The organism is Salinarimonas sp. (genome assembly GCF_040111675.1).
Classification (GTDB): Bacteria; Pseudomonadota; Alphaproteobacteria; order Rhizobiales; family Beijerinckiaceae; genus Salinarimonas.
This window is the reverse complement of record NZ_CP157794.1, coordinates 5,103,798-5,157,542: the sequence shown is the minus strand read 5'-3', so window position 1 is coordinate 5,157,542 and position 53,745 is coordinate 5,103,798. Positions and strand designations below refer to the sequence as shown.

Annotated in this window: 58 protein-coding genes and 1 pseudogene (2 of these 59 running past the window's edge); 22 read left to right on the top strand and 37 right to left on the bottom strand. The window is 71.8% G+C overall.

Annotated elements, in window-relative coordinates:
* The 6 genes in view from flgK to fliQ are tightly spaced (at most 25 nt apart) and all read left to right on the top strand, a layout consistent with a single transcriptional unit that may run on beyond the window.
* Positions 1-695: the end of a flagellar hook-associated protein FlgK gene (gene flgK, locus ABL310_RS23970; RefSeq protein ID WP_349369505.1), read on the top strand. Its footprint begins 778 nt before the window's first position; only the last 695 of its 1,473 coding nucleotides appear in the window; its start codon lies off the left edge, out of view; its stop codon occupies positions 693-695.
* Between the two features lie 4 nt (positions 696-699).
* Positions 700-1,749, top strand: a complete 1,050-nt coding sequence (locus ABL310_RS23965; protein WP_349369504.1) for a flagellar hook-associated family protein — start codon at positions 700-702, stop codon at positions 1,747-1,749.
* A 25-nt stretch (positions 1,750-1,774) separates the two neighbouring features.
* A complete protein-coding gene (gene flaF / locus ABL310_RS23960) occupies positions 1,775-2,122 on the top strand; it encodes a flagellar biosynthesis regulator FlaF (protein WP_349369503.1) in 348 nt (115 codons plus the stop codon).
* Complete coding sequence (flbT, locus tag ABL310_RS23955; RefSeq protein ID WP_349369502.1) at positions 2,119-2,535, top strand: flagellar biosynthesis repressor FlbT; 417 nt, start codon at positions 2,119-2,121, stop codon at positions 2,533-2,535. The genes flaF and flbT overlap by 4 nt, the downstream gene beginning before the upstream one ends.
* 16 nt (positions 2,536-2,551) lie before the next feature.
* Positions 2,552-2,953, top strand: coding sequence for a flagellar hook assembly protein FlgD (gene flgD, locus ABL310_RS23950; RefSeq protein ID WP_349369501.1), 402 nt, complete (start codon positions 2,552-2,554; stop codon positions 2,951-2,953).
* Positions 2,953-3,219: a flagellar biosynthesis protein FliQ gene (gene fliQ / locus ABL310_RS23945; protein WP_349369500.1), complete on the top strand. Its 267-nt coding sequence runs from the start codon at positions 2,953-2,955 to the stop codon at positions 3,217-3,219. The genes flgD and fliQ overlap by 1 nt, the downstream gene beginning before the upstream one ends.
* A gap of 18 nt (positions 3,220-3,237) precedes the next feature.
* Here fliQ and ABL310_RS23940 read toward each other — a convergent pair whose 3' ends face one another.
* Positions 3,238-4,191 (bottom strand): site-specific tyrosine recombinase XerD, encoded by a 954-nt coding sequence (locus ABL310_RS23940; protein ID WP_349369499.1) that lies wholly within the window; start codon positions 4,189-4,191, stop codon positions 3,238-3,240.
* Entirely contained in the window at positions 4,188-4,334 is a 147-nt protein-coding gene (locus tag ABL310_RS23935; RefSeq protein ID WP_349369498.1) for a histidine kinase, read from the bottom strand. Before ABL310_RS23935 ends, ABL310_RS23940 begins: the two co-directional genes overlap by 4 nt.
* A 313-nt stretch (positions 4,335-4,647) precedes the next feature.
* Between ABL310_RS23935 and ABL310_RS23930 the strand changes: the two genes are divergently transcribed.
* The 4 genes from ABL310_RS23930 (at position 4,648) to ABL310_RS23915 (ending at position 8,872) form a co-directional block, all read left to right on the top strand.
* Positions 4,648-6,681, top strand: a complete 2,034-nt coding sequence (locus tag ABL310_RS23930) for a CHASE domain-containing protein (protein WP_349369497.1) — start codon at positions 4,648-4,650, stop codon at positions 6,679-6,681.
* The gene (locus ABL310_RS23925; RefSeq protein ID WP_349369496.1) at positions 6,678-7,103 is read left to right on the top strand and encodes a response regulator; all 426 of its coding nucleotides are present in this window, start codon (positions 6,678-6,680) and stop codon (positions 7,101-7,103) included. Before ABL310_RS23930 ends, ABL310_RS23925 begins: the two co-directional genes overlap by 4 nt.
* Positions 7,100-8,185, top strand: a complete 1,086-nt coding sequence (locus ABL310_RS23920) for a histidine kinase dimerization/phosphoacceptor domain -containing protein (protein WP_349369495.1) — start codon at positions 7,100-7,102, stop codon at positions 8,183-8,185. The genes ABL310_RS23925 and ABL310_RS23920 overlap by 4 nt, the downstream gene beginning before the upstream one ends.
* Positions 8,186-8,278: 93 nt before the next feature.
* The gene (locus ABL310_RS23915) at positions 8,279-8,872 is read left to right on the top strand and encodes a glutathione S-transferase family protein (protein ID WP_349369494.1); all 594 of its coding nucleotides are present in this window, start codon (positions 8,279-8,281) and stop codon (positions 8,870-8,872) included.
* 69 nt (positions 8,873-8,941) lie between these two features.
* Here the strand turns inward: ABL310_RS23915 and ABL310_RS23910 are convergent, their stop codons facing one another.
* The 5 genes and pseudogenes from ABL310_RS23910 to ABL310_RS23890 all read right to left on the bottom strand — a co-directional run bounded on the left by ABL310_RS23910 (position 8,942) and on the right by ABL310_RS23890 (position 15,364).
* Positions 8,942-9,823 carry a ParB/RepB/Spo0J family partition protein gene (locus ABL310_RS23910; RefSeq protein ID WP_349369493.1) on the bottom strand — a complete coding sequence of 294 codons (882 nt, stop codon included), beginning with the start codon at positions 9,821-9,823 and terminating at the stop codon, positions 8,942-8,944.
* Positions 9,824-9,858: 35 nt separating this feature from the next.
* A complete protein-coding gene (locus tag ABL310_RS23905) occupies positions 9,859-10,815 on the bottom strand; it encodes a ParA family protein (RefSeq protein WP_349369492.1) in 957 nt (318 codons plus the stop codon).
* Positions 10,816-10,892: 77 nt separating this feature from the next.
* Positions 10,893-11,528: pseudogene (gene rsmG / locus ABL310_RS23900) on the bottom strand (16S rRNA (guanine(527)-N(7))-methyltransferase RsmG); the annotation flags it as partial.
* Between the two features lie 64 nt (positions 11,529-11,592).
* Positions 11,593-13,455, bottom strand: a complete 1,863-nt coding sequence (gene mnmG / locus ABL310_RS23895) for a tRNA uridine-5-carboxymethylaminomethyl(34) synthesis enzyme MnmG (RefSeq protein WP_349369491.1) — start codon at positions 13,453-13,455, stop codon at positions 11,593-11,595.
* A gap of 265 nt (positions 13,456-13,720) precedes the next feature.
* Complete coding sequence (locus tag ABL310_RS23890; RefSeq protein ID WP_349369490.1) at positions 13,721-15,364, bottom strand: alpha-D-glucose phosphate-specific phosphoglucomutase; 1,644 nt, start codon at positions 15,362-15,364, stop codon at positions 13,721-13,723.
* Positions 15,365-15,513: 149 nt separating this feature from the next.
* Between ABL310_RS23890 and ABL310_RS23885 the strand changes: the two genes are divergently transcribed.
* On the top strand, positions 15,514-16,287 hold the full coding sequence (locus ABL310_RS23885) for a ComF family protein (protein ID WP_349369489.1): 774 nt from the start codon (positions 15,514-15,516) through the stop codon (positions 16,285-16,287).
* A gap of 123 nt (positions 16,288-16,410) precedes the next feature.
* Positions 16,411-16,572, top strand: a complete 162-nt coding sequence (locus ABL310_RS23880) for a hypothetical protein (RefSeq protein ID WP_349369488.1) — start codon at positions 16,411-16,413, stop codon at positions 16,570-16,572.
* A 13-nt stretch (positions 16,573-16,585) separates the two neighbouring features.
* Here the strand turns inward: ABL310_RS23880 and ABL310_RS23875 are convergent, their stop codons facing one another.
* Genes ABL310_RS23875 through ABL310_RS23865 form a run of 3 tightly spaced genes read right to left on the bottom strand, consistent with a single transcriptional unit; the run spans position 16,586 to position 17,531 of the window.
* Positions 16,586-16,762: a hypothetical protein gene (locus tag ABL310_RS23875; protein ID WP_349369487.1), complete on the bottom strand. Its 177-nt coding sequence runs from the start codon at positions 16,760-16,762 to the stop codon at positions 16,586-16,588.
* A complete protein-coding gene (locus tag ABL310_RS23870) occupies positions 16,759-16,989 on the bottom strand; it encodes a helix-turn-helix transcriptional regulator (protein WP_349369486.1) in 231 nt (76 codons plus the stop codon). Before ABL310_RS23870 ends, ABL310_RS23875 begins: the two co-directional genes overlap by 4 nt.
* Positions 16,989-17,531, bottom strand: coding sequence for a hypothetical protein (locus ABL310_RS23865; RefSeq protein WP_349369485.1), 543 nt, complete (start codon positions 17,529-17,531; stop codon positions 16,989-16,991). Before ABL310_RS23865 ends, ABL310_RS23870 begins: the two co-directional genes overlap by 1 nt.
* Before the next feature lie 121 nt (positions 17,532-17,652).
* Here ABL310_RS23865 and ABL310_RS23860 point away from each other — a divergent pair, with 121 nt between their 5' ends.
* Positions 17,653-18,750, top strand: a complete 1,098-nt coding sequence (locus ABL310_RS23860) for a serine hydrolase domain-containing protein (RefSeq protein WP_349369484.1) — start codon at positions 17,653-17,655, stop codon at positions 18,748-18,750.
* A 27-nt stretch (positions 18,751-18,777) separates the two neighbouring features.
* Here ABL310_RS23860 and ABL310_RS23855 read toward each other — a convergent pair whose 3' ends face one another.
* The 12 genes from ABL310_RS23855 to ABL310_RS23800 all read right to left on the bottom strand — a co-directional run bounded on the left by ABL310_RS23855 (position 18,778) and on the right by ABL310_RS23800 (position 31,482).
* Positions 18,778-19,155, bottom strand: a complete 378-nt coding sequence (locus ABL310_RS23855; protein WP_349369483.1) for a nuclear transport factor 2 family protein — start codon at positions 19,153-19,155, stop codon at positions 18,778-18,780.
* 118 nt (positions 19,156-19,273) lie between these two features.
* Complete coding sequence (locus tag ABL310_RS23850) at positions 19,274-19,837, bottom strand: histidine phosphatase family protein (RefSeq protein WP_349369482.1); 564 nt, start codon at positions 19,835-19,837, stop codon at positions 19,274-19,276.
* A gap of 89 nt (positions 19,838-19,926) precedes the next feature.
* Positions 19,927-20,718: an RNA methyltransferase gene (locus tag ABL310_RS23845; protein WP_349369481.1), complete on the bottom strand. Its 792-nt coding sequence runs from the start codon at positions 20,716-20,718 to the stop codon at positions 19,927-19,929.
* Entirely contained in the window at positions 20,715-22,325 is a 1,611-nt protein-coding gene (locus tag ABL310_RS23840; RefSeq protein WP_349369480.1) for an amidohydrolase, read from the bottom strand. The genes ABL310_RS23845 and ABL310_RS23840 overlap by 4 nt, the downstream gene beginning before the upstream one ends.
* Before the next feature lie 148 nt (positions 22,326-22,473).
* Positions 22,474-23,043: a carbon monoxide dehydrogenase subunit G gene (locus tag ABL310_RS23835; protein WP_349369479.1), complete on the bottom strand. Its 570-nt coding sequence runs from the start codon at positions 23,041-23,043 to the stop codon at positions 22,474-22,476.
* A gap of 34 nt (positions 23,044-23,077) precedes the next feature.
* The gene (locus ABL310_RS23830; RefSeq protein WP_349369478.1) at positions 23,078-23,905 is read right to left on the bottom strand and encodes an XdhC family protein; all 828 of its coding nucleotides are present in this window, start codon (positions 23,903-23,905) and stop codon (positions 23,078-23,080) included.
* Between the two features lie 10 nt (positions 23,906-23,915).
* Complete coding sequence (locus tag ABL310_RS23825; protein WP_374730350.1) at positions 23,916-25,118, bottom strand: VWA domain-containing protein; 1,203 nt, start codon at positions 25,116-25,118, stop codon at positions 23,916-23,918.
* Complete coding sequence (locus tag ABL310_RS23820) at positions 25,115-25,990, bottom strand: MoxR family ATPase (protein WP_349369477.1); 876 nt, start codon at positions 25,988-25,990, stop codon at positions 25,115-25,117. The genes ABL310_RS23825 and ABL310_RS23820 overlap by 4 nt, the downstream gene beginning before the upstream one ends.
* A 302-nt stretch (positions 25,991-26,292) precedes the next feature.
* Positions 26,293-28,710: an aerobic carbon-monoxide dehydrogenase large subunit gene (locus ABL310_RS23815; protein ID WP_349369476.1), complete on the bottom strand. Its 2,418-nt coding sequence runs from the start codon at positions 28,708-28,710 to the stop codon at positions 26,293-26,295.
* Positions 28,707-29,207 (bottom strand): (2Fe-2S)-binding protein, encoded by a 501-nt coding sequence (locus ABL310_RS23810; RefSeq protein WP_349369475.1) that lies wholly within the window; start codon positions 29,205-29,207, stop codon positions 28,707-28,709. The genes ABL310_RS23815 and ABL310_RS23810 overlap by 4 nt, the downstream gene beginning before the upstream one ends.
* An 11-nt stretch (positions 29,208-29,218) precedes the next feature.
* A complete protein-coding gene (locus ABL310_RS23805; protein ID WP_349369474.1) occupies positions 29,219-30,085 on the bottom strand; it encodes a xanthine dehydrogenase family protein subunit M in 867 nt (288 codons plus the stop codon).
* A gap of 167 nt (positions 30,086-30,252) precedes the next feature.
* Complete coding sequence (locus tag ABL310_RS23800) at positions 30,253-31,482, bottom strand: MHYT domain-containing protein (protein WP_349369473.1); 1,230 nt, start codon at positions 31,480-31,482, stop codon at positions 30,253-30,255.
* A 198-nt stretch (positions 31,483-31,680) separates the two neighbouring features.
* Between ABL310_RS23800 and ABL310_RS23795 the strand changes: the two genes are divergently transcribed.
* From ABL310_RS23795 to ABL310_RS23780, 4 genes are all read left to right on the top strand, one after another.
* Positions 31,681-32,241 (top strand): hypothetical protein, encoded by a 561-nt coding sequence (locus ABL310_RS23795; RefSeq protein WP_349369472.1) that lies wholly within the window; start codon positions 31,681-31,683, stop codon positions 32,239-32,241.
* Between the two features lie 230 nt (positions 32,242-32,471).
* Positions 32,472-34,889, top strand: coding sequence for a methyl-accepting chemotaxis protein (locus ABL310_RS23790; protein WP_349369471.1), 2,418 nt, complete (start codon positions 32,472-32,474; stop codon positions 34,887-34,889).
* Between the two features lie 161 nt (positions 34,890-35,050).
* Complete coding sequence (locus ABL310_RS23785) at positions 35,051-35,509, top strand: DsrE family protein (RefSeq protein WP_349369470.1); 459 nt, start codon at positions 35,051-35,053, stop codon at positions 35,507-35,509.
* Positions 35,510-35,608: 99 nt separating this feature from the next.
* Positions 35,609-36,490 carry a CoA ester lyase gene (locus ABL310_RS23780; protein WP_349369469.1) on the top strand — a complete coding sequence of 294 codons (882 nt, stop codon included), beginning with the start codon at positions 35,609-35,611 and terminating at the stop codon, positions 36,488-36,490.
* Between the two features lie 56 nt (positions 36,491-36,546).
* Here the strand turns inward: ABL310_RS23780 and metK are convergent, their stop codons facing one another.
* The 10 genes from metK to ABL310_RS23730 all read right to left on the bottom strand — a co-directional run bounded on the left by metK (position 36,547) and on the right by ABL310_RS23730 (position 46,283).
* A complete protein-coding gene (gene metK / locus ABL310_RS23775) occupies positions 36,547-37,701 on the bottom strand; it encodes a methionine adenosyltransferase (RefSeq protein ID WP_349369468.1) in 1,155 nt (384 codons plus the stop codon).
* 125 nt (positions 37,702-37,826) lie between these two features.
* A complete protein-coding gene (locus ABL310_RS23770) occupies positions 37,827-38,327 on the bottom strand; it encodes a helix-turn-helix transcriptional regulator (RefSeq protein ID WP_349369467.1) in 501 nt (166 codons plus the stop codon).
* Positions 38,300-39,910 (bottom strand): apolipoprotein N-acyltransferase, encoded by a 1,611-nt coding sequence (lnt, locus tag ABL310_RS23765; protein ID WP_349369466.1) that lies wholly within the window; start codon positions 39,908-39,910, stop codon positions 38,300-38,302. The genes ABL310_RS23770 and lnt overlap by 28 nt, the downstream gene beginning before the upstream one ends.
* Entirely contained in the window at positions 39,907-41,049 is a 1,143-nt protein-coding gene (locus ABL310_RS23760; RefSeq protein WP_349369465.1) for a hemolysin family protein, read from the bottom strand. The genes lnt and ABL310_RS23760 overlap by 4 nt, the downstream gene beginning before the upstream one ends.
* A 162-nt stretch (positions 41,050-41,211) precedes the next feature.
* Complete coding sequence (gene ybeY / locus ABL310_RS23755) at positions 41,212-41,694, bottom strand: rRNA maturation RNase YbeY (protein WP_349369464.1); 483 nt, start codon at positions 41,692-41,694, stop codon at positions 41,212-41,214.
* A complete protein-coding gene (locus tag ABL310_RS23750) occupies positions 41,691-42,746 on the bottom strand; it encodes a PhoH family protein (RefSeq protein ID WP_349372113.1) in 1,056 nt (351 codons plus the stop codon). The genes ybeY and ABL310_RS23750 overlap by 4 nt, the downstream gene beginning before the upstream one ends.
* Before the next feature lie 58 nt (positions 42,747-42,804).
* Positions 42,805-44,220 carry a tRNA (N6-isopentenyl adenosine(37)-C2)-methylthiotransferase MiaB gene (gene miaB, locus ABL310_RS23745; protein ID WP_349369463.1) on the bottom strand — a complete coding sequence of 472 codons (1,416 nt, stop codon included), beginning with the start codon at positions 44,218-44,220 and terminating at the stop codon, positions 42,805-42,807.
* 95 nt (positions 44,221-44,315) lie between these two features.
* The gene (locus ABL310_RS23740; protein ID WP_349369462.1) at positions 44,316-44,810 is read right to left on the bottom strand and encodes an RES family NAD+ phosphorylase; all 495 of its coding nucleotides are present in this window, start codon (positions 44,808-44,810) and stop codon (positions 44,316-44,318) included.
* A gap of 6 nt (positions 44,811-44,816) precedes the next feature.
* The gene (locus ABL310_RS23735) at positions 44,817-45,167 is read right to left on the bottom strand and encodes an MbcA/ParS/Xre antitoxin family protein (protein WP_349369461.1); all 351 of its coding nucleotides are present in this window, start codon (positions 45,165-45,167) and stop codon (positions 44,817-44,819) included.
* A gap of 87 nt (positions 45,168-45,254) precedes the next feature.
* The gene (locus ABL310_RS23730) at positions 45,255-46,283 is read right to left on the bottom strand and encodes an aspartate-semialdehyde dehydrogenase (RefSeq protein ID WP_349369460.1); all 1,029 of its coding nucleotides are present in this window, start codon (positions 46,281-46,283) and stop codon (positions 45,255-45,257) included.
* A gap of 431 nt (positions 46,284-46,714) precedes the next feature.
* Between ABL310_RS23730 and ABL310_RS23725 the strand changes: the two genes are divergently transcribed.
* The 4 genes from ABL310_RS23725 (at position 46,715) to ABL310_RS23710 (ending at position 48,625) form a co-directional block, all read left to right on the top strand.
* Positions 46,715-47,602, top strand: a complete 888-nt coding sequence (locus ABL310_RS23725; RefSeq protein WP_349369459.1) for a hypothetical protein — start codon at positions 46,715-46,717, stop codon at positions 47,600-47,602.
* Between the two features lie 49 nt (positions 47,603-47,651).
* Positions 47,652-47,930 (top strand): type II toxin-antitoxin system RelE/ParE family toxin, encoded by a 279-nt coding sequence (locus tag ABL310_RS23720; protein ID WP_349369458.1) that lies wholly within the window; start codon positions 47,652-47,654, stop codon positions 47,928-47,930.
* 13 nt (positions 47,931-47,943) lie between these two features.
* Positions 47,944-48,228 carry a HigA family addiction module antitoxin gene (locus ABL310_RS23715; RefSeq protein ID WP_349369457.1) on the top strand — a complete coding sequence of 95 codons (285 nt, stop codon included), beginning with the start codon at positions 47,944-47,946 and terminating at the stop codon, positions 48,226-48,228.
* A 97-nt stretch (positions 48,229-48,325) separates the two neighbouring features.
* Entirely contained in the window at positions 48,326-48,625 is a 300-nt protein-coding gene (locus ABL310_RS23710) for a hypothetical protein (RefSeq protein WP_349369456.1), read from the top strand.
* Between the two features lie 21 nt (positions 48,626-48,646).
* Here ABL310_RS23710 and fabI read toward each other — a convergent pair whose 3' ends face one another.
* The 3 genes from fabI to fabA all read right to left on the bottom strand — a co-directional run bounded on the left by fabI (position 48,647) and on the right by fabA (position 51,457).
* Entirely contained in the window at positions 48,647-49,480 is an 834-nt protein-coding gene (gene fabI, locus ABL310_RS23705; RefSeq protein ID WP_349369455.1) for an enoyl-ACP reductase FabI, read from the bottom strand.
* A 177-nt stretch (positions 49,481-49,657) separates the two neighbouring features.
* Positions 49,658-50,881 carry a beta-ketoacyl-ACP synthase I gene (fabB, locus tag ABL310_RS23700; RefSeq protein ID WP_349369454.1) on the bottom strand — a complete coding sequence of 408 codons (1,224 nt, stop codon included), beginning with the start codon at positions 50,879-50,881 and terminating at the stop codon, positions 49,658-49,660.
* Positions 50,882-50,926: 45 nt separating this feature from the next.
* Complete coding sequence (gene fabA / locus ABL310_RS23695; protein ID WP_349369453.1) at positions 50,927-51,457, bottom strand: 3-hydroxyacyl-[acyl-carrier-protein] dehydratase FabA; 531 nt, start codon at positions 51,455-51,457, stop codon at positions 50,927-50,929.
* 324 nt (positions 51,458-51,781) lie between these two features.
* Here fabA and irr point away from each other — a divergent pair, with 324 nt between their 5' ends.
* Positions 51,782-52,249, top strand: coding sequence for a Fur family transcriptional regulator Irr (irr, locus tag ABL310_RS23690; RefSeq protein ID WP_349369452.1), 468 nt, complete (start codon positions 51,782-51,784; stop codon positions 52,247-52,249).
* 94 nt (positions 52,250-52,343) lie between these two features.
* Here the strand turns inward: irr and tal are convergent, their stop codons facing one another.
* Together tal and ABL310_RS23680 are read right to left on the bottom strand one after the other, a co-directional pair.
* Entirely contained in the window at positions 52,344-53,300 is a 957-nt protein-coding gene (gene tal / locus ABL310_RS23685; RefSeq protein WP_349369451.1) for a transaldolase, read from the bottom strand.
* Between the two features lie 86 nt (positions 53,301-53,386).
* On the bottom strand, positions 53,387-53,745 hold the 3' portion of the coding sequence (locus tag ABL310_RS23680) for a LysM domain-containing protein (protein ID WP_349369450.1). Its footprint extends 328 nt past the window's final position; 359 of the gene's 687 nt are visible here — the last part of the coding sequence; its start codon lies off the right edge, out of view — the gene reads right to left on this strand; it ends in the stop codon at positions 53,387-53,389.

Sequence of the window (53,745 nt, the reverse complement as noted above, 5' to 3'; positions counted from 1 at the left end):
TCACCGGCCCCGGGGCGACCATGGCGATCAAGTCCGGCGCGCTCTTCGGACACGCGATGCTGCGCGACGAGACGGCGCCGGTCTACCAGAAGCAGCTCGACGAGATCGCCCGCGGGCTGATCCTCGCCACCGCCGAGACCGACCAGCTCAATACGCCGCCGCTTCTGGCCGACCAGGCCGGCCTGTTCACCTGGCCCGGCGGCCCGGCCCTGCCCGGCGGCGCGGTGGCGATCCCCAATCTCGCGGCGCAGATCCGGGTGAACCCGGCCGCCGATCCGACGCAGGGCGGCGACCTCACCACGATCCGCGACGGCGGCATGAACGGCGCGGCCTACGACTACAACCCGGCCGACGCCGCCTCCTATTCCGGCCGGCTCCAGGGCCTGCTCGACGTGCTCGGCGCGCAGCGGCCCTTCGACGCCACGTCCGGGCTCGACCCGAACACCACGATCGCCGGCTTCGCCGCGGGCTCGGTGGGCTGGCTCGAGGCCGCGCGCAAGCAGGCCGACAAGGAGGCGACCTACCAGACCACCTTCCTCGAACGCACCGCCGAGAGCCTGTCCAACGAGACCGGCGTCAATCTCGACGAGGAGCTCGCCCTGATGCTCGAGCTCGAGCGCAGCTACGGCGCCTCCGCGCGGATCATCACGGCGGTGGACACGATGCTCGCCTCCCTGCTCGAGGCCGTGAGGTGACGCCATGAAGACGACCCCCATCTCCACGCTCGGCATCGCCAATTCCACGCGCTTGTCGATGATCAAGGCCCAGAACGCGCTGGCCAAGGCGTCCGAGGAGCTCTCCTCCGGCCGCTTCGCGGATGTGGGGCTCGCGCTCGGCGCCCGCACCGGCCAGAGCGTCGAATTGCGCCAGGAGCTCGCCCGCATCGGGACGATCCTCGACACGAACGGCCTCGTCGCCGCGCGGCTCGACACCAGCCAGGCGGCGCTCTCGAACATCCAGGGTACGGCCGAGGACGTCCTCGGCGTGCTGATCGCCGTGCGCGAGAACCCCCAGGCGGCGGACATCGTCGCGCCGCAGGCCGAGCTGAACCTCAAGGGCCTGTTCGGCTCGCTGAACGCCAACCTGAACGGCCAATATCTCTTCGCCGGCATCAACACCGACGTCGAGCCGCTGGCGGACTATCTCGGCCCGCCGGTCTCCGCCGCGAAGACGGCTGTGGACACGGCCTTCGCCGGCTTCTTCGGCTTCGGCCAGGGCGATCCCGGCGTCGCCGGCATCACCCGGGCGGACATGGAGACCTTCCTCGACACCGCGTTCGCGCCGCTCTTCGCCGATCCGCAATGGGGCGCGACCTGGTCCACCGCGTCCGACCAGAACCTCCAGAGCCGCGTGTCGACCAACGAGGTGATCGCCACCTCCGCCAACGCCAACGAGCAGGCGTTCCGCGACCTGACCATGGCCTATACGATGCTCGTCGACCTCGGCGCGCAGGCGCTGCCGGCGCCCGCCTACGAGGCCATCGTCGAGCGCGCCATCGGCCTCGTCGGCGGGGCGATGCAGGACGTCACCACCATTCAGGCCCGGCTCGGCGTGGCGCAGAACCGCGTCGCCGACGCCTCCGAGCGCATGAGCATCCAGCGCGACATCCTCACCGGGCAGATCACGGGTCTCGAGAACGTCGACCCCTACGAGGCGGCGACCCGGGTCAACGCGCTGATGTCCCAGGTGGAGGTCTCCTACAACCTCACCGCCCGCATCCGCGAGATGAGCCTCCTGCGCTACCTCTGACGCCCCCTCACCGAAAGAGGCGACCATGTATCAGTTCTCCTATGCCGAGATCGTCGAGGACACCTTCTCGGACACGCGCGCCCGCGAGCGCGAGGCGGTCGAGCAGGCCGTCCAGCTGCTGCGCAAGGCCCAGGCCGCCGGCGCGGCCTCGCGCGAGACGGTCGAGGCCCTGCACTACGTCCGCCAGCTCTGGGCGATCCTGATCGAGGATCTCGCGAGCTCCGAGAACGACCTGCCGCAGAAGCTGCGCGCCGACCTGATCTCCATCGGTCTTTGGGTGATGCGCGAGGCGGATGCGATCCGGCTCGGCCAGACAGTCGACTTCGCCGCCATCATCGAGGTCAACCAGACGATCGCCGAGGGGCTGAAATGAGCGGCACGATGCGCCTGACGCTCCGCGCCGGAGAGCGCGTGTGGATCAACGGGGCCGTGGTGCGCGCCGAGCGCAAGACCACGCTCGAGATCCTCAACGACGCGACCTTCCTGCTCGAGAGCCACGTGCTCCAGCCCGAGGAGACGACGACGCCGCTGCGCCAGATCTACTTCGTCGTGCAGGCCATGTTCATCGACCCCGCCGGGGCGGAGAAGGCCGCGCTCCTCTACGAGCGCTACCTCGCCGCGGCTTTGCGGACCTTCGCGAGCCGGGAGATCCTCGACGGGCTCCTCGCCGTGCGCGGCCAGATGGAGGCCGGGCGCAGGCTCGACGCCATGAAGACGCTCCGCGGCCTCTTCCCCGCCGAGGAGGCCATCCTCGCCGCCCGCCCCGAGCGCCGCTCGGCCGCCTGACAGGAAAGACCGGATCATGGACGTCGCCTCCGCCACCTCCGCTCAGCCCGGTCCCGCCGCGCCCCAGACGGGGCGCGCGGATGCGGGGAGCATGGACTACGACAGCTTCCTGCGCCTCCTGATCGCGCAGATGAAGAACCAGGACCCGCTCAACCCGATGGACCCGTCCGAGCAGGTGGCCCAGCTCGCCACCTTCTCCATGGTCGAGCAGGCGATCATGACCAACAAGAAGCTCGACGGGCTCCTTTCCGCGACGTCGCTGGCCATGGCGGGCGACCTGATCGGGCGGACCGCCACCTCGGCCGATGGAAGCGTCTCCGGCGAGATCACCAGCGTGCGCCTGACCGACGAAGGTCCCCTCGCCACGCTGGCTGGCGGCGAGACGCTGCTGATCGGCCCCGGCGTGAGGCTCGCCTGATGAACGCCGTCGACGCCCTCGACATGGTCCAGGAAGCCATCTGGACCGTCATCGTCGCCTCCGGGCCGTCGGTGGGGGTCGCCATGGCGGTGGGCATCGCCATCGCCTTGATGCAGGCTCTCACCCAGGTCCAGGAGATGACGCTGACCTTCATCCCGAAGATCGTCGCCATCCTCCTGATGATCCTGGTGACGGCGCCCTTCATGGGGGCGCAGCTGTTCAGCTTCACCGAGCACATGTACGCGAAGATCGAGACGGGGTTCTGAGTGGCGTTCGTCCTGCGCTCAGTCCTCTCCCGATCGCCCGTCCGTGAGGGGGTGCAGGTCTCGCACCATGGCTGCGACACGCTCGTCCAGCACGTGCGTATAGATCTGCGTCGTGGCGATGTCGGCGTGGCCGAGGAGTTCCTGGATGACGCGAAGGTCGGCGCCGTTCTGCAGGAGATGGCTGGCGAAGGCGTGGCGCAGCACGTGCGGGCTCACCAGCCGCGCCGGCAGGCCGGCCGCCCCGGCGAGCGCCTTGAGCTCGCGGGCGAAGGCCTGACGCGTGAGGTGGCCGCTCTCCGAATCCGCCGGGAACAGCCACGGCCCGCCGGGCCCGTGCGCCTCGAGGACCACCAGATAGGCCTCGGCCGCCTCGCGGGCGGGTTCGGTCACGGGGACGAGCCGCTCCTTGCCGCCCTTGCCGCGGATCACGAGGGCGCGCTCGCGCGTCCGGGCGGCCGCGCGCGGGAGGGCGACGAGCTCCGATACGCGCAGGCCCGTGGCATAGAGCATCTCCAGGAGGCAGCGCATGCGCAAGGCGCGCAGCCACGCCCTGGGGGGCTGGTCGGCCTGCGCGGCGCTTTCCGCGGCGGCCGCCAGCAGCCGGTCGACCTCTGCGACCGAGAGCGTCTTCGGCAGAGGGCGTGCCTGCTTCGGACCGTCGACGGTCGCGGTCGGGTCCTGGGCGGCGTGACCTTCGAGGAAGAGGAAGCGATGGAACTGCCGCACGGCCGACAGCCGGCGCGCGGCGGAGGAGGCCTTCAACCCGCGCTCGGCGATTGAGGCGAGGAAGCCGCGTACCGTGTCCGCGTCGGCCTCGGAGGCGGCGGTCCCGGTCTCGGCGAGGTAGTCGGCGTAGTCGTCGAGGTCGCGACGATAGGCGGCGAGCGTGTTGTCGGCCGCGCCCCGCTCGGCCACCAGCATGTCGAGGAACGATCCGACGAGGCGGCGATCCGCAGCCGGGCGGGCGTTCATCGCGGAGCGAGCCGCGAGGGGGGAACGGTGGTGGTGATCTCGCGCGTCTCGGGCTCGACGAACAGGGCCAGCGCCCACATGCCGGCATAGACGAGGCCTGCGAGGATCGCGAGGATGAACACGAGACGGAACAGCGTCGGCACGGCGGAGACTCTCGTCGGCTTCGCGGAGGGCGCGGATCGCGCGGGAAGGAGGGGCGCGCCACACGATCGCCACAGGGCTCGTGCAGCAGCGCTGTCGTCGACCCTAGGACCCGCGGCGGCGCTTGCCTAGCCCTTCCGTTGGCGATGGGGCGCCCCTTCCCCCTGCCCCTCCGCCTGCCCCGCGTCCGTGTGTTTCACGTGGAACATGTCGCGGCGAGGGTCGGGAACTCCGCCCGGGGTCGCGCGTTGTCCCCGGGCGCAGGTGCGTCCAGCACCAGGCGACTCGGGACCAAGATCAAGAGATCACCTCTCCATGAGCGATCACGACGCGGCGCGCCGGCAAGACGACGGCCGCGGCTCCAACGGCATTTCCTCTCGTCTGGCGTTCTTGCGGCGGCGGAGCTTCATCACCCCGGCGGCGGTCTTCGCCATCGGGATCCTGAGCACCCTCGTCGTCGGCGTCCAGTACGACCGCATCGCGTCCGAGCGCGATGCGCAGCGCTTCCAGTCGCTCGTGGTCCAGCGCGTCATCTCCATCGACGAGCGCATGGCGCTCTATGTCGGGCTGTTGCGCGGCGTGGCTGCGCATTTCGCCGCCGAGGAGAGTGTCGACCGCGCCGATTTCGGGGCGTTCGTGCAGCGGCTCCGCCTCGACGAGGAATATCCCGGCGTCCAAGGCGTCGGCTACGCCACCGTGATCGAGCCCGGCGGCGAAGCGGACCTCGAGGCGTCGGCGCGCGCGGAAGGCCGCGAGGCCTTCCGGGTCTGGCCGCCGGAGGACGACGCCGCGGGCGACGCAAGCCTGCGCACGGCGATCGTCTATCTCGAGCCCGAGGACGAGCGGAACCGGGCCGCGCTCGGCTTCGACATGACCTCGGAGGCGGTGCGGCGCGAGGCCATGGTCCGGGCGCGCGATCGTGGCCTCTCCACCGCGTCGGGGCGGGTCACCCTCGTCCAGGAAACCGACGAGGACGTCCAGCCCGGGTTCCTGATCTACCTCCCCGTCTTCGAGGGTGGCGCGATACCCGGCACCGTGGAGGAACGCCGCCGTCGGCTCGAGGGCTACGTCTACGCCCCGTTCCGCGCCCGCAACCTGTTCGACCGGGCGCTGGCCCAGGGCCGCGGCGGCGAGCTCGACTACGCGGTCTACGACGGCGAGAGCGCCGACCCGGAGAACCTGCTCTATCGCACCGGCGAGACCTTCGATCGCGGGCGCCTCGGCTTTCGCACCGCCGAGCGCGTGACGATCGCCGACCAGCCCTGGACCGTGGTCCTGGAGACGACGGACGTGTTCGAGGCCGCCTCGCCCCGGGTGTTCACGCCCTTCATCTTCATCGCCGGCCTCGTGGCGACGGGCATGCTGACGGGAGCCAGTGTCCGCCAGGCCCGCGCCGTGGATGCGGCAGAGGCCGCCCGCGCGGATGTCGAGGAGCTCAATCATACGCTGGAGCACCGGGTCGAGCGGCGGACGGCCCAGCTGGAGCGGGCCCGCGCCCGGCTCGCGGATCTCAACGTCAACCTGGAGCGCGCGGTCCAGGCCCGCACCGCCGAGCTCTCGGCGGCGAACGAGGAGATCCAGCGCTTCGCCTATATCGTCAGCCACGACCTGCGGGCGCCGCTCGTCAACGTGATGGGCTTCACCAGCGAGCTCGAGAGCGTGCGCAGCGAGATCGAGTCGTTCCTGGCCGCGGTCGGGGAGAGGGCGCCCGATCTCGTCACCGAGGACGTCCGCCTCGCGGTCGAGACCGACCTGCCGGAGGCGCTCGGCTTCATTCGCGCCTCGACGCAGAAGATGGATCGGCTGATCAACGCCATTCTCAAGCTGTCGCGCGAGGGCCGGCGCGTGCTCGTCCCGGAGCCCGTCGACATGCAAGCGCTCGTCGAGACGCTGCGGGAGAGCCTCACCCATCAGCTCGTCGAGCGCGAGGCGGAGCTCGTCGTCGGTGACCTCCCCAGCCTCGTCTCGGACCGGCTGGCGCTCGAGCAGATCTTCGGGAATCTCGTCGAGAACGCGGTGAAGTATCTCAGGCCCGACCGACCCGGCCGCGTCAGCCTCACCGCGGAGGACGCGGGGCCCCTCGTGCGCTTCGTCGTCGCCGACAACGGCCGGGGTATCGAGCCCGGCGACTTCGAGCGCATCTTCGACCTGTTCCGGCGGGCCGGGCGCCAGGACGTGGCGGGCGAGGGCATCGGCCTCGCCCACACCCGCGCCCTCGTGCGCCGGCTCGGCGGCACCGTCGAGGTCGCCTCCACCCCGGGCGAGGGCTCGACATTCACGCTCACCCTGCCCAAGATCATCGAGGACGTGTCGCAGGGTCCCAAGCACGAAGAAGAGGAAGCCGCATGAGTGCGCAGCCCGTCACCATCGTGATGGTCGAGGACGACGAGGGCCATGCGCGCCTCATCGAGAAGAACGTTCGCCGCGCGGGCGTGAACAACGAGATCCGGCATTTCGTCGACGGGACCTCGGCGCTGGGGCACATGTTCCAGGAGGAGGTGCGCGCCAACGGGCCGCTCCTCGTGCTCCTCGACCTCAATCTGCCCGACATGAGCGGCATCGACATCCTGGCCAAGCTCAAGGCCGACGACCGGCTCAAGCGGGCGCCGGTGATCGTCTTAACGACGACCGACGACCAGCGCGAGATTCAGCGCTGCTACGATCTCGGCTGCAACGTGTACATCACAAAGCCGGTGGAGTACGAGACCTTCGCCCAGGCCATCCGGCAGCTGGGCCTGTTCCTGTCCGTGATGCAGGTGCCCGAAGCGTGACGACCGTGCCGGAGACTCTCGGAGGCAGGCGCCTCCTCTACATCGACGACGACCCGGCCTTCGGCCGATTGGTCGAGCGCACGCTGGCGCGCAAAGGTATCGAGGTGGTCTTCGCGATGGGTGGCGACGACGGCGTCGCCAGGCTGGCGCAGGGCGGCTTCGACGTGGTCGCCCTCGACCACTTCATGCCGGGGAAGGAGGGCCTCGAGGTCCTCTCGGAGATCCGGGCCCTCCCCGATCCGCCGCCCGTGGTCTACGTCACCGGCGCCGACGAGGGCCGCATCGCCGTCGCCGCATTGAAGGCCGGCGCGGCCGACTACATCGTCAAGGACGTCGGCGGGGCCTTCTTCGATCTCCTCCTCGCATCGATCGAGCAGGCGGTGGCCAAGGAATGCGTGCGCCGCGCCAAGGAGGCGGCCGAGCGCGAGGTCCGCGAGCAGCGCGACCGCGCCGAGATGCTGCTGCGCGAGGTGAACCATCGCGTGGCGAATTCCCTGCAGCTCGTCTCCTCGCTCGTCTCCATGCAGAAGGCCGTCACGGAGGAGCCGAGTGCCCGGGCGGTGCTGGTGGAGACGCAGTCGCGCATCACGGCGATCGCGCAGATCCATCGCCGGCTCTACACCTCGCCCGACATCCGCGCCGTCTCGATGGACGCCTATCTGCGCGGGCTGATCGAGGAGCTCGCGGCCGCCATGCAGGCGCAGGGCGAATCGCACGTGCTCAAGGTCTCGGCCGAGACCATCCCCATGCCTACCGACAAGGCCGTCTCGCTCGGCGTCATCGTGGCGGAGCTCGTCATCAACGCGGTGAAATACGCCTATCCCGCCGGCGAGGGCGGCGAGGTGCGCGTCATCCTCGTGCGCGAGAACGGCGCGGCCCGCCTCGTGGTCGAGGACGACGGCGCCGGCTGGCGCGGCGACGAGCCCGCCTCCGGCAGCGGGCTCGGCACGCGCATCATCAAGACCATGGCCTCGACGCTGCAATCCGGCCTGGAGTTCGATGCGGCCCATCCGGGCACGCGGGTGAGCCTGCGCTTCCCGGTGGACGCGGCCGCGGAGGAGGAACACCGCGAGGCTGGGTGAGAGGACGCAGAGGGGCGAGGGGCGAGCGGAAGGAGCCCCCGCCCCGAGCCGCCGATCGACGGCGGCGATCCTCGCGCAGAGCAGGAGGCTTCCATGCTGACGTTCTACCATGCGCGCCAATCGCGCTCGAGCCGCGTCCATTGGCTGCTCCACGAGCTCGACGTCCCGTTCGAGACGATCCGCACCGACATCCCCCGCCGGGACGGCACCGGGGCGCGCGACCCGCGCAATCCCCATCCGGACGGCAAGGTGCCCGCTCTTGTGCACGATAGCCGCCTGGTTACCGAGACCGGCGCCATCCTCCTCTACCTCACCGACCTCTTCCCGGAGCGCAGCCTGGGCTTCGCGCCCGGCGAACCCGGACGGGCGGAGTATCTCACCTGGCGCTTCTGGTACGGGGATGTCGTGGAGCCGGTCTACCTGCTCGAGGTGCTCGGCGTGGCGGACCATCCCATCGCCGCGGCGACGTTCCGAAGCCGAGACGAGATCGCGACGCGATTGATCTCCGCTCTGCAGCCGAGCCCCCGCCCATGGCTGATGGGCGACCGGTTCACGGCAGCGGACATCCTGCTCAGCTCGCCGTTCTTGTACTCTCCGGACGCGACGCCCGACCACCCCGCGGTCCACGCCTGGATCACGCGCTGCACCGAACGTCCGGCTTATCGGCGTGCGCAGGAGCTGGACTGACCACGACCGCGTGGGATCGTAGCAGAACCGCCGCCGCGTCATTCCGTTGCGGCAGCGCCCGTCGCAGCTCTAGCCGCGCCTCAGCGCGCGGCACAGCCCGTCGAGCTGCTCGAGCGTGGCGTAGCGGATGCGGACCTCGCCGTTGGGCGCTCCAGGCTTCGCCGAGATCGCCACCTCGAGCCCGAGCGTCTCCGTCAGGGCCTGCTCGAGGGCGCGGGTGTCGGCGTCCTTCTCGGCCCGCGGGCGCGGCGGGCGGGTCTGCCCCTCCTCGTCCTGCCGGGCGAGGCGCTCGACGTCGCGGACGTTGAGCCCCTTCTCGACGATGCGCTCCGCGGCGGTCTCGGGGTCCTTCACGGCGAGGAGCGCGCGGGCGTGGCCGGCGCTGATGGCGCCGGAGGCGAGCTTCTCCTGCACGCTCTGCGGCAGCTTCATCAGGCGCATCGTGTTGGCCACGTGCGAGCGGCTCTTGCCGATCACCTGCGCGAGCTCGGCCTGCGAATAGCCGAACTCGGCGATGAGCTTGTCGTAGCCCGCGGCCTCCTCCAGCGCGTTGAGATCCGTGCGCTGGACGTTCTCGACGATGGCGTATTCGAGGGAGAGCCGGTCGTCGGCCTCGACGACGACGATCGGCACCTCGTGCAGGCCGGCGCGCTGGGCCGCCCGCCAGCGCCGCTCGCCGGCGATGATCTCGTAGGCGTCCTCGAGCCCGCGGAGCGAGCGCACGACGATGGGCTGGATGATGCCGCGCTCGCGGATCGACTGGGCGAGGTCCTCGAGATCGCTCTCCGCGAAGCTCTTGCGCGGGTTGCGCGGGTTCGGCCGCAGGAACTCGATCGGCACGCGGCGCTGGCCGCGGCCGCGCTCGACCACGCCCTCGTCGTCGTCCCCCATGTCGCCGATGAGCGCGGCGAGGCCCCGTCCGAGCCGCAGGCGCTGTCCCTCTTCCGCCATCGTCTTTTCCTCGGGTCCTTGCTTCGGGTTGGGCCTCAAGCCGCCTTGAGCGTGCGTTCGCGCTGGATGATCTCGGACGCGAGCCGCAGATAGGCCTGGCTGCCCGAGCATTTGAGATCGTAGAGGAGCACCGGCTTGCCGTGCGAGGGCGCCTCGGAGACGCGCACGTTGCGCGGGATCACCGTCTCGTAGACCTTGCCGCCCATGAAGGAGCGCACGTCCGCCACGACCTGGTTGGACAGGTTGTTGCGCGGGTCGAACATGGTCAGCACGACGCCGTGGATGGAGAGCTTGGGGTTGAGGTTGTCGCGCACCTGCTCGACGGTCTTGAGCAGCTGGCTCAGGCCCTCGAGCGCGAAGAACTCGCATTGCAGCGGCACCAGCACCGAATCCGACGCCGCCAGGGCGTTGATGGTGAGCAGGTTCAGCGAGGGCGGGCAGTCGATCAGGATGTAGGTGAAGGGCTCGGAGCGGAGCGCGTCGCCCAATGCGAGCCCGTCGATGGCGAGCTTGAGCCGGTGGGCGCGATTGCGCGAGGAGGCGATCTCGAGCTCCAGGCCGAGCAGGTCGAGCGTCGACGGCGCCAGGTGGAGCCGTGGCACCGCCGTTTCGCGGATGGCCGAGCGCAGCTCGGCCTCGCCGGTGAGGACGTGGTAGGTCGAGATGCGGCGCTGCTTGCGCTCGACGCCGAGCCCGGTCGAGGCGTTGCCCTGCGGGTCGAGATCGATGACGAGAACCTTCTCGCCGATCGCGGCGAGCGCCGTGCCCAGGTTGATCGCCGTCGTCGTCTTGCCGACGCCGCCCTTCTGGTTGGCGAGGGCGAGTACGCGCGGGCGCCCGTGGGTCTGACGGCGCAGCCGATCCGGCTGCGGATCGGAGGCGCGGGCGGGTTCGGCCACCGCCTGCGTCTCCGCCTCGAGCGGGAGGTCGACACTATCGGCGGGAGGCGCGTCGGCGACCTCGTCCTCGCCGAGGAGCGTATCGCTGGTCATGATCACTCGTTCCTGGACGTGTCGCTCGGCGACGTGTCGTTCCCGGACGCGTCGTTCCTGGACGGGTCGTCGAACCGATCGCCTTGGGGGAGCCAGCGAATCCGCAGGATGCGTGCGCGCGAATCGGTCCGGCTCGGGATCTGCTCGATATCGACTGTCCGGGATTTCACCACGGGGGTCAATTCGCTCTCCACGCCCGCACCCTTCGGAAACAGCGCCACGGCGCCGGTTTTCAACAGGGTCTCGCACCAGGCGAGGAGCTGGGAGAGCGGCGCGAGCGCGCGGGCGGAAACGACGTCGGTCTCGCCGGCGAAATTCCGGACGACGTCCTCGATCCGCCCGTTGTGCACACGCACCGGCGCGCCGGTGAGGCGCGCGACGTGGCGCAGGAAGGCGCACTTCCGGGCGTTCGATTCGACGAGGTCCATGCAAAAACGCGGCCGGTCCGCCAGCGCAATGGCGACGACGAGGCCGGGAAAGCCCGCGCCGGAGCCGATATCGAGCCAGTGGCGGGCGTTCGCCGGGGCGATCTCGACGAGCTGGAGCGAATCGGCGACGTGGCGTGTCCAGACCGTGTCCAGCGTGCCGGGTCCCACCAGGTTCTTGGCCGGCTGCCAGCGGCGGAGCTCGGAGACGAGGGTGTCGAGCTTCGCGCGTGTTTCACGTGAAACAGCGAAGGGGGCCAGAGCGGCGTCGGGCGAATCGGTGGTCATGCGGCCTGTTGTGCCGCGGAGCGCGCCGCGGGTCCAGTCGCAGCCGATCGTTCCGGGTTCCGCCCTACGCCGCGTCCGCGCCCCGGCGCCGCTTGCGGGCGTGCGCGGCGAGCAAGGTGATCGCCGCCGGCGTCATGCCCTCGATCCGCGCGGCCTGGCCGAGCGTGCGCGGGCGCACGCGATCGAGCTTGGCGCGGATCTCATTGGAGAGGCCCGGCAGCGCCGTGAAGTCGATCCCCTCGGCGAGCACCACGCTCTCGTCGCGCCTGTGCGCGGCGATGTCCGCGGCCTGCCGGTCGAGATAGACGGCGTAGGTGGCGTCGGTCTCGAGCCGCTCCCGCAGCGGCCCGGTGATGTCGCCGAGCTCGGGCCAGACCCGCGCGAGGTCGGGAAAGCCGATATGGGGATAGGACAGGAGCTGGAAGGCCGAGCGGCGCACGCCGTCCTGGTTCAGCGACAGCCCCGCCTTCGCCGCCTCCTGCGGGGTCAGCGTCCGCTCGCGCAACACCGCCCGCGCCGCCTCGAGCCGCGCCTGGCCCTCGCCGAAGGCCCGCGCCCGCGCGGCGCCGACGCAACCGGCGGAGAGGCCCACGGGGGTGAGCCGCTCGTCGGCATTGTCGATGCGCAGGCTCAGCCGATATTCCGAGCGCGACGTGAACATGCGATAGGGCTCGCTCACGCCGCGGGTGACGAGGTCGTCGATCAGGACGCCGAGATAGGATTGCGCCCGGTCGAAGACGATCCCCTCCCCGCCGCCGGCGAAGAGCGCGGCGTTGATCCCCGCCGCGAGGCCCTGCGCGCCGGCCTCCTCGTAGCCCGTCGTGCCGTTGATCTGGCCGGCGAGGAAGAGGCCGGCGATGCGCTTGGTCTCCAGCGTCGGGGCGAGGTTGCGCGGATCGACGTAATCGTACTCGATGGCGTAGCCCGGTCGCACGATGCGCGCGCGCTCGCAGCCGGGGATGGACGCGACGACGCCCGCCTGCACGTCCTCCGGCAGGGAGGTCGAGATGCCGTTCGGGTAGACCAACGGGTCGTCGAGCCCCTCCGGCTCGAGGAAGATCTGGTGCCCCTCGCGGTCGCCGAAGCGCACCACCTTGTCCTCGATCGAGGGGCAATAGCGCGGGCCGGTCGAGGCGATCTCGCCGGAATACATCGGCGCGCGGTGAAGGTTCGCGCGGATCAGCTCGTGCGCGGCCGGCGTCGTGCGGGTGACGCCGCAGGCGACCTGAGCCGTGGTGATGCGGTCGGTGAGGGCGGAGAAGGGGACCGGATCGTCGTCGGCCTCCTGGATGTCGACGCCCGCCCAGTCGATCGTGCGCCCGTCGAGGCGGGGCGGCGTGCCCGTCTTGAGGCGCCCGAGCGTGAAGCCGAAGCGCTCCAGCGTCGCAGAGAGGCCGAGCGAGGGCGCCTCGCCCACGCGGCCGGCGGGGATCTTGCGCTCGCCGATATGGACGAGGCCGCGCAGGAAGGTGCCCGTGGTGATCACGACGGCGCCGGCCGCGAGCCGCCGCCCGTCGGCGAGGACGAGGGCGGCCACGCGGGCGCCGTCTACCTCGATGTCGTGCGCCTCGCCCTCGACGATCGTCAGGCCGGCCTGCGCGGCCAGCGCCGCCTGCATGTGCCGGGCGTAGAGCTTCCGGTCGGCCTGGGTGCGCGGGCCGCGCACGGCGGGTCCCTTGCGGCGGTTGAGCAGGCGGAACTGGATGCCGGCCTTGTCCGCCACCTGGCCCATCAGCCCGTCGAGGGCGTCGATCTCGCGCACGAGATGACCCTTGCCGAGCCCCCCGATGGCGGGATTGCAGGACATCGCGCCGATCGTCGCCGCCTTGTGCGTGACGAGCGCCGTCGCCGCGCCCATGCGCGCGGCCGCCGCCGCGGCCTCCGCCCCGGCATGCCCGCCCCCGACCACGATCACGTCGTACCGCATCTCGCGCGCCCCGCGCTCCGTTGCTGCAGATGATGAGGAGATGCGGGGGATATAACGCGGATTGCGCGGGGCCGGAAGGGTGTGAAATGGAAGGGGGCTCGCCGTCTTGTCCTGCAAGCGTGCCGCCGTGCTCGCTGCGGTCAACGGCTTCGCCGTGCTCCACTGCGTTTCGCCCCTTCGGGTGACCTCCGCCGCGCGCGACGGCCGTGCCGATGGCACGACGGCTCCCTCCGGAGAGCCGGGTCCCGCGACCTTCACCCCCCGCTCACGTCACCACGCTCGGCGCCTCCCGCCCCGTGCGCGTCTCGATCTCCGCCACCTCCCGCGCCGCCGCGGCGACCTCCGCCAGCGCCTCGCCGACGTCTCGGTCGTGGCGGGCCGGATCGGGCTCGTAGCGCTCGAGATAGACCCGCAGCGTCGCCCCGGCCGTGCCGGTGCCCGAGAGCCGGAACACCGCCCGTGCCCCCTCGGCGAAGACGAGGCGCACGCCCTGAGCCTTCGTCACCGAGCCGTCGACCGGGTCGGTGTAGGCGAAGTCGTCGGCCGCCGCGACGGTGAGGCCGCCGACGCGCGTGCCCGGCAGGCCGGACAGCTTCTCGCGCAGCGCCGTCATCAGCCCTTGCGCCGCCTCGGAATCCACCTCCTCGTAGTCGTGGCGCTGGTAGTAGTCCCGCCCGAACCGGGCCCAATGCGCGCGCACGAGCGCGTCGGCGCTCTTCCCCGTCGCGGCGATGACGTTCAGCCACAGGAGGACGGCCCAGAGCCCGTCCTTCTCGCGCACGTGGACCGAGCCCGTCCCGGCGCTCTCCTCGCCGCAGATGCCGATCAGGCCCGCGTCGAGGAGGTTGGCGAAGAACTTCCAGCCCGTGGGCGTCTCGAAGGCGCGGATGCCGAGCGCCTCGGCGACGCGATCGACGGCGCGGCTCGTCGGCATCGAGCGCGCGACGCCGGGCAGGCCCGCCGCGTAGCCCGGGGCGCGGTGCGCGTGCGCGGTGAGGATCGCGAGCGAATCGCTCGGCGTGACGAACATGCCCGGCGCGACGATCATGTTGCGGTCGCCGTCGCCGTCGGAGGCGGCGGCGAAGTCGAGCCGGTCCGGGCCCGTCATCAGGGCGACGAGCTCCGCGTTGTGCACCGGGTTCGGGTCCGGATGGTGCCCGCCGAAATCGGGCAGCGGCGTGCCGTTCACCACCGTCCCCGCCGGCGCGCCGAGGGTCTCCTCGAGGATGGCGGTGGCGTAGGGCCCCGTCACCGCGCTCATCGCGTCGAAGCGCATGCGGAAGCCGCCGGCGAAGAGCGCGGCGATGGCGTCGAAATCGACGAACTCCCGCATCAGGGCGGCGTAGTCCGCCACGGGGTCGACGATCTCGACCACCGTGTCGCCGACGCGGACCTCTCCCCAGGTGTCGAGATCGATGTCGGGCGTGCGCAGGATGCGGTATTCCGAGATCTCCTCGGTGCGCGCGAAGATCGCCTCGGTGACGCTCTCCGGCGCCGGGCCTCCGTGGGAGACGTTGAACTTGATGCCGAAGTCGCCGTCCGGGCCGCCGGGATTGTGGCTCGCCGAGAGCACGATGCCGCCCGCGGCTCGGCGCTTGCGGATGATGCAGGAAACCGCCGGGGTCGAGAGCAGGCCGCCGGAGCCGACGACGAGGCGCGCGACGCCGTTCGCCGCGGCCATCCGGACGATGGTCTGCACCACCTCGCGCATCAGGTAGCGGCCGTCGCCGCCGACGACGAGGGTCGCGCGCTCCTTGTCCGGCACGCCGTCCAGGATCGCCTGGACGAAATTCTCGACATAGTGCGGCGTGCGGAAGACCGGCGTCTTCTTGCGCAGGCCGGACGTGCCGGGGCGCTGGTCGGGGAAGGGCGTGGTCGGGACGACCTCGGCGGCGGGGTTGGTGCTCATGCGGTCTCCGGTGGGGATCTGGCGCCGGGGCGGCGCGGGCGGTCCGTCGGCGGCAGCATAACGATCGGGACGCCGCGATCTATCCCCCGACCGCTCACGTCTCGACCCGAGCGTCTTGCGGCGCTCCGCGGAGTGGCTATCGTGCCGCGATGGACGCCGTCGCCCGCCCCTCCCCGTTGCGGTTCGTCCCGCCGGCCCGGCGGGGCGTCCTCGCGCGCCTCGCGGACGTCGTCTTCCCACCGGCCTGCGCCGCCTGCGGCGCGGCGACGGCCGATCCGCGGGCCCTGTGCGCCGTCTGCTGGAGCGGGCTCGCCTTCATCGAGCGGCCCTATTGCGAGCGCCTCGGCACGCCCTTCGCGGTGGATGTCGGGGGCGAGATCCTCTCGCCCGCGGCGATCGCCGCGCCGCCGCCCTTCGCCCGCGCCCGCGCCGCGGTGGCCTACGACGGCGTGGCGCGCACCCTCGTCCACCGCCTGAAATACTCCGACCGGCTCGACCTCGCCGAGACGCTGGGGCGCATGATGCTGCGCGCCGGGCGCGAGATCCTGGCCGACGCCGACCTGCTCGTGCCGGTGCCGCTGCATCCCGGCCGCCTCTGGCGGCGACGCTACAACCAGGCCGCCGCGCTCGCCCGCGTGGTCTCCCGCGCGAGCGGCGTGCCGACGGACCCGCTCGTCCTGCGCCGGGTGAAGCCGACGCCGACCCAGGTCGGCCTCACCCGCCCGCAGCGGCGGCTCAACCTGTCCGGCGCGCTCACCGTAAAGAAGCCGCTGCGCCCGCGGATCGCCGGCCGCAAGGTGATCCTCGTCGACGACGTCCTGACCACCGGCTCCACCGCGGAAGCCGCCGCCCGCGTGCTGACCCGCGCCGGCGCCGCGCGGGTGGACGTGCTGGCTTTCGCCCGGGTGGTGGCGGAGGGGTAACCCCCCGTTCACGATGACTAAAATCGAGCGCATCGACTTTACCCGCCGTTCAGCGCCGTGGGCGCTTTCTCGTCGCATCGGAACGGCCCGGCGCAGAGACCCGGGCGACGACGAGGGCGCGTCATGCGGATGTCGAGCGGAGCGACGACGGTGGAGCGGGCGATGCGGTGCGCAGGCGACCCGCAAGGCTACCGCGCGGCGGCGCGCAACTCTTTGCTCGCGGCCGGCCTGGCCTGCGCCGGGCTCGCCGGCGGCTTCGGGCTGCTGGTCATGGCGCTGGTGTGAGCCGACGCGAGCGTCAGGACCCCTCGCCGACGAGCCTGTCCTCGATCCAGACCAGGAACGCCGCGACCGTCAACGCGGCGAGCCACGCGCCGGACGCGAGGAGCGCGAGCGTGAGGATCGCGCAGAACCAATCGTAGGGGCCGCGGCGGCGCAGCATGCGGCGGGCGTTCGTCTCCAGGCGGCGCATCATCGATCCTCGTCGTTCGTCTCCGGCTCGGCCACGAATTCGAGAAGATCGCCGGGCTGGCAGTCGAGCTCCCGGCAGAGCCTCTCCAGCGTCTCGAAGCGCACGCCCTTCACGTGCCCGCGCTTGAGCAGCGACAGGTTGGCCTCGGTGATGCCGACCCGCGCCGCCAGGGCCTTCGAGCTGATCTTGCGACGGGCGATCATCACGTCGAGGCGCACCACGATCGGCATCAGACGAATTGCTCGTTCTCGGCGGCGATCGCGCGCGCGCTCTCCCACGCTCCTCCGAGCGCGAGAATGAGCGCGCCGAAGAGGCAGGCGGTCAGGGCGGCGCTGGAGACGTCGAGGACGAGGGCGCGCGCGCCGGCGGGCGCGTCCCAGGTCAGGGCGAGCCCGACGAAGGTGGGCGCGAGGAGGCTCGCGACGCCGGAGACGAGGAGCCATCGCCCGCAGGTGGCGAGCGCTCGCGGCTGACCCGGGCCGAACCAGTCGCCGGCGGCGAAGCCCGCGAAGCAGCGGCCGGCCGCGAGGAGCGAGAGGCAGAGCGCCGCAGCGGGCGCGAGCGAGACGAGCGCGGCGATCGCGACGAGGATCGTCGCGGGTGCGTCGGGCCGACCGAGACGGTCGAGCACGGCTGCCGGCGCCGCGCCCAGGATCCAGCTCGCCAGCACGAGAAGCGGGATGGCGATCGCGACGAGCCGGCAGGCGAGCGCTGCGAGGCGCGAGCGGCGGCGCAGCCGCTCCGCGGCGGGGGACGCGTCGGCGCGGGGCATGAAGGTCTCCTGTTTCTCCGCGGCATCTAGGCACAATCTTTCTGTCTTGCAATAATATTTTTCTGCTGTACTGAAGCGCGCCGCCGGAACCGCCCGCTGTCCGGCCGAGCGAGAGGACCTCATGAAGCCCGCACCCGCCCTCCTCGTCGTGGCGCTGCTGTGCGCCGGATGCGCGACCCTGCCCGTCGCGGCGCCGGAGGCGTGTCGTGACGGGCAGGTCTATGCCGGCGCGCCTCTGCGCCCGGCGCTGCCCCCGGGCACGCTGCCGCTGCGCGACCCGGGGCGCGCGAGGCTCGCGGCGGACGAGGCGGCGCGTCTCGAGCGGGCCTTCGACGACGCCTTCGCACGGACGAACGCCGTGTCCATGACCGCGGCCGTCTGGCGCGGCGGCGACGCGCCCTGGTCGGCGACCCGCGGCGCGTCGCCCGGCGCCCTGCATGCCTGGGCGAGCGTCGGCAAGATGGTCACCGCGGCGGCCATCCTCCGCCTCGCCGAGGCGGATCGGCTCTCGCTGACCGACCCGATCGCGGCCCATGTCGACGACGTGCCCAACGGGGACGCCGTCACGATCGACATGCTGCTCGAGCACACGGCCGGCCTGGCGCGGGATGCGCCGGGCGACCGCCCGCCCGCGGCGATCGCGTGCCCCGGAACCGTGTGGCGCTACTCGAACGCCGGCTACGTGCTCCTCGGGCGGGTGATCGAAAGCGTCACCGGCCGGCCCTATCACGAGGCGGCGGCGGCGCTGGTGCTGGCCCGCAGCGCCGCCGTCGACATTCGGCTGCTCGCGCCGGACGACGACCAGGCGGACGTCGCGCCGCTCGCGCCCCAGGAGGCGCTTCAGAATTCGGCCCAGCGGGAGGAGCCGCGCGACGCCCGCGCTGCTGGGTCCCTCGCGGCGGATGCGGCGAGCATGGCGCTGCTCCTGCGCGACCTCCTCTCCGGGCGCGTCCTGCCCGCGGAGACCGTGCGCGCCCAGTTCGCGCGCCTCTACCCGATGAACGACGACGGCTTCTGGTACGGGCGCGGCGTGATCGTCTTCGACGTTCCGGGGAACGGAGGGACGACGCCCTGGCTCGGCCATGCCGGCGGCTTCGCGGGCGCGAAGGCGATCGTCGCCTACGTGCCCGACCAGGACGCGATCGTCGCCGTCGCGCTCACGGGAGACGGATCGGCGGCGGCGGCGGCGAACCTCCTCCTCGGCGCGATCGGCGCGTGAGAGCGCCTCCCGAGGCGACGGCGCCTCTCAGCTCTGGTCGATCAGCTCGACGATCAGCCCGTCCCGCAGCCGGTAGAGCGCGGCGCCCGTGAAGGAGAGCGCCTGCCCCGCCGTCCAGCCGTTCGGCAGGTCGCGCGCCACCACCGCTTCGTAGGCGATCGTCGCGAGGGTCGTGTCCCACACCGTGAGCGCCTGCGTGACCGTCTGCGCGCGGGAGGCGAAGGCCTCGGCGCCGAAGGCCGCCATGCGCCCGAACTCCTCCTTGCCGCGCGCCTCGGCGTCGACGACGCCGCCCGACACGTTGCGGAAGACGACGTCGTCGGCCAGGCAGGCGAGCATGGCGGGGACGTCCTTGGCGTTGTAGGCGCGCAGGTAGGCGGCGATCGGGTCGGGCAGCTGGGTCACGGACCTCTCCTCCTCGGCTGCGGCGGGCGACCGGACATTGCCCTGGACGTCCGTCGCGGGCAAGCCGCGCGGTCCCCGCGCCGGCAGGTGCGCGCCGGCGTGCGCTCGGGCCCGGCGCTCACGGAGCGATCCGGCCGACGACCTCCAGCCCGCGCGCGCCGCGGCGCATGACGATGCCCTCGCCGGAGCCGGGGCCGATCCCGGTCAGGGCCGAGATGTTCACGAAGTGGGTGGACACGACCAGCGCGCCGGGTCCCGACCAGGCGTCGAGGATCCTACGCGCCGCCGCGGTGCGCGCGGGCCCCTGGCTCCGATCCCCGAAGAACGAGTTGAAGGCCGGCTCCGCCACGGCCCGGCCGGGGAAGGCGAGCTCGGCGGTCTCGCGGCACCGGCACCATTCGGAGGTGAGAACCCCGCCGACCTCGACGCCGCGCGCGCGGAAGGCCTCGCCGATGCGGCGGGCCTGCGCACGCCCGACGTCGTTCAGGTTCCGCTGGGTCGCGCAATCGTCGAGGCGCATTCCGGGCGGGTCGCCGCCGCCGGGCGCCAGGGCATGCCGGAAGAGCGCCACCGCGCCCGGCTCGCGGAGCGCCGCCCAGGCGGTGTCTTCCGCCGCGGTACCCGAAGCCGGGAACGCGGCGAGCAGGGCAGGAGCGGCGAGCAGCGAACGACGGGTGATCAACGCGACCTCCTCCGTGACGACCCCGGGGGATGATGGTGCACGGTCGCCTCCGATCAAGCTCCGCCGAGGACCCGACGGGGAGACCCGGCTCACCCCGGCCCCGCCAGCGCATGGAGCGCGATGCCGCTCGTCACCGCCACGTTGAGGCTGTCGAAATCGCCCGCCATGGGGATGCGCACGGTGCGGGCGCGGGCGAGGACCTCCTCCGGCAGGCCCGGCCCCTCCGCGCCGAGCAGGAGGGCGACGCGGTCCGGACGGCGCAGGCTCGCGAGCGTGAAGGCGCCGCGCGGGGAGAGCGCGAGCGGCGTGAAGCCCGCCTCCTCCAGCGTCGCGATCAGCGCCGGCGGATCGCCGGCGCGGGCGAAGGGAACGACGAGCGCGCCGCCGGCGGAGACGCGGATCGCCTTGCGGTAGAGCGGATCGCAGGTCTCGGAATCGAGGAGCACGGCCTGCGCCCCGAAGGCGGCGGCGTTGCGGAAGATCCCGCCGACATTGTCGTGGTTCGTCAGGCCGATCAGAGCCACGACGACGGCGCGCGGCGGCAGGCCCGCGAGGAGCGCGGCCGGGTCCGGCGCCTCGCCGCGCCGGCCGATGGCCAGCACGCCGCGATGGATGGGAAAGCCGGCGATCGCGTCCATCACCGGCTGGCCGGCGACGTAGACGGGAACGTCGTCCGGCAGGACCTCGGCGAGCGCGGCGCGCTTTTCTGAGAGCAGCGCCGAGACGAGCGGGAAGCGCCCCCGCCGGGCGGCGAGGCGCAGCACGACCTCACCCTCGATCACGAACCGGCCCTCCCGGCCGACGAGGTCGCGCTCGCGCACGGCGCGGTAATCCGCGATACGCGGATCGTCGGGATCGGTGACGGGGATCGTCTCCCTCACGGGGCCTCGTGGCGAACGACGCCGTCGACGACGGTCAGCGCGCAGCGCGCGTCGCGCACGGCGTCCGGCGTCGCGAGAAAGTCCTCGGTGAACACGGCGAGGTCCGCCAGCATGCCCGGCGCGAGCCGCCCGCGCGACGCCTCCTCCTTTTCCACATAGGCGCCGAACTCGGTGAAGGCGGCGAGCGCCGTCTCGGGGGAGACCCGCTCGGCGACGTCCATGACCCGGCCCGTCCGGGTGCGCCGGGTGATCATCGCCTCGAGCGACAGGCGCGGATCGACCGAGCAGACCGGCGCGTCCGAGGAGGCGGCGGGGTGGAGGCCGGCCTCGATCCAGGTCCGCGTCGGGTAGGAGGGCAGCGCCCGTTCCTCGCCGAGCACCTGGACGTAGAGATCGCCGAAATCGTGCAGGAAGACCGGCTGCGGCACGGGCTCGATGCCGAGCCGGACCATGCGCGCCGTCTGGTCCGGGCGCACGAAGCCGCAATGCTCGATGCGGTGGCGGCGGTCCGGGTCGGGCGCGGCCGCGAGCGCCGCCTCCATCGCGTCGAGGGTCTGCTCGATGGCGGCGTCGCCGATGGCGTGGACCGCGAGCTGCCAGCCCTGGTCGTGATAGCGGCGCGTATGGGCGCGCATCTCCTCGTCCGTCAGCGAGAGCAGGCCGCTCGTTGCCGGCTCGCCGAGATAGGGCGCGCTCATCGCCGCCGTGCGGCCGCCGGCGCTGCCGTCGGTGAAGATCTTCATCTGCTTGGCCTTCAGCCAGGCGTCTCCGTCGCCCGGCCGCAGGCCCGCCTCGAAGGCGGCCTCCGCGATACCGCCGGGCCCGCCGAGCAGGCATTGCGAGACGCGCACCGGCAGCCGCTCCTCGGCGCGGGCGGCGCGATAGGCGTCGAGCTCGGCCATGCCGGCGCGCATGCCCACCGCCGCGTCCATCACGCCGACGATGCCGTAGGCGAGGCAGGCGCGCCCGGCGCGCTCGATGGCGTCGACGAGCTCGGCGTGCGTGGGCGGCGGCATCACCGCGCGCACGGGATCGCGCGCCGTCTCGGCGAGGAGGCCGGTGAGACGGCCTTGCGCGTCCTTCTCGATGAGCCCGCCCTGCGGCGCGACGCTGGTCTCGTCGATGCCGGCGAGCCGCAGCGTCAGCGAATTGCAGATCGAGACGTGGCCGCAGGCGCGCACCACGAAGACCGCGTGGTCCGGCGCGGCGCGATCGAGCTCCTCGCGATGCGGATGGCGGCCGACGTCGAGCTGCGCCTGATCGTAGCCGCGCGCGATCACCCAGGCGCCCTTCGGCAGGGCGGTGGCGCGCTCCGCGATGCGGGCGAGCAGGACGTCGAGGGTGGGGGCCGCCGCGGGCGTCAGGTCGAGCTCGACCATGGTCATGCCCAGCGGCAGGAGATGCATGTGCGCGTCGATCAGCCCCGGCGCCGCGAGCCGCCCGCCGAGGTCGATCGTGCGCGTGCCGGGCCCGGCGAGGGCGGCGATCTCGCGGGTCGTGCCGAGCGCGGCCACGCGGTTCCCGGCGATCGCGATGGCCTCGTGAACGCCCTCTTCGCGGCCGGCGAAGACGCGGCCGTTCACCAGGAGGAGGGTGGGGGCAGGCATGGCGTTCTTCCCTCGTTTCGCCCTTTGGCGGGGCCGCCCATGCCTACAAGCTGCGCGAGAGGGACGCCAGCCTGCTTTGGCGCCCCCACGCGCCATTTCGCATTCCCCGAAGCGCGCGGATCACGCCGCCGCGGTCACTCCGGCGCGGTCACTCAGCCGCCTTGGCGTCCTTCTTCTTGCCGAACATCCCGCCGAACCAGCCCTTCTTGGGGGCGTCCTCGCCGCTTTCGCCCGAGATCGGCTCGCCCTCCTCCTCCGGCGGCGGCGGGGCGACGACCTCGCCGAACTTGGTGAAGAACTCGCCGGCGAGCTTCTTGGCCGTGGCGTCGATCAGGCGCCCGCCGAGCTGGGCGATCTTGCCGCCGACCTGGGCCTTCACGTCGTAGGTGAGGATCGTCTCCTCGGCGCCGCCTTCGCCCTCCACGGCCTCGAGGCTCACCGTGGCCGAGCCCTTGGCGTGGCCGGCTGCGCCGCCGGCGCCCTCGCCGGAGATCACGTACCCGTTCGGCGGATCGAGGTCGGAGAGCGTCACCTTGCCGTTGAAGGTCGCCTTCACCGGGCCGATCTTCAGCGTCACCTTCGCCGTCATCTCGGTGTCGGAGACCTTCTCGATCTCCTGGCACCCGGGAATGCACTGCTTGAGCACCTCCGGATCGTTCAGCCCGGCCCAGACCACCTCGCGGGGCGCGGCGATCCGTTGGCTGTCGGTCATGTCCATGGCGTTTCCTTTCTCGTGTTCCTGAAGGGGGCGTTCACGCTTCGCGCTGGCCGCGGCGGCGCAGGACGGTGATCTCGGCCAGGATCGACACCGCTATTTCTTCGGGCGTAATGGCGCCGATGTCGAGCCCCGCCGGGGCGTGCAGGCGCTCCGAGGCGGACGACGCCAGGCCGGCCTCCGCGAGCTCGGCGCGCAGGGCCGCCGCCTTGAGCCGCGAGCCGACGAAGGCGACGTAGCCCGCGTCGCTCTCGAGCGCCGCGCGGAGCGCCGCCGCATCGCCCGCGCCCTGCGTCGCCACGACGACGAAACGCGTCTGAGGTGCGTGCCGAGCGACCGCGTAGCCGGCGATGCGCCGGTCCGGCGCGGCGAAGGCGTCGAGATCGCCTTGGGGCGCATGCACGACGGTCTCGTAGCCCATCCGTCGGCCGAGATCGCACAGGGCCTTGGCGACGGGCGTCGCGCCGCAGACGACGAGCTGCGCCTTCGGCAGCACCGCCTCGACGAACACGTCCATCGTGCCCTTGGACGGGCAGCGGTTCGCCGCGAAGCGGACGCCCTCGCGCTCGTCGCCGGGCTCGACGCCGAGATCCGCGAGGAGCTCCTCGGGCTGCACCGAGATCAGCCGCGCCTGCCCGTCGGCGATCACCTGGCGCGCCGCGCGCAGCACCGCGCCGCGGGCGCAGCCGCCGCCGATCCAGCCGCCGGTGACGGTGCCGTCGGCGCGGATCACCGCCTTCGCGCCCGCCTTGGCGGCGGTGTAGGAAACGGTGCGCACCACGGTGGCCACCGCGAAGGGCTCGGCCCGGGCCCGCATGGCGGCGACGATGTCGATGACGTCCCGATGCTCTTCAGTGGCGGTCATGACCATTTCCTCACAGGCGGGCGAGTTCCGGCTCGAGAGCCGCGAGGCTCGCGAGGTCGTGGGCGGGGGCGAACAGGTCGACATGCGGCAGCGCCGCGCGCATGCCGCGGGCGGCGGGCGCGTAGTCGCGCCAGCCCAGCATCGGGTTGAGCCAGATCACCCGGCGCGCGCGGCGGCGCAGGCGCGCCATCTCGCGGGCCAGGATCTCGGGCTCGCCGGTATCGTAGCCGTCGGAGACGATCATCACCGCCGTGCGGGAGGTGAGCGTGCGCGACGCGTAGGCGCGATTGAAGGTCTCGAGCGCCCCGCCGATCCGCGTGCCGCCGCCGAAGCCCTGGGCGAGCAGCGCGAACCGCTCGGCCGCGCGCACGGGGTCGCGCTCGCGCAAGGCCTGCGAGACCTGGATCAAGCGGGTGTGGAAGACGAAGGCGTCGGCGCGGGCGAAGCCGGCCAGCACGCCGTGCATGAAGCGCACGAAGGTGGCCGAATAGACGCTCATCGAGCCCGAGGCGTCGAGCAGGATCACGAGCTTCAACGGCTTGCGGCGCGGGCGCCGGCGCACGAGGTCGAGCGGTTCGCCGCCGCGCTCGACGGCGCGCGCCAGCGTCCGGCGCAGGTCGAGCCGCCGGCCGCGCCGGGCGACGCGCTCGCGCCGCGCGAGCCGCGCCCGCATCCGCCGGGCGAGCCGTTCGGCCAGCGCGTGGGCGGCCTCGATCTCGGCCGGGTCGTTCAGGTGGCGGAAGTCGGTGTGCGCGAGGCTCTCGATGCGCGAGCCGCCGGCGCGGCGGCTGCCGGCCTCGTCCTCGCTCTCGGCGGCGTGGTCCTCGTCCTCGGCGCGGGTGACGCGATCGGGCGCGCCCTCCTGCCCCGGCCTGGGGTCGGGCCCCGGCCAGGAGCGGATGTCGAGCCCGCCCTTGCGCGACGCGCCGGAGGTCGCGACCCGCATGCCGGTGCGCCGGGCGCTCCAATAGGCCTTGTAGATCTCCGGGAAGCGCTCCCAGTCGGCGGGGCGCGTGGCGAAGAGCGTGCGCAGCGCCGGCATCAGGGCGGAGGGGCGCGACAGGTCCGCCGCGGCGAGGATCGCGAGCGCGTCGCGGCTCTCGGCGAGGCCGACCGGAAAGCCGTTCATCCTGAGCGTGCGCACGAAGCCCGCCAGCCGGCCGCGGATCGCGGCGGCGACGTCGGTCTCGGGCTGCGCCGCGGCCGGGCTCACGCGCTCCCCTCCACGAGGCGCGCGACCACCTCCGGCGCGAGGCGCGCGCGGTCCTCTCGGGTCTTCAGGAGGGCGATGAGCGCGTCGCGCACGGCGTCGGGATCCTCGCGCAGGTCGGTCAGGCCCACGAGGCTCGCCGCGAAATCGAGCGATTCGGCGACGCCGGGGACCTTGGCGAGGTCCTCGCGGCGGACCTTGGCGATGAAGCGCGCGATCTGCGTCGCGAGCGCCGCGTCTATGCCCGGCAGGCGGGCGAGCAGGATGCGCGCCTCGCGGTCGGGCTCGGGATAGTCGACGTAATGGTAGAGGCAGCGCCGGCGCAGCGCGTCCGAGAGCTCGCGGGTGGCGTTGGAGGTGAGGATCACGTGGGGGACGCTCGTCGCCTGGACGGTGCCGAGCTCGGGGATCGAGACCTGGAAGTCGGAGAGGAGCTCGAGCAGGAAGGCCTCGAATTCCTCGTCCGCCCGGTCGATCTCGTCGATGAGAAGCACCGGGGGCTTCTCCTGGCGGATGGCGGCGAGCAGCGGGCGCTCCAGCAGGTAGGTCTCCGAGAAGATCTCCGCCTCGACGACCTTCGCGTCGTGCCCCTCGCGCGCCTTGATGGCGAGGAGCTGGCGCTGGTAGTTCCATTCGTAGAGGGCGGCCGCCCGGTCGAGGCCCTCCCAGCATTGCAGGCGGATCAGCCGGGTGTCGTGGATCGCGGCGAGCGCCTTGGCGATCTCGGTCTTGCCGACGCCGGCCTCGCCCTCGAGCAGCAGCGGGCGCGAGAGCCGCTGCATCAGCGCGAGCGCGACGGAAAGGTCGCGATCGGGCACGTAGCCGGTCTCGGCGAGGCGCGTTGCGATGGCGTCGCGGTCGAGGGGGGCGGTCAACGGGGTAGTCTCCTCGAGACGATGGTCGGCGGGCGCGCCCGATCGCTGTCCTTCCCTGTAGGGGAAGGTGGCTCGGCGAAGCCGAGACGGATGGGGCGCGCGGCACGCGCGTTCGGCGTAGCCGAAATCGACGGTCGAGATGGACGCCACCGGGGGCTTCCGCTTCGCGGAACGCGTCGCTCGCGCGCCGCGCCCCATCCGTCACGCCGCTTTCGCGGCGCGCCACCTTCCCCTACCGGGAAGGAAAGGCGACGCGCCGCTCGTGCATCGTGCACATCCCGTGCTTCGGCACCGGCCTCCGCTCACGCACCGAGCGCCCGTGCCGCCTTCCAGATGCGCCAATGGTCGTGGGGCATCTGGATGTGGGTCGAGCCCAGGAATGCGAACGCGTCGTTCACCGCGTTCGAGAAGCACGGCACGCCGCCGACATGGGGGCTCTCGCCGACGCCCTTGGCGCCGATCGGGTGGTGCGGCGAGGGGGTGACGGTGTGGTCCGTCTCCCAGACCGGCGTCTCCACCGCGGTGGGCAGGAAGAAGTCCATGAAGGACGCGCCCATCACGTTGCCCTGCTCGTCGTAGCGGATCTCCTGGCCCATCGCGACCGCGAAGGCCTCCGTCAGGCCGCCGTGGACCTGGCCCTCGATGATCATCGGGTTGATCCGGGTGCCGCAATCGTCGAGCGCGTAGAAGCGCCGGACCTTGTAGACCCCGGTGTCGACGTCGATGTCCATGACGCAGACATAGGCCCCGAACGGGTAGGTCATGTTCGGCGGATCGTAGTAGGACACCGCCTCGAGGCCGGGCTCCATGTTCGGCGGGGGCTGGTTGTAGGCCGCCCAGACGATCTCCTTCATCGCCTTGCGCTTCTCGGGCAGGCCCTTGACGCGGAAGCCGTCGATGTCCCACTCGACGTCGTCGTGGTGGACCTCGAGCATGTGCGCGGCGATCATCTGCGCCTTCGCCTTGATCTTGCGCGCGGCGACCGCGGTGGCGGCGCCGGCGACCGGCGTCGAGCGCGAGCCGTAGGTGCCGAGACCGTAGGGCGCGGTGTCGGTGTTGCCCTCCTCGATCATGATGTCGTCGGCGGGGATGCCGAGCTCGGTGGCGATGATCTGGGCGTAGGTCGTCTCGTGGCCCTGGCCCTGGCTCTTGGTGCCCATCCGCGCGATCACGCCGCCGGTGGGATGGATGCGGATCTCGGCGGAATCGAACATGCCGATGCCGAGGATGTCGCAGTTCCGGGTCGGGCCCGCGCCGACGATCTCGGTGAAGAACGAGAGGCCGATGCCCATGATCTCGCGGGTCTCGCCGCGCTCGAACGCCGCGCGCTTCTCGCGCTGCTCGGCCCGGAGCGCGTCGTAGCCCACCGCATCGAGCGCCTTCTTCATGGCGGTGTGGTAGTCGCCGGAATCGTATTCCCAGCCCAGCGCCGAATTGTAGGGGAATTGCTCGGCCTTGATGAAGTTCTTCATCCGCAGCTCGGCGGAATCCATGCCGAGCTTCTGCGCCAGGATCTCGATCGCGCGCTCGATGGCGTAGACCGCCTCGGTGACGCGGAAGGAGCAGCGATAGGCGACGCCGCCCGGCGCCTTGTTGGTGTAGACGCCGTCCACGGCCAGGTGGGCGACCGGGATGTCGTAGGAGCCGGTGCAGATGTTCATGAAGCCCGCCGGCCACTTGGACGGGTCGGCGCAGGCGTCGAAGGCGCCGTGGTCGGCGAGCACGTGGACGCGCATGCCGGTGATCGTGCCGTCCTTCGTCGCCGCGAGCTCGGTCGTCATGTGGTAGTCGCGGGCGAAGGAGGTGGCGGAGAGGTTCTCCATCCGGTCCTCGACCCACTTCACCGGAACGCCCAGCACGATCGAGGCCACGACCGAGCAGATGTAGCCGGGATAGGCGCCGACCTTGTTGCCGAAGCCGCCGCCGATGTCCGGGGCGATGACGTGCACCTTGTGCTCGGGGATGCCGGCGAGCATCGAGGCCACCGTGCGGATGACGTGCGGGGCCTGGAACGTGCCCCAGAGCGTCAGCTCGCCGCGGATCTTGTCCATCGAGGCCACGCACTGGCAGGTCTCGAGCGGCGAGGGATGGGTGCGATGGTAGGAGAGCATCTCCTTGATGGTGACGTCGGCCTTCTCGAAGGCGGCGTCGGTGCCGGTCTTGTCGCCGATCGTCCACTCGAAGATGTGGTTGTGGTGCTTGCGGGGCCCGTGGGCGCCCTCCGTCTTGTCCTTGATGTCCTCGCGCAGCAGCGGCGCGTCCTCGGCCATCGCCTGGAACGGGTCGACGAGGGGCGGCAGCTCCTCGTACTCGACCTCGACCAGCTCCATCGCGTCGGCGGCGATGTAGCGGTCCTCGGCGACGACGAAGGCGACTTCCTGGCCCTGGAACAGCACCTTCTCGTCGGCGAGCACGGCCTGCACGTCGCCGGCCAGCGTCGGCATGTAGTGCAGGTTGAGCGGCTTGAGGTCGGCGGCCGTCAGCACGGCCTTGACGCCGGGCAGAGCCAGCGCCGCGGAGGCGTCGATCTTCTTGATGCGGGCGTGGGCGTAGGTCGAGCGCACGAAGTCGCCGAAGAGCATGCCCGGCAGCTTCAGGTCGTCCACGTACTGGCCGCGCCCTTGCGTGAAGCGCACGTCCTCGACGCGCTTCCTCTTGCAGCCCATGCCCTGGAGCTTGGCTTCGCGCTCCTCGCGGGTGGGAGGGGTCATGTCGTTCATTCGGCGGCCTCCTGGAAGGGCTCGCCCGCGAGCTTCGCGGCGGCGTACTGAATGGCCTTGACGATGTTCTGGTAGCCCGTGCAGCGGCAGAGATTGCCGGCGATGCCGGCGCGGATCTCCGCCTCGGTCGGCCGCGGGTTCTCCTGCAGCAGGCGATGGGCGCGCACGATCATGCCGGGGGTGCAGTAGCCGCACTGGAGCCCGTGCATCTCGCGAAAGCCCTCCTGGAGGGCGTGCAGCGTGCCGTCGGGGGCGGCGACGCCCTCGATCGTCAGGATGTCGGCGCCGTTCGCCTGGGCGGCGAACATGGTGCAGGACTTCACCGACATGCCGTCGATGTCGACCGTGCAGGCGCCGCAATGGCCGGTCTCGCAGCCGATATGCGCGCCGGTGAGGCCGAGATCCTCGCGCAGGAAGTGGACGAGCAGCGTGCGCGGCTCGACCAGCGCCTCGTGCGCCTTGCCGTTCACGGTGAGCTTGACGTGGACCTTGGACATGGTCTCTCCCCTCAGCCCTGGGCGCGCGACGCCGCGCGGGCGAGCGCCCGGCGCAGCATCACGCCGGCCATGGCGGTGCGGTATTCCGCGGGCCCGCGCCCGTCGGAGGCGGGGTTGGTGACGGCTTCCGCCGCGGCGATCGCGCGGTCGACGACCTCCGGCTCGAGCTTCGAGCCCGCGAGGATCGCCATGGCGTCCTCGGCGAGGAGCGGCGTCTCGGAGACGTTGGTGAGGCCGATGGCGATGGTCTCGACCGCGCCGGCCTTCATCGTCAGCTGCACGGCGGCCGCCGCGGTGGCGTAGTCGCCGACCTTGCGCTTGAGCTTCTCGTAGGCGAAGCCCGCGCCCGCCGGCGGCGTCGGGATGCGCACGGCGACGAGGATCTCGCCGTCCTCGGCGGCGGTGAAATAGGCGCCCTGGTAGAACTCCCGCGCCTTCACCGACCGCTCGCCGTTCGGGCCGGCGAGGGTGTAGGTGGCGTCGAGCGTCATCATCACGGCGGGCATGTCGTTGCCGGGATCGCCGTTGGCGACGTTGCCGCCGAGCGTGCCGCGATAGCGGATCTGCGGATCGGCGATCACCGCCGACGTCTCCGGGATCAGCGGCAGCTTCTCGGCCAGGATCGGGTCCTGGAGGAGCTGATGCTGCGTCGTCATCGCGCCGACGACGATCTCCGAGCCCTCCTCGCGCACGCCCTTCAGCGCGGGGATGCGGGAGAGGTCGACGAGCGCTTCCGGAGCGGCGAGGCGCAGCTTCATCATCGGGATGAGGCTGTGGCCGCCGGCCAGCGCCCGGGCCTCGTCGCCGAGCTCGGCCAGGAGCGCCACGGCCTCCTGCACGCTGCTCGGGCTGTGATAGGCGAAATTGGCGGGTATCACGCCGGATCCTCCTCCTCGAGTGTTCCAACCCTTGCTTGCGGGGCGAGCCCGCCTTTTTCGAAAGGGTCCAGACAGGAGGGGGGTGCGGCAATCGCTCCTGCACGAGGAACCGCCCTCATCGCACGAAACGCAGTCGACGCCGCACGAAATGCGTCAGCGCGTCTGACCTATTCGGCCGCATCCAGCGGTCGCACGCGCGCCGACTGCTCGGCCTCGAAGCGCCGCTTCAGGGCCGCGAGGCGACCGCGGGCGACGGGCACCGTCCCGCAGCCGGCGAGATCCACCGCGCCGTTGTCGCCCGCCCGGCGCACCGCCGTGACGTGGTCGAGATTGACGATGTGGCTGCGGTGGACGCGCAGGAAGCGCGCCGGGTCGAGGGCGGCCTCGGCCTCGCCGATCGACAGCCCGCAGAAATATTCCTGCGTCTCGTCGCGGACATAGGTGTAGTGCGCGTTCGCCCGCACGCAGCGAATCGCCTCGACCGGCAGCTTCAGCGGCGCCCCGGCGCGCTCGACGGTGAGCGCGGCGAACGGCTTGCGCGACCGCGCGCCCGCCCCGCCGAGCGGGGCCGGCCGCGCGACGGCGTCCACGGCGTAGGCGGCGTCGCGCTCCGTCGGGGGCTCGTCGACCGCGCCCGCGCCCGCCTGGTCGGCGGCGGCCGCGGCGCCGGCTTCGCGCCGCTCGGGCGTCAGCATCGCGAGGAAGACGCCGGAGACCGCGAACGCGACGATCGCCACCGTCAGCGCGAGCCCGTCCGGGGAGAGCGTCGAATGGAACTGCGAACCCGTCCCCGGCGCCGCGTGCAGCGCCATGCCGGCCATCGCCGTGTAGTGCATGCCCGAGATGGCCAGCCCCATCGCGATCGCGGAGGCCCACAGCACTTGTCGATGCGCCTCGAAGCACAGCCACAGGGCGGCGGCGGACGCGCCCACCGCGAGGGCGACGGACAGGGCGACGACGGCCGGCGCGTGATGCATCGTCATCGAGCCCGCGAGCGCGCCCATGCCGATGTAATGCATGGACGCGATGCCCGCGCCCATGCCGGCCCCGCCGGCTCCGAGACGCAGCCAGAGCGGCTGGTCGGTGGCCGCGAACAGCATGGCCGCCCCCACGACCATGACGCAGACGAGGAAGGAGAACACGGTCGGGACGACGAGATAGTCCACCGCCATCGGCAGGCGCGCCGCCAGCATGCCGATGAAGTGCATCGACCAGATGCCGACCGCCAACGACACCGCCGCGCCGAGCACCAGCGCCCGACGCCGCAGTCCCCCGGCGTCCCCGACCCGGCCGGCGAGCGAGAGCCCCACGTAAGCGCCCTGCATCGCCACGACGATCGAGAGCGCGACGAGCCAGGGATCGTGCGTCAGAGCGATGGGGTCGAGCCCGTCGATCATCCGTCCCCTCCTCGCCGAGCGGCGCGTCACGCTGGGTCTCTTCGCGGTCGAAGGCGGGCACAGTGCCGCGAAATCGGGCGGTGGGCAATGCCGGGGTGGCGCATGACGCCGAGGGATTGCGCCGGGATTGACTCGCGGGGTCGTCGACCTACGCTGTCGTGCAGCCCCGCGTGGACGCGGCCTCGAAGGAGAAGCGTGATGGTTCGGCCCTCTCTCGCGAGCGCTGCCGCGTTTCTCGTCGCCTGCCTGCTCGCCGCGCCGCTGATCGTGTCGCCGGCGAGCCGCGCGGCGGCGCAATCGACCTTGAACGATCTCCACAAGGCCGAAGCCGTGGTGGAGGCCGTCTGGCGGGACTTGCCGCTCGGCTTTCGGCGCGCGCTCTTCATCGAGCCCGATACGGCGAACGGGTACGGCGTCTTCGTCGCGCGCGAGAGCAACGTCTTCGCATCCGGCGAGGCGCTCGTCGTCTACGCCGAGCCGGTGGGCTACGGCTACCGGCCCATCGAGGGCGGGCGCTACACGTTCGGCTTCGACGTCGACTTCCTCGTGAAGCGGCCGGACGGCACGATCCTCGCGGGGCAGGAGAATTTCGAGCGCCTGTCCCTCACCAGCCGCGAGCGGGTTCGCGAGTTCCAGATCACGCTCAAGCTCACGGTCCGCGGCCTCGCCCCGGGCTCCTACGAGGTGGTGTTCCGCACCCGCGACATCGCCTCCGACAAGGAGGCGACGATGACGCTGCCCTTCGAGATGGTGGAGTGAGCGGATCGGTCGACGGGCGGAGCCCGGGCAAGTCTAGCGCCGGTCGTAATCTCCATTTGGCGAGTGTATTATTGAAGAGCGAAAGTCCTGACGCCCGTTAACGGTCGTCGTCCGGGTCGCTCGCCGGCACGAGGACGGGCCTTAACCCGCGATAAACACCGTTGCACTTACGGTCCGGCAGTAACGCCGTCGACCGTCCCGCTCGCGGGCGCCCGATCGAGTGGAGCGCCATGCTGTCCATCCGTCGCACCAGCCTTCTGTTCACCGCGGCCGTCGCCCTCGCCGTCGTCGTCGCAGCCGGCATCACCATCGTCGGCGAGCTGCAGCGGCTGCGCACCAGCGTGCAGACCGGAAACGCGGTCTCGGCGCTGTCCTACCTGAACAAGGCGACGATCGAGATCTCGCTCGAGCGCTCCCTGTCCCAGGTCGGGCTCGCGCTCCCCACGCCGTTCCCGGAACGGTTCCAGGCCATGCTGGACGCGCAGCGCGAGAAGTCGAACGCGCTCTTCGCCCGGCTCGACGCCCATCTCGCGTCCGTCGACCTGCCCGGCGAGCCGGGGCTCGTCCAGGGGCTCGCCCGGCAGCGGCGGGCGCTCGAGGAGATCCGCGCGGCCATCGACCCGGACCTGCGCCTCCCGCGGGAGGCGCGCACGATCACGGATTCCGCCGTGATCGACCGGCTGAAGGCGACCATCGCCGCGATCAACGGGCTCGGCGACCTCGTGCGCCCGCCGGCGAACGAGACGCCGGCCGCCATCGCCGCGCACGATCTCCTGATGCAGCGCGCCTGGATCATCCGCGAATACGGCGGGCGGGAGCGCACCTATTTCGCCATCGCGACCGCGCTCGGCGCCCCCCTCGACCCGGCGAACATTCCGGAGATGTACGAGTCGCACGGGCGCGTGCTGCAATCGTGGGGCCTGACGCAGTCGCTCGCCGGCCGCGCGGAGCTCGATCCCGCGGTGGCGGACGCCCTCGCGACCATGCGCCGGACCTATTTCGTCGACTACCTGGAGCTGCGCCGTGCGCTCTACGCCGCCGGCGAGACGGCCGCCTATCCCGTGGACTTCGAGACCTACTTCGCCCGCTCGTCGGAGGCGCTCGGGGCGGCCGTGGGCGTCGTCACCGCGGCGGGCCTGGCGAACATCGAGCTCGCGGCGACGCTCCGGCGCGAGGCGACTGCGAAGCTCGTGGTCATCCTCGTTCTGTCCCTGGGGGCGCTGGTCGGGACCGGGCTCGCGGTGCGCTATTTCCAGGTTCGGGTCGCGGGACGCATCGTGCGCGCGACCCAGGCGATGAAGGCGCTCGCCGGCGGCGCCACGGAGGTCGATCTCGCTCCGCTCGCCGGGCGCGACGAGGTCGGCGAGATGGGCCGGGCGCTGGCCGTCTTCCGCGACAACGCGCTGGCGCGGATGCGCCTCGAGTCGCAGGCGCAGATCGACCGGGAGAAGGAGCTCCTGCGCCAGGACCGGATCGAGGGCCTCGTCCAGCGTTTTCGCGACACCGCCGCGCGGGTCGAGAGCGCGCTCGCCGCCGAGACCGGCGCCATGAGCGAGACCTCGGTGCGCTTGACCAGCGTCAGCGCCGGGGCGGCCGAGCAAGCGCGCGCCGCGGGCTCCGCCTCGGCCGAGGCGGACGGGCACGTCCAGTCCGTCGGCGCCGCGGCGGACGCCCTCGCCGGCTCGATCCGCCAGATCGCCGATCAGGCGCAGGCGACGAGCGACCGCGTCGCGCACGCCCAGTCCATCGCCGAGAGCGCCACGGCGACGGTCGGCGATCTCGCCCGCGGGGCGGAGGCGATCGGCGAGGTCGTCGCGCTGATCCGCCAGGTGGCCGAGCAGACCAACCTCCTCGCGCTCAACGCCACGATCGAGGCCGCGCGCGCCGGGGAGGCGGGCAAGGGCTTCGCCGTCGTGGCCGCGGAGGTGAAGACCCTCGCCGGCCAGACCGCGAAGGCCACCGAGGAGATCGCCGCCCAGATCGCCGGCATCCAGGGCTCCACCGGCGAGGTCGTCGGCTCGATCGACACCATCGCGGCGACGATCGGCGAAATCGCCGGCCTCGCCCACGCGCTGGCGAGCGCGGTGGAGACGCAGGACGAGTCGACCCGCGGAATCGCCGCCTCGATCGGCCGAGCCGCCGCCGGCTCGGCGACCGTGGCCCGCAGCCTCGACGGCGTCACCCACGCCATCGACGAGGCCGAGAGCGAAGCGGATCGGGTCCGCGACGTGTCCGAGCGCGTCTCCGCCGTCGCGGAGGAGATGTCCAAGGCGGTGGAGGAATTCGTCACCGGCGTCGCGGAGGACGTCTCCGATCGCCGGGCCGAGACGCGCATCCCGGCGGACGACCCGATATCGTTCGTCGTCGAAGGGGAGCCGCGGGCGGCGGTGCTGATCGACGTCTGCCGCTCCGGGCTGAAGATCGGGTTCCCCGAGGTCGGCGTGCGCGCGCGCGTCGTCCAGAGGGGCGAGCGGGTCGAGGTCGTCTGGGAGGACGGGACCCGGATCGACGCGACGGTCGTCTGGGCCTCGCGCGCCCAGGCCGGCCTCAAGGCCGAGGGCGACATGTCCCGCATCGTCGCGCGCTATCAGCGGGCCCAAGCGGCGGCTGAAGCCGCGGCCCGCGCGGCGGCGCAGGCGGCGGCCTGAGCCGGCGCCGCGACCCGCGCGGCCTCAGGTCGGGCCGGGCGGGCGGGCGGCTCGGCCCTCCGAGATGCGGTGAGCGGCACACGTATTCCGCGGCTTGCATGCGTCAAATCGGCGCGGTACGCTTCCCGGAGCCTCGTCACAAGAGGCGGGAGGAAGCAGCCATGACCACGATCAGAGCCATCGCCGCCGCCATCGTCGCGGCGTTCCTCGTGCTGGCCGGCCCGGGCCTGGCGCAGGACGCGCGCTATGGCGAGCAGAAGGTCGTCTACCACATCAACTTCGACGGCGGCGAAGCCGCGCGCCCGTACATGACCGCGCTCGGGAACGTGCGAAACCACATCAACGCCGTGGGCCGCGAGAACATCACCGCGCGGGTCGTCCTGCACGGCGACGGCGTCCATCTCCTGCGCGACGCCAGGGACAATCCCGACCTGCAGCAGCGGGTGCTGGACATGCGGGCGCAGGGGGTGAAGTTCCTGGTCTGCCGCAACACGCTCACCGGCCGCGACATCGACTACGAATGGGACCTGTTCGAGGTCTTCGAGGAGGACATCGTCCCCTCGGGCGTGGCCGAGCTCTCGCATCTCCAGCAGCAGGGCTACACCTACGTCCGGCCCTGACGGCCGAACCCCCGCCCCGCGTCATCCTTTTCGCGGGGTGGCGCGGCGGCGGCGCGCGCGTAGGATCGGCCCGGTTCGCATCTGGAGAAGAGGCCGTCCATGAAGCCCATCCGCCCCCGCCGCAGCGCCCTCTACATGCCGGGCTCGAACGCCCGCGCCCTGGAAAAGGCGAAGAGCCTCGACGCCGACGTGCTGCTGCTCGATCTCGAGGACGCCGTCGCGCCCGACGTGAAGGAGGAGGCCCGCGGCCGGATCTACGAGGCGGTTCATGCCGGCGGCTTCGGCCATCGCGAGGTCGTGGTGCGGGTCAACGCCCTCGACACGCCCTGGGGCGAGGAGGACCTGAAGGCCGCGGCCGCCTGCCGGCCGGCGGCGGTGCTGGTGCCGAAGCCCTCGGCGCCGGAGGACCTCGGCCGCATCGGCGCGCGGCTCGACGCGCTGGGGGCGCCGCATTCGGTCAAGGTTTGGGCGATGGTGGAGACGCCCGCCGCCATCCTTTCCGTCGCGTCGATCGCGGCGGCGGCGCGCGATCCGCTGACCCGGCTCGCCTGCTTCGTGATGGGCACGAACGACCTCGCCAAGGAGACCCGCGCCCGGCTCACCCCCGGGCGTCCGGCGATGATCCCCTGGCTGATGCAGGCGCTCGCCGCCGCGCGGGCGGAGGGGCTCGACATCCTCGACGGCGTCTACAACGGCCTCGACGATGCGGAGGGCTTCGAGGCCGAATGCGCGCAGGGGCGCGACATGGGTTTCGACGGCAAGACGCTGATCCACCCGAAGCAGCTCGAGACGGCGAACCGCCTGTTCGCCCCCGATCCCGAGGAGGTGGAGCGGGCGCGGGCGATCATCGCCGCCTTCGAGAAGCCGGAGAACGCGGCGAAGGGCGCCATTTCGCTCGACGGCCGCATGGTCGAGCGCCTCCACGCCGAGATGGCGAAGCGCACCGTGGCCCTGGCGGAGGCGATCGGGAAGCGGGGGTGAAAAAAGGCGGCGGCCCTTTCGGACCGCCGCCTTCGAACCTCGCCCTGCGCGGCGCCTCAGAAGGCGCGCGCGAGGCTGTCGGCCATGTCGGTGGCTTCCCACGAGAACCCGCCGTCGGCCTCGGCCGCGCGACCGAAATGGCCGTAGGCGGCGGTGCGGGCGTAGATCGCGCGATTCAGCCCGAGCTTGGTGCGGATGCCGCGGGGCGAGAGGTCCATGGCGTCCATCAGCACGGCCTCGAGCTTCGCCTCGTCGACCCGGCCGGTGCCGTGGGTGTCGACGTAGATCGACAGCGGCTTCGCTACGCCGATGGCGTAGGAGAGCTGGATCGTGCAGCGCGAGGCGAGGCCGGCGGCGACCACGTTCTTGGCGAGGTAGCGCGCGGCGTAGGCGGCCGAGCGGTCGACCTTGGTCGGATCCTTGCCGGAGAAGGCGCCGCCGCCGTGCGGGGCCGCGCCGCCATAGGTGTCGACGATGATCTTGCGGCCGGTGAGGCCGGCGTCGCCGTCCGGGCCGCCGATCAGGAACTTGCCGGTCGGGTTGACGTGCCAGACGCAGGTCGGCTCGATCCAGTTCTCCGGCAGGGACTGGCGGACGTAGGGCTCGACGATCGCCTGAACGTCGTGGGAGGACAGGTGCTCGTCGAGATGCTGGGTCGAGACCACGATCTGGGTCACGCCCATCGGCTTGCCGTTCTCGTAGCGCACCGTCACCTGGCTCTTGGCGTCGGGGCCGAGCAGCTTCGACTCGCCGGACTTGCGGGCGTCGGCGAGCGTCTTGAGGATCTTGTGCGCGAAGAAGATCGGCGCCGGCATCAGCTCCGGCGTCTCGTCGCAGGCGTAGCCGAACATGATGCCCTGGTCGCCCGCGCCCTCGGCGTCCACGCCCTGGGCGATGTCGGCGGACTGCTGATGCAGCAGGACGTCGACGGCGCAGGTGTCCCAGTGGAAGCCTTCCTGCTCGTAGCCGATGTCCTTGATCGCGAGGCGCGCGAGGTGCGCGACGTATTCCTTCGTGATCGTGGCCGGTCCGCGGACCTCGCCGGCGATCACGACCTTGTTCGTCGTCGCCAGGGTCTCGCAGGCCACGCGCGCCTCGGGCATCTCGCCCAGGAAGGCGTCGACGACCTCGTCCGAGATGCGGTCGCAGACCTTGTCGGGATGGCCTTCGGACACCGATTCGCTGGTGAAGAGATAGCTGGAGCGCGCCACGATGCGAAATCCTTTCATCCAGGGAGACGGGGCGCAGCTGCCCCGTCCGATAAAACGGACTGAACGCGCTCTTCTCTGCCACCCGTTGCGTCCGCGGTCAACCCGGAAGGACGAACGTGTCCGCTCTATCGAACAACCCCGCCCGTCGCGGGCGCGGCCGCGTCGTCGTCCTCGACCGCGAGCGATTCGACCAGCTCGACGATGCGCTTGCGGACCTTCGGGTCGCGCACGCGCACGAAGGCGCGCATCAGGTGCAGGCCGTCGGCCGTGGACAGGAAGTCGGAGACGTAGGCGGGCGTCGGCGGCTCGGCCAGGCCGGCGTCTCCGGGGGCGCCTTCGAGCTGCGGCGCGCCTTCGTAGAAGAACTCCACCTGCACCCCGAGGATCGAGGCGATCTGGTGCAGGCGGCTCGCGCCGATGCGGTTGGTGCCCTTCTCGTATTTCTGGACCTGCTGGAAGGTCAGGCCCAAAGCTTCGCCGAGACGTTCCTGGCTCATGCCGATCATCATCCGGCGCATCCGAACGCGGCTTCCGACGTGCTTGTCGATCGGGTTGGGGGACTTTTTCAACGCATCGCTCCTGGCGGGACCTGTCCGGCTCAGGCGACGCCGTGCCTCCTCTCGCATCCGCGAAGGAGAAGCGCCGCTCCGGCGCAGATTAGAAGCAAGATTGCAAAAACGCCATCGCCGAAACGCGCGTAGAAGGTGGGCTCGATCCGCTGCGGCAGCCCCGCGTCGATAAGACCGGCCACCCCGACGGGCAGTTCGGCCACCACGCGTCCGTAGGGATCGATCACGGCCGAGATCCCGGTATTGGCGGCGCGTACGAGGGGGAGACCCTCCTCCACCGTGCGCAGGCGGGCCTGGGCGAGATGCTGGCGCGGGCCCGGCGTATCGCCGAACCAGCCGTCGTTGGTGACGTTCAGGAGCAGCCCGGGGCGGGCCTCTCCGGGCGTGACGGCGCCGGGGAAGACGGCTTCATAGCACACGCTGGCTGCAACTCGGGGTAAGCCTGGCACGGAAAGCGATTGTGCCGCCGCGCCCGGAGAGAATCCCCCCGGCACGTTGACGAAGGGAGCGAGCCCCATCGTCTCCAGCGCCCAGGCGAACACCTCGGGAAGGTATTCCCCGAAGGGAACCAGGTGGACCTTGTCGTAGCTCTCGAGGATCGCGCCGTCGTCGGCGATCACGTGGATGGAATTGTAGAAGACCGGCTCCTCGCCCGGGAGGTAACCCTCGTCGATCCGCGCGGCGCCGGTGATCAGCACGGCGCCGGGGGGCAGCATCGCCGCGATCTGGGCGAGGGCGCGGGCGTCGCGGTGGAGGAGGAAGGGGAAGGCGGCCTCGGGCCAGACGAGGTGCGTCGCGTCGGCGAGGCCGGCGCGCTCGGGGGACGTGGCGCGATCCGACAGGCGGATGTAGCGGTCCATGATCTCCTCGCGCCGCGAGGCGTCGAACTTCTCGTTCTGCGCGAGGTTCGGCTGCATGATCCGCAGCGCGACGCCCGGGAGCTCCGGGCTCGGGTCCGCGGGAACGCGCCAGGCGCCGTAGCCGACGAGGCCCGCGAGCGCCGCGAGGGCGAGCGCCGCCGGTCCCGCGCGACCGGCCGGGCTCTTCGCGGTTCCCAGCGTCGCCGGCGCGGCGGCGATCGCCACCGCGACCAGCGTCAGGCCGTAGAGCCCCAGCGAGGAGGCCGCCTGCATGGGCCAGACCTGCTGGGCGAGGCTCATGCCGAGCGTGTTCCAGGGAAAGCCGGTGAACAGGTGCCCGCGCAGCCACTCGGCCGCGGCGATCGCGGCGGCGAAGCCGAGGATCCGCCCCGCGCCGCGCGACCACGCGAGGCGCGCCGCCGCGAAGCCCGCGGCGTAGAAGAACGCGAGCGCCGCCGGCAGGCCGACGATGCCCAGCGGCATCGCCCAGGCGTAACGATCCGCCTCGACCAGGAACGCCATGCCGAGCCACCACAGCCCCGCGACCATATAGCCGAAGCCCCAGAGCCAGCCGATCCACGCCGCCTCGGCGAGGGTCCGTGCGCCGCCGCGCGTCCCGAGCCCGTCGAGCAGCCAGATCGCGGGGACGAGCGAGACGATCAGCGCCGGAAACAGCCCGAAGGGCGGCATGGCGAGGGCGCCCGCCGCTCCGGCGAGGAGCGCGATCAGCGCGCGCCGCCAGCCCCAGGCGAGGACGACGCGGTGCGCGAGGGCGGTCATGCGGGCGGCTGCCTCGAGGGCTCGCTTCCGGAAGCGTCGGTGGGCTCCTGGGCGGTCTCCTCGGACCGCGCGCCGGCATCGGCGTCCCGATCCGCGGGCGCGCCGTGCTCCGCCTCAGCGGCGGCGTCGCCGCCGTGCGGGGCGCCGGCCCCGTTCGCCGCGCGCCGGCCCGCCACCCCGGTGGCGACGCCCGCGGGCACGAGCTTCAGGCTCGGGTCGCGGCGGTGGACGCGCACGCGCTTGAGGCGCCGGGGATCGGCGTCGAGCACCTCGAACTCGAAGTTCTCCGGCCCGGCGATCAGCTCCGAGCGCGCCGGGACGCGACCGGCGAGGGCGACGATGAGGCCGCCGAGCGTGTCCACGTCCTCGGCGACGTCGCCTTGCGTGAAGTCGTAGCCGATGACCTGCGAGACCTCCTCGAGATCGGCGCGGGCGTCGGCCACGAACGTGTCCGGCCCGCTCGCCTGGATCATCGCCTGGGTGGCGAGGTCGTGCTCGTCCTCGATGTCGCCCACCACCATCTCGACCAGGTCCTCGATCGAGACGAGGCCGTCGGTGCCGCCGTACTCGTCGATCACCAGCGCCATGTGGGTGCGCGTCGTCTGCATGCGGACCAGCAGCTCCACCGCCGGCATGGATGGCGGGACGAACAGGACCGGGCGCAGGATCTTCGCCGAGGCGAGCGTGGTGGACAGGTCGATGTTGGACAGGCTCACGGCGTCGAGCGTCTTCGGCTTGCGCCGGCGCGAGCCGCCGTTCTCGGCCCTGGCGACGAAGTAGTCGAGGAAGTCGCGGATGTGGACCATGCCCTTCGGGTCGTCGAGCGTCTCGCCGTAGACCGGAAGGCGGGAATGGCCGGCGGTGCGGAAAACCCGCAGCATCTCGCCGAGCGAGGTTTCGTGAGCGACCGCGACGATGTCGGCGCGCGGCACCATCACGTCGATGACGCGCATGCGGTGGAAGCGCAGCACGTTCTTGAGCATGGCCCGCTCGCGGGTGGAGATGTCCGGGTTCTCCACGGAGAGGGCCAGCAGGTCCTCGAGGTCGGCTCGGGTGGTTTCCCGCTGCCTCAGCCCGAGGCGGGCGAGGAGCCGGTCGAGCCAGCCGTCGCGGCCGGGCGGCCGCGGCTCGTCCGCCATCGCCTCCTCGGAGGAGGCGCCCTGCGGACGGGCCGCGATCGGACTTCGATCGGCCGTCTGGGGCTCGCGGCCGGGATCGGCGCCGCGGACGGGGGAGGGTCGTGGGGGGGATGCTTGGGAAGAGCCGTCGGTCATCGTCGAATGCTTCGCGCTGCGGTCTGGTCAGGGTTCGCCGGCGTAAGGGTCGCTAACGCCGACGAGGGCCATGGCCTTGGTCTCCAGCGCCTCCATCTCCTCGGCCGCCGCGTCCGTGTCGTGATCATACCCGAGACAGTGCAGAACGCCATGAGCGAGGAGGTGGGCGGCGTGGTCGGAAAGCGGCTTGCCCGCGTCCTGCGCCTCGCGAGCGAGTGTCTCGTAGGCGAGCACGACGTCGCCGAGAGGACGGGGGCCGGGGAAGCCGGGCGCAGGCGCCGCCGGGAAGGAGAGAACGTTCGTCGGCTTGTCCTGACCGCGCCACTCGAGGTTGATATCGCGAATGGCTTCGTCGTCGGTCAGAAGCAGCTCGAGGGACACGAGACCCTCGACGCCGGCGACGACGAGCGCGGCCTCCGCGGCGCGCGCGCACAGCGCCTCGACGTCGCCGAGCGTCTCCCAGGACCCGGCCTCGAGGGTGAGATCGAGAGTGAGGTCGAGCGCGCTCAAGCGGGCTTCTCCGGCGACGCCTCGGCGCGTCGCGCGCCCGGCTTGGGCGTCGGCTCGGGGCCGCGGACGACCCCGCGGGCGCGGGCGTCGGCGTCATAGGCTGCGACGATTCGCCGCACGAGATCGTGGCGCACGACGTCCCCTTCCGCGAATCGAATGCGGCCGACGCCCTCCACCTCGCGCAGGATTCGCGACGCCTCGACCAGGCCCGAGGCCTGGCCGTGCGGCAAGTCGATCTGGGTGGGGTCGCCGTTGACGATCATCCGCGAGCCCTCGCCGAGGCGCGTGAGGAACATCTTCATCTGCATCGTCGTGGTGTTCTGCGCCTCGTCGAGCAGCACCACGGCCGAGGTGAGGGTGCGCCCGCGCATGAAGGCGAGGGGCGCGATCTCGATGATGCCGGTGGCGAGCGCGCGCTCGACGTGGCGCGCGTCCATGAAGTCGTAGAGCGCGTCGTAGATCGGCCGCAGATACGGGTCGACCTTCTCGCGCATGTCGCCGGGCAGGAATCCCAGCCGCTCGCCGGCCTCGACGGCCGGGCGGGTGATGATGATCTTGTCCACCTCGCCGCGTTCCAGCAACGACACGGCCCAGCCGACGGCGAGCCAGGTCTTGCCGGTGCCGGCCGGTCCCTCGGCGAAGACGAGCTCGTGCGCCTTGAGCGCGCGGAGGTAGACGTCCTGCGCCTTGTTGCGCGCCTTGACGAGACCCCGCCGACGCGTGGCGATCCCCTCGAAGCCGCCTCCCCCCTCGGGCTCGACCTCGTCCGCGGCGGCCGGGAAGAGCGTGCCTTGGAACGCGCTCTCCTGGATCGCGCCATCGACGTCGCCCACCGTGATGGGCGCGCCCGAGCGGCCCCGCTCGTAGAGCGCCTCCAGCACCCGCCGGGCCTGCTCGGACGCCTCCGGCGCGCCGCGGACGACCACGCAATTGCCGTTGGCGTTGGCGAGCACGCCGAGCCTGCGCTCGAGATGGGCGAGGTTCTGGTCGTAATGGCCGAAGACCAGGCTCGCCGCCTTGTTGTCCTCGAAGGTCAGGCTGATCTGCGCCATCTCCTCGACGCCCGGATGCCCCGCGGCGCCCGGGTTCGTCGCATCGCCGCTGCGGCGGTCATTGGACGGCAAGGGCGGCCTCTCCTGCGGAAGCGTTCGCGGAAACGTCCGGCTGCGTCGGGGGGGCGCCCGCGCGGGACGCGTTCGTCCCGCCGAACAGGCTGTTCGAGCCGGCTCGGACGATCGTCACGGGCACGACATCGCCGACGGACAGGCCCGCATTCTCGACCACGACGGCCTGGAGATAGGGCGACTTGCCGGCGAGCTGGCCGGGATGGCGCCCGGACTTCTCGATCAGCACCTCGACGGTCCGCCCGACGGTGTCGCGGTTGAAGGCCTGGCGCTGCTCCTCGAGCAGCGCCTGCAGGCGGGCGAGCCGCTCCGCCTTGACCGGCTCGGGCACCTGCGCCGTCTCGTCCGCCGCCGGCGTGCCGGGGCGCGGCGAGTACTTGAAGGAAAAGGCCGAGGCGAAGCCGACATCGGCGACGAGGCGCATCGTCTCCTCGAAATCGGCGTCGCTCTCGCCGGGGAAGCCGACGATGAAATCCGACGACAGCGCGATGTCCGGCCGGGCGGCGCGGACGCGCTCGATGATCCGCCGGTACGCGTCGCCGGTATGCTTGCGGTTCATCGCCGCGAGGATGCGGTCCGAGCCCGCCTGCACCGGCAGGTGCAGGTAGGGCATCAGGGAGGGCAGGTCGCGGTGGGCGGCGATGAGCTCCTCGTCCATGTCCCGCGGATGGCTCGTCGTGTAGCGCAGGCGCGCGACGCCGGCGATCTCGGCGAGGGCGCGGAGGAGCCGCGCGAGGCCCCAGGTCCGCCCGTCCGGCCCCTCGCCGTGATAGGCGTTGACGTTCTGGCCGATGACGGTGATCTCGCGCACCCCGGCCTCGGCGAGCGTGCGGGCCTCGGCGAGCACCTTCGCCACCGGGCGGGAGACCTCCGCGCCGCGGGTGTAGGGGACCACGCAGAAGGAGCAGAACTTGTCGCAGCCCTCCTGCACCGTGAGAAAGGCGGTGACGCCGCGCCCGCGCACGCGCCTCGCATCCAGCGCGGGGAGCTCGTCGAACTTGTCCGCGACCGGAAACTCGGTGTCGACGACCCGCCGGCGCTCGGCGGCGCGCAGGATCTCGCGCAGGCGCTGATAGCTCTGCGGGCCGACCACCGCGTCGACCACCTGGGCGCGCTTGAGGATCTCCGCGCCCTCGGCCTGGGCGACGCAGCCGGCGACGACGACCTTGGTCTCGCGCCCGGCCTGCGCCCGCTCCTGCTTCGTCTGGCGCACGCGGCCGAGCTCGGAATAGACCTTCTCGGCCGCCTTCTCGCGGATGTGGCAGGTGTTGAGGATGACGAGGTCCGCCTCCTCCGGCCGATCCGTCTGGGCATAGCCCTCCGGCGCGAGCACGTCGGACATGCGCTCCGCGTCGTAGACGTTCATCTGGCAGCCGTAGGACTTGACGTAGACCTTCTTCACGCCGGGCTCTCTTCTCCGCGGTGGAACACCCGCCCCTATCTATTCGCTCAGGGGCGTGGTGGGAAGGGCGCGGGGGCGATTCGGGGCGCGAGGGATCAGGCGAGGCGTCCCGCGTCGTCGACCACCGTCAGACGAGCCGGCAGGCTCGGCCCCCAGGACCAGACGACCATCACGAGATCGTCCTCGCCCGCGCCACGCGCGAAGCTGCGCACCCGCATCCCGACGAAGCCGTCGGCGACGAGGCGTTCGGCGAGGCGCTGCGAGGGCGACTTCCCTTCGTCGCGCATGCGAAGCCGCCAATCGCCCGCCGCGAGCATCTCGAGGGCCGTGTCGTACGCGGCAGGGGCAGCTGCGTCTTCAGCATCGAAGACTGGCTCCAGGTCGGCCTCGTATGCGACGACCGTCGTCGGTTGAAGCGTCCCGACCTGGTTGGTTTCCCGAATTGCGGTCGCGATGGAGAGCGCCGTGTAGAGGGCCGGCGCCCCCTTGGGATTGAAACGTCCGCCGTGGAGCCGCGCACCCTCGCCGGACAGAGGCTCGCGATGCCAACGCGGATTCAAGGCGCGGTAGAGGAGGCCCGTGTAGCGCATGCGCGGTCAGGCATAGACGCCGGCATCGACGGCGTCGATGTACTCCATCACCTCGTTCGCGCGGCCTTCCCGGACGAGCTGCATCGCCGTCTGCCCCCCGAAACCGGCCAGCGGCTCCGAGCGATACCAGGCATAGGCGATGAGCGCCGAGCCGAAGCGGGGCTCTACGCGGTTCAACACCTCGACCATCTCGCGGAGGCGCTTCTGGGTCTTGGCGCTCGCGATGCGCTCCGGGCGCAGCACGGCGTCGCGGCCGAGCCCGACGGTCTGGGCGACTTCGTCGCGGGTCGTCCGCAGCTGCTCCGCGATCCGACCCGGGGCGAACTGCCCATGCTCGGCGAAGGCTTCGAGATGCATGGCAATCTCCACTCCTATTGGCGCAATATAGCGTCAATAGGAGTGGCCTTCAAGCATCTCGCCCGTCGCCGCCGACTGAGCACCTCCTCACCCCGCCTTCGGCGTGATCAGCCGGCGGTTGATCAGCGCCTCGGCGATCTGCACGGCGTTGAGGGCCGCGCCCTTGCGCAGGTTGTCGGAGACGCACCAGAAGGAGAGGCCGTTCTCCACCGTGATGTCCTCGCGGATGCGCGAGACGTAGGTCGCGTCCTCGCCGGTGGCCTCGTGGGGCGTGACGTAGCCGCCGGGCTCGCGCGTGTCGACGACCATCACGCCGGGGGCCGCGCGCAGGATCGAACGCGCCTCGTCGGCGGTGATCGGGCGCTCGAACTCGACGTTGACCGCCTCCGAATGCGAGACGAAGACCGGCACGCGCACGCAGGTGGCGGTGAGCTTGATCTTGGGGTCGAGGATCTTCTTCGTCTCGGCCACCATCTTCCACTCCTCCTTGGTCGAGCCGTCCTCCATGAAGACGTCGATGTGGGGGATGAGGTTGAAGGCGATGCGCTTCGAGAAGGTCTTCTGCTCGACGTCCTGGAGCGAGTAGACCGCGCGGGTCTGGCGGTCGAGCTCCTCCTCGCCCGCCTTGCCGGCGCCGGAGACGGACTGGTAGGTGGCGACCACGACGCGCTTGATCGTCGCCGCGTCGTGCAGCGGCTTGAGCGCCACGACGAGCTGCGCCGTCGAGCAGTTCGGGTTGGCGATGATGCCGCGCTTGGCGTAGCCCTCGACGGCGGCGGCGTTCACCTCCGGCACGACGAGCGGCACGTCCTGGTCCATGCGCCAGGCGCTGGAATTGTCGATCACGACGCAGCCCTGCGCCGCGATCTTCGGCGACCACTCCTTCGACACGTCGCCGCCCGCCGACATCAGGCAGATGTCGACGTCGGAGAAGTCGAAATTGTCGAGCGCACGCGCCTTCAGCGTCCTGTCGCCGAAGGACACCTCGACGCCCTGGCTGCGGCGCGACGCGACGGCGACGACCTCGTCGGCGGGGAAGGCGCGCTCCGACAGGATGTCGAGCATGACGCGCCCGACATTGCCGGTGGCCCCGACGACGGCGACCTTGTAACCCATGGGAATTCTCCTCGCGATGAACCCGGTCTCCCCGGCTGTCGCGACGCCGCGGACGCCTGCCGGCTCCGGGGCTCGGACCTCCCGCCCGGCGGGGAGAGGTCCGGGAACGAGAGGGCGTTCAGCGGACCGTCGTGGCCGCCGTCGTGGACGTTTTCGTTTTGCGCGTGGCAGGCGCAGCGAAACGCATCTGTCTCTCTCGGTTCCGTGGCGCGGCGATGGCGGAGTAGGCTCCGCGACGCGCGCACGCCGCTCTCGTCCGCCAAAACGCGCGCCGTGTCAAGACGACTGCGCGATGTGCCGTATGGTTACCGCCGGGCGGGCCGGTGCAAGCGGCGATTCACCGTGCCGCGCGAAAGCCGGCCCTCGGTAACCCGCCGTGAGCGCCTGCGCGCCGATCGTCTGGGCGGGACCAGAAGGGGACGGCGTGAGCCATGCGCGCGCGCAGCAGAAGCTTGAGCGAGGACGATCTCTTCGCCATCGGAGCGGAATGGGACGACGACGACGCACGGGGCGGCGGCGGGCGGCGGCCTGTGGCCGGCGCCCTGTCCGGGGCGTTGACGGCGGCGCTCTTCGTGGGGCTGCTCGCGCTCTACGCGAGCCCGCCGGAGCCGGCGGGCCCGCAGGGGATCGCCGATCTCCTCGCCCGGCCGGAGCCGACGCTGACCGCGCCGCCGCCCGTCTGGCGCGATCTCGCGACGCCGCGCATCACGCTCGGCCTCGACGCGGCGGGCTTCGCCGGCCTGCCCTCGCGCCACACCGCCCGGGCCCACGGCGCGGGCGCCGTGGAGGACACGCTCGTCTTCGGCGCCTTCGCGGAGGAGGGCACGCACCTGCGGCTGACGCTGCACCGCGCGGGCGCCGAGGGCCCGCAGCCGCCCGCGCGCAGCTTCTTCGTCGAGACCGCGCTCGCCGCGGCGGAAGCCGGCCTCGCCGTCGCCCGCTCCGGCCAGGCGCAGGCGCTGGCCACCAAGTTCGGGCCGATCGAGGTCGCGACGCTGACGCTGGAGAACGGCCCGGTGCGCGCCTGCCTCGCCTTCCGCGGCCGGGGCGACCCGCGGCTCTCCGGCTGGCTCTGCGCCGACGAAGCGACGCCCGCCCACCTCGCCTGCCTGGTCGACGGGCTGGTCCTCCTCGACGACGGCGGCGACGCCCGCCTCTCCGCCGCCTTCGACGCCGCCGCCGCCGCGCGCGCGCCGAGCGGCTGCGCCCCGCGCGCCGAGCCCGACCAGGTCGCCGCGATCGCGCCGCCGGCGACCGCGCAGGTCGCGGCGCAAGTCGTCATGGCTCCGACCCCGCCGGCGCGGCCGGGGACGCGGTGAGGGGATCGTCGCACTTGCGATCCGAAATGTGAGTGGTTACACCTCTCACATGATTCGCAATTTTCGTCACAGGGGCCTCCAGCGTCTGTACGAGACGGGCGACCGGCGTCGCGTGGCGGCCGAGCACGCGGCCAAGATCGAACGCATCCTCGCCCGCCTCGAACAGGCGTCTAAAGCGAGCGACATGGACCTGCCCGGCTACCGGCTCCACCCGCTCAAGGGAGATCTCTCCCGCTGGTGGTCCGTCACTGTTTCGGCGAACTGGCGCATCATCTTCCGTTTCGAGGACGGCGAAGCCTGCGACGTCGACCTCGTCGACTATCACTGAGGTTCTGATGCCGATGAAGTCTCCGCCCCATCCCGGCCTCTCCGTACGCCACGACTGCCTGGAGCCCCTCGAGCTCGGCGTGACCGAGGCGGCGCGTCGCCTCGGCGTGAGCCGCCGCCAGCTCTCGGATCTCGTCAACGCGCGAGCCGGCATTTCGCCCGAGATGGCGATCCGTCTCGACAAGGCGTTCGGCGGCGGCGCCGAGACCTGGTATCGCATGCAGGCGGCCTACGACATGGCCCGAGCCATGGAGCGTGCGGACGAGATCAAGGTCGAACGGATCCCCTCGCCGGCGTGACGCGCCGGCGCGGCCTGCCACCCGGTGAGGGGGAACCCGCATGCGCGGCGTGCGTCGTCCCTGTAGGATGATTTTCGATCTGATGGAGGCGCACGACATGACGCGCACGCTGCTCCTCGCGGCCGCCCTCGCCGCCGCGACCGCCCTCTCGCCCCAGGCCGCCGGCGCCCAGGGCCTGCAGCTCGAGGTCCGCCCGTCGGCCCCGCCGGACTGGCTCGACCCGCCGAACACGCCGATCCCCGGCAATCTCGAAGGCTCGCAGCGCCGGCTGGTCTACGAGATGATGGTGCTCGACAAGCAATCCGCCTTCGTCGGTCAGCCCGACCGCTACGGCCAGCACCTCCTGCCGCGCCGCCGCGAATTCGGCGACCTGCCGCCGACGATCGAGTTCGAGTGAGCGGGGCGGGCGCGCGCAGGGTCACCCCTGCGCGTCCGTCACCCCCGCCGCCTCCTGCGCCTTGAGCACTTCCGCCCGCGGCATCGAGACGATGTGGTAGCCGGCGTCGACGTGGTGGATCTCGCCCGTCACGCCGCCGGAGAGGTCGGAGAGGAGGTAGAGCGCCGAGCCGCCGATCTCGTCGAGCGTGACGCTGCGGCGCAACGGAGCGTTCGCCTGCTGGTGGGCGTACATCTGCCGCGCGTCGGCGATGCCGGCGCCGGCCAGCGTGCGCACCGGCCCGGGCGAGAGCGCGTTGACGCGGATGCCGTCGGGCCCGAGATCGTTGGCGAGATAGCGCACGGAGGCCTCGAGCGCCGCCTTGGCGAGGCCCATGACGTTGTAGTTCGGCATCACCCGCGTCGAGCCCGCATAGGTGAGGGTGAGCAGCGAGCCGCCCGGACCCATGCGCCTGATCGCGCGCTGGGCCACCTCGGTGAAGGAGAAGGCGGAGATCACCATGGTGCGGGTGAAGTTGTCACGCGTGGTGGCGTCGACGTAGCGGCCCTTCAGCTCGGCCTTGCTGGAGAAGCCGATGGCGTGAACGACGAAGTCGAGCCGGCCGTCCCAGGCCTCGTCGAGCCGCGCGAAGGCGGCGTCCACCGAGGCGAGGTCCTCGACGTCGCAGGGGATGGAGAGATCCGACCCGAGAGACTGCGCCAGCGGCCCGACGCGCCGGCCGAGCGCCTCGCCCTGATAGGTGAAGGCGAGCTCGGCGCCGTGCGCCGCGAGCGTGCGCGCGATCCCCCAGGCGATGGAATGATCGTTGGCGACGCCCATGATCAGGCCGCGCTTGCCCTGCATCAGAGCGGTCATCTCAATCTTCCTTCCCAAGTTTCTCGGATCGATCGCCGCCGTCGAGATCGTCCGGCGACGCCCCTCACCCCCGGCCCCTCTCCGCGAGGGAGAGGGGCTAGGGGCGCGGGGCGGTCGGAACCCGCGCGGACCGTCGCGACACGCTCCGCCCCCCGCTCCGGAGAGGCGGAAAGAGCCTCACGCCTCCAGCCGCTTCATCACGATGGTGGCGTTGGTGCCGCCGAACCCGAAGGAGTTCGAGAGCACGCAGCCCAGCGAGAGGTCGTCGCGGCGTTCGCGGACGATCGGCATGTCGGCGAAGGACGGGTCGAGCTCCTCGATGTTCGCCGAGGCGCAGATGAAGCCGTGGTTCATCATCATCAGCGAGTAGATCGCCTCCTGCACGCCGGTCGCGCCGAGCGAGTGGCCGGTGAGCGACTTCGTGGCGGCGATCGGCGGGCACTTCTCGCCGACGCCGAAGACCTCGCGCAGGGCCTCGATCTCCTTCTCGTCGCCGACCGGCGTCGAGGTGGCGTGCGGGTTGATGTAGTCGACCGGGACCTTCACGGTCGCGAGCGCCTGGCGCATGCAGCGCACGGCGCCCTCGCCCGAGGGCGCGACCATGTCGTAGCCGTCGGACGTGGCGCCGTAGCCCACGACCTCGCCGTAGATCTTCGCGCCCCGCGCCTTGGCGTGCTCGTATTCCTCGAGAACCAGCACGCCCGCGCCGCCGGCGATGACGAAGCCGTCGCGGTTGACGTCGTAGGCCCGCGAGGCGACCGCCGGGCGGTCGTTGTACTTGGTCGACATGGCGCCCATGGCGTCGAACAGGTTCGACATGGTCCAGTCGAGATCCTCGCAGCCGCCGGCGAAGACGACGTCCTGCCGGCCCATGGCGATCGTCTCGTAGGCGTTGCCGATGCAATGGTTCGACGTCGCGCAGGCCGACGAGATCGAGTAGTTCACGCCCTTGATCTTGAACCAGGTCGCGAGCGTGGCCGAGGCGGTGGAGGACATCGCCTTGGGCACGGCGAAGGGCCCGATGCGCTTGGGCCCCTTGTCCTGGGTGATCGCCGCGGCCTCGACGATGACGCGCGTCGAGGGGCCGCCCGAGCCCATGACGATGCCGGTGCGCTCGTTCGAGACCTCGTTCGGCTCGAGCCCCGAATCGGCGATGGCCTCGTCCATGGCGACGTGGTTCCAGCCCGTGCCGCGGGCGTGGAAGCGCATGGCGCGGCGGTCGACCTTCTCCTCGGGCACGACGCGCGGGGCGCCGTGCACCTGGCATCGGAAATTACGCTGGGCGTAGTCCTCGGCGAAGACGATGCCCGAGCGTCCCGCGCGCAGGCTGTCCAGCACCTGGGCGCAATCGTCCCCGATCGAGGAGACGATGCCCATCCCGGTGACGACGACGCGCCTCATCGGTACTTTCCTCCCTCTCGGCCCCTGCAGGGCTCTTCGGCCGCCTCAGCCGCCGGCCGCGTCCGCCTGGAACAGGCCGACGCGCAGATCCTTCGCCTCGTAGATGCGCCGCCCGTCCGCCTCGAGGAAGCCGTCGGCGATGCCGAGGACCAGCTTCGAGCGGAAGACGCGCTTGAGGTCGACGCCGTAGACCACCTTCTTCACGCTCGGCAAGACCTGGTCGGAGAACTTCACCTCGCCGACGCCGAGCGCCCGGCCGCGGCCCGGCGAGCCCGACCAGCCGAGAAAGAAGCCGCAGAGCTGCCAGAGCGCGTCGACGCCGAGGCAGCCCGGCATCACGGGATCGCCCTTGAAGTGGCAGGCGAAGAACCAGAGGTCGGGCCGCACGTCGAGCTCGGCGCGCACGTGCCCCTTGCCGTAGGCGCCGCCGTCCTCGCCGATGGAGGTGATGCGGTCGAACATCAGCATGGGGGGCAGCGGCAGCTGCGCATTGCCCGGTCCGAACAGCTCGCCGCGGCCGCAGGCCAGCAGCTCCTCGTAGGAATAGGCGGACTTCTTCTCGAGCGGCTCACTCATGGATCGATGCCGGTCCTCTGCTCTTGGGGCGCCGTAACGCGCCCCGGTGCGTCGCGAGCGGTCCTGGTAGCACACCAAGGCGCGAAGGCGAAAGCGGCGATCGGGCCTCCACGAACCCTCGCGACCCGGTATCCGCCGGGAGCGGTGCGCCCGAGACGATCCCCAGGACCGCGCCTTTTCGTCCCAAGGCTGCGTCTCCGTGCTTCACCGGGTTGCGAGCGCGCGCATTCGACCCTATCAATACGGAAACGAACGCCCGCCCGCGGCGTTCCGGCTCAGCTCCTCGAGAGGCGTCACGGCTCCGACATGGATCACAGCCCTCACATGACACCCGGTTCGGTCACCGGCCGCAGCGGCTGCCCGCTGTCGAACCTGCGCGACAAGCTGCGGCGCGTCGGCCTGCGGCCGACCCGCCAGCGCGTTTCGCTGGGCTGGCTTCTGTTCGGCAAGGGCGATCGGCACATCACCGCCGAGATGCTCTACGACGAGGCCATGCGCGCCCGCGTGCCGGTCTCGCTGGCGACCGTCTACAACACGTTGCATCAGTTCACCGAGGCGGGCCTGCTGCGTCAGCTCGCGGTGGACGGCGGCAAGGCCTATTTCGACACGAACCCGACCGAGCATCATCACTTCTTCGTCGAGGGCGAGGAGGAGCTGATGGACGTGCCGACCCAGGGCGTGACGGTGCTCGACATGCCGGAGCCGCCCGAGGGCTACGAGGTCGCCCGCGTCGACGTCGTCGTGCGCCTGCGCAGGAAGGACGAGCGCTCGCCCGAGCGCAGGGGCGCCTGATCTTCGGGCGTCCGGGCCGCGCGGTCCCGTCTTCCGGTTCCGTCCCACGAGGAGAGCGCGCCCGTCGGCGCGCTTTTTCGCGTGCGGCGCCCGCTCAGCCGAGCCGCTCGGCGACCAGCGCCTCGAGGCTGCGCAGATCCTTGACGAAGCCGCGGATGCCCTCCGCCAGCTTCTCGGTCGCCATCGCGTTCTCGTTGAGGGCGAAGCGGAAGGCCTTCTCGTCGAGCCGCATCCGCGCCGGCGCGTCGGCCGCGGCGTCGGGCGAGAGCCTGCGCGGCAGGTCGCCCTCGTCGGCGGCCAGCGCCTCGATCAGCTGCGGCGAGATCGTCAGCCGGTCGCAGCCGGCCAGCGCCTCGATTTCCCCGACGTTCCGGAACGATGCGCCCATCACCACGGTCTCGATCCCGTGCGCCTTGTAGTAGGCGTAGATGCGTCTCACCGAGAGCACGCCCGGATCGGTCTCGGCCTCGTAGGGACCGCCGCCCGCCTTGACGTGCCAATCGAGGATGCGTCCCACGAAGGGCGAGATCAGGAAGGCGCCGGCATCGGCGCAGGCCGCCGCCTGCACGAGCGAGAACAGGAGGGTGAGATTGCAGTCGATCCCCTCCGTCTGGAGGATCTCGGCGGCGCGGATGCCCTCCCAGGTCGAGGCGAGCTTGATCAGGATCTTCTCGCGCGGCACGCCGCGCGCGGCGTAGTCCGCGATCAGCGCCCGCGCCTTGGCGACGCTGCCCTGCGTGTCGAAGGAGAGGTCCGCGTCCACCTCCGTCGAGACGCGGCCCGGCACGATGGCCGCGAGCTCGGTCCCGAAGGAGACGGCGAGCCGGTCGCAGACAGCGGCCACCACCGCCTCGCGCGCGCCCCCGTGCGCGCGGCCCCACCGGAGCGCCTCCTCGACGTGATGCGCGTAGGCGGGATCGTTCACCGCCTTCAGCAGCAGGGTGGGGTTGGTCGTGCAGTCCTGCGGGGCGAGGCGGCGTACCGCTTCGATGTCGCCGGTATCGGCGACGACGACCGTCATGTCGCGCAGCTGCGCGAGCTTCGAGGCCATGGTCTTGCTCCGGGTCGGGTGCGCGCGGGCCGGCGCGCGGGCATGGCGGGCCTTCTACCGCCGGATGGGGTCTCGACGCAACGCGATCAGGGCCGCACCGGCGCGATCGGGTAGGGCGCGGCGCGCAGCCAGGGGCCGCCGATCGGGGCCTCGACCACGAGATGCGCGACGCCCGCGCCGAGCATCCAGTCCGGCAGCGCGAGCTCGAGGGAGAGGACGCCGGTGGCGTCGACCTGGCCGCGCGCGAAGAGCAGGGCCGACCCGGGGCGCGGCCCGCTGCCGACGAGCGCGCTCGCGCCGGGCGGAAGGTTCGTCGCGAAGAGCCGAACGCGCGCGTCGAGCGGGCCCCCGATCGGGATCACGCGAAGCGGCGGCACGCCCGCCCCGCCCGCCGGCGGGTCGTCGAGCGTGGGCGTCTCCGGCCGGCCCTGCGCCGCGGCGCCGG

Excerpts from the sequence above, each read along its gene's own strand:
- ABL310_RS23830 (WP_349369478.1), bottom strand. The coding sequence starts at position 23,905 with ATGACCGCCACTGAAGAGCATCGGGACGTCATCGACATCGTCGCCGCC.
- ABL310_RS23770 (WP_349369467.1), bottom strand. The coding sequence starts at position 38,327 with ATGCGAGAGGAGGCACGGCGTCGCCTGAGCCGGACAGGTCCCGCCAGG.
- ABL310_RS23720 (WP_349369458.1), top strand. The coding sequence starts at position 47,652 with ATGATTCGCAATTTTCGTCACAGGGGCCTCCAGCGTCTGTACGAGACG.
- flbT (WP_349369502.1), top strand. The coding sequence starts at position 2,119 with ATGAGCGGCACGATGCGCCTGACGCTCCGCGCCGGAGAGCGCGTGTGG.
- ABL310_RS23875 (WP_349369487.1), bottom strand. The coding sequence starts at position 16,762 with ATGATGCGCCGCCTGGAGACGAACGCCCGCCGCATGCTGCGCCGCCGC.
- mnmG (WP_349369491.1), bottom strand. The coding sequence starts at position 13,455 with ATGCGGTACGACGTGATCGTGGTCGGGGGCGGGCATGCCGGGGCGGAG.
- ABL310_RS23740 (WP_349369462.1), bottom strand. The coding sequence starts at position 44,810 with ATGCGCTACACGGGCCTCCTCTACCGCGCCTTGAATCCGCGTTGGCAT.
- ABL310_RS23930 (WP_349369497.1), top strand. The coding sequence starts at position 4,648 with ATGAGCGATCACGACGCGGCGCGCCGGCAAGACGACGGCCGCGGCTCC.
- lnt (WP_349369466.1), bottom strand. The coding sequence starts at position 39,910 with ATGACCGCCCTCGCGCACCGCGTCGTCCTCGCCTGGGGCTGGCGGCGC.
- ABL310_RS23835 (WP_349369479.1), bottom strand. The coding sequence starts at position 23,043 with ATGGACATGACCGACAGCCAACGGATCGCCGCGCCCCGCGAGGTGGTC.
- ABL310_RS23790 (WP_349369471.1), top strand. The coding sequence starts at position 32,472 with ATGCTGTCCATCCGTCGCACCAGCCTTCTGTTCACCGCGGCCGTCGCC.
- flgD (WP_349369501.1), top strand. The coding sequence starts at position 2,552 with ATGGACGTCGCCTCCGCCACCTCCGCTCAGCCCGGTCCCGCCGCGCCC.
- ABL310_RS23865 (WP_349369485.1), bottom strand. The coding sequence starts at position 17,531 with ATGCCCCGCGCCGACGCGTCCCCCGCCGCGGAGCGGCTGCGCCGCCGC.
- ABL310_RS23800 (WP_349369473.1), bottom strand. The coding sequence starts at position 31,482 with ATGATCGACGGGCTCGACCCCATCGCTCTGACGCACGATCCCTGGCTC.
- tal (WP_349369451.1), bottom strand. The coding sequence starts at position 53,300 with ATGGCCTCGAAGCTCGCGCAGCTGCGCGACATGACGGTCGTCGTCGCC.
- ABL310_RS23710 (WP_349369456.1), top strand. The coding sequence starts at position 48,326 with ATGACGCGCACGCTGCTCCTCGCGGCCGCCCTCGCCGCCGCGACCGCC.
- ABL310_RS23915 (WP_349369494.1), top strand. The coding sequence starts at position 8,279 with ATGCTGACGTTCTACCATGCGCGCCAATCGCGCTCGAGCCGCGTCCAT.
- ABL310_RS23750 (WP_349372113.1), bottom strand. The coding sequence starts at position 42,746 with ATGGCGCAGATCAGCCTGACCTTCGAGGACAACAAGGCGGCGAGCCTG.
- irr (WP_349369452.1), top strand. The coding sequence starts at position 51,782 with ATGACACCCGGTTCGGTCACCGGCCGCAGCGGCTGCCCGCTGTCGAAC.
- flaF (WP_349369503.1), top strand. The coding sequence starts at position 1,775 with ATGTATCAGTTCTCCTATGCCGAGATCGTCGAGGACACCTTCTCGGAC.
- ABL310_RS23910 (WP_349369493.1), bottom strand. The coding sequence starts at position 9,823 with ATGGCGGAAGAGGGACAGCGCCTGCGGCTCGGACGGGGCCTCGCCGCG.
- ABL310_RS23860 (WP_349369484.1), top strand. The coding sequence starts at position 17,653 with ATGAAGCCCGCACCCGCCCTCCTCGTCGTGGCGCTGCTGTGCGCCGGA.
- ABL310_RS23890 (WP_349369490.1), bottom strand. The coding sequence starts at position 15,364 with ATGAGCACCAACCCCGCCGCCGAGGTCGTCCCGACCACGCCCTTCCCC.
- ABL310_RS23785 (WP_349369470.1), top strand. The coding sequence starts at position 35,051 with ATGACCACGATCAGAGCCATCGCCGCCGCCATCGTCGCGGCGTTCCTC.
- ABL310_RS23735 (WP_349369461.1), bottom strand. The coding sequence starts at position 45,167 with ATGCATCTCGAAGCCTTCGCCGAGCATGGGCAGTTCGCCCCGGGTCGG.
- ABL310_RS23880 (WP_349369488.1), top strand. The coding sequence starts at position 16,411 with ATGCGGATGTCGAGCGGAGCGACGACGGTGGAGCGGGCGATGCGGTGC.
- ABL310_RS23780 (WP_349369469.1), top strand. The coding sequence starts at position 35,609 with ATGAAGCCCATCCGCCCCCGCCGCAGCGCCCTCTACATGCCGGGCTCG.
- ABL310_RS23840 (WP_349369480.1), bottom strand. The coding sequence starts at position 22,325 with ATGCCTGCCCCCACCCTCCTCCTGGTGAACGGCCGCGTCTTCGCCGGC.
- ABL310_RS23730 (WP_349369460.1), bottom strand. The coding sequence starts at position 46,283 with ATGGGTTACAAGGTCGCCGTCGTCGGGGCCACCGGCAATGTCGGGCGC.
- fliQ (WP_349369500.1), top strand. The coding sequence starts at position 2,953 with ATGAACGCCGTCGACGCCCTCGACATGGTCCAGGAAGCCATCTGGACC.
- ABL310_RS23940 (WP_349369499.1), bottom strand. The coding sequence starts at position 4,191 with ATGAACGCCCGCCCGGCTGCGGATCGCCGCCTCGTCGGATCGTTCCTC.
- ABL310_RS23810 (WP_349369475.1), bottom strand. The coding sequence starts at position 29,207 with ATGTCCAAGGTCCACGTCAAGCTCACCGTGAACGGCAAGGCGCACGAG.
- fabB (WP_349369454.1), bottom strand. The coding sequence starts at position 50,881 with ATGAGGCGCGTCGTCGTCACCGGGATGGGCATCGTCTCCTCGATCGGG.
- fabA (WP_349369453.1), bottom strand. The coding sequence starts at position 51,457 with ATGAGTGAGCCGCTCGAGAAGAAGTCCGCCTATTCCTACGAGGAGCTG.
- ABL310_RS23885 (WP_349369489.1), top strand. The coding sequence starts at position 15,514 with ATGGACGCCGTCGCCCGCCCCTCCCCGTTGCGGTTCGTCCCGCCGGCC.
- ABL310_RS23760 (WP_349369465.1), bottom strand. The coding sequence starts at position 41,049 with ATGGCGGACGAGCCGCGGCCGCCCGGCCGCGACGGCTGGCTCGACCGG.
- ABL310_RS23795 (WP_349369472.1), top strand. The coding sequence starts at position 31,681 with ATGGTTCGGCCCTCTCTCGCGAGCGCTGCCGCGTTTCTCGTCGCCTGC.
- ABL310_RS23725 (WP_349369459.1), top strand. The coding sequence starts at position 46,715 with ATGCGCGCGCGCAGCAGAAGCTTGAGCGAGGACGATCTCTTCGCCATC.
- ABL310_RS23815 (WP_349369476.1), bottom strand. The coding sequence starts at position 28,710 with ATGAACGACATGACCCCTCCCACCCGCGAGGAGCGCGAAGCCAAGCTC.
- ABL310_RS23925 (WP_349369496.1), top strand. The coding sequence starts at position 6,678 with ATGAGTGCGCAGCCCGTCACCATCGTGATGGTCGAGGACGACGAGGGC.
- ABL310_RS23905 (WP_349369492.1), bottom strand. The coding sequence starts at position 10,815 with ATGACCAGCGATACGCTCCTCGGCGAGGACGAGGTCGCCGACGCGCCT.
- ABL310_RS23870 (WP_349369486.1), bottom strand. The coding sequence starts at position 16,989 with ATGCCGATCGTGGTGCGCCTCGACGTGATGATCGCCCGTCGCAAGATC.
- ABL310_RS23965 (WP_349369504.1), top strand. The coding sequence starts at position 700 with ATGAAGACGACCCCCATCTCCACGCTCGGCATCGCCAATTCCACGCGC.
- ABL310_RS23715 (WP_349369457.1), top strand. The coding sequence starts at position 47,944 with ATGAAGTCTCCGCCCCATCCCGGCCTCTCCGTACGCCACGACTGCCTG.
- fabI (WP_349369455.1), bottom strand. The coding sequence starts at position 49,480 with ATGACCGCTCTGATGCAGGGCAAGCGCGGCCTGATCATGGGCGTCGCC.